This window comes from Sellimonas catena (assembly GCF_027924685.1).
GTDB classification, from domain to species: domain Bacteria; phylum Bacillota; class Clostridia; order Lachnospirales; family Lachnospiraceae; genus Sellimonas; species Sellimonas catena.
On the sequence record NZ_BSBO01000017.1, the window covers coordinates 1 to 57,671 of the forward strand.

51 protein-coding genes and 2 pseudogenes are annotated in these 57,671 nt (G+C 44.4%); 47 read left to right on the forward strand and 6 right to left on the reverse strand.

Going from position 1 to position 57,671, the window contains the following annotated elements:
* Nucleotides 1-176: 176 nt before the first annotated feature.
* On the forward strand, nt 177-1,199 hold the full coding sequence (gene galE, locus Selli1_RS09020) for a UDP-glucose 4-epimerase GalE (RefSeq protein WP_087166647.1): 1,023 nt from the start codon (nt 177-179) through the stop codon (nt 1,197-1,199).
* Nucleotides 1,200-1,230: 31 nt separating this feature from the next.
* Here the strand turns inward: galE and Selli1_RS09025 are convergent, their stop codons facing one another.
* The gene (locus Selli1_RS09025; RefSeq protein ID WP_087166648.1) at nt 1,231-2,163 is read right to left on the reverse strand and encodes an AraC family transcriptional regulator; all 933 of its coding nucleotides are present in this window, start codon (nt 2,161-2,163) and stop codon (nt 1,231-1,233) included.
* Between the two features lie 152 nt (nt 2,164-2,315).
* Between Selli1_RS09025 and Selli1_RS09030 the strand changes: the two genes are divergently transcribed.
* From Selli1_RS09030 to Selli1_RS09240, 43 genes and pseudogenes are all read left to right on the forward strand, one after another.
* Nucleotides 2,316-4,202, forward strand: coding sequence for a DUF5696 domain-containing protein (locus Selli1_RS09030; protein WP_087166649.1), 1,887 nt, complete (start codon nt 2,316-2,318; stop codon nt 4,200-4,202).
* A gap of 297 nt (nt 4,203-4,499) precedes the next feature.
* Nucleotides 4,500-5,789, forward strand: a complete 1,290-nt coding sequence (locus Selli1_RS09035) for a Gfo/Idh/MocA family protein (protein WP_330677539.1) — start codon at nt 4,500-4,502, stop codon at nt 5,787-5,789.
* A 79-nt stretch (nt 5,790-5,868) separates the two neighbouring features.
* Complete coding sequence (locus Selli1_RS09040; protein WP_087166650.1) at nt 5,869-7,134, forward strand: ABC transporter substrate-binding protein; 1,266 nt, start codon at nt 5,869-5,871, stop codon at nt 7,132-7,134.
* A gap of 17 nt (nt 7,135-7,151) precedes the next feature.
* The gene (locus tag Selli1_RS09045) at nt 7,152-8,075 is read left to right on the forward strand and encodes a carbohydrate ABC transporter permease (protein WP_281872800.1); all 924 of its coding nucleotides are present in this window, start codon (nt 7,152-7,154) and stop codon (nt 8,073-8,075) included.
* 14 nt (nt 8,076-8,089) lie between these two features.
* Entirely contained in the window at nt 8,090-8,917 is an 828-nt protein-coding gene (locus Selli1_RS09050) for a carbohydrate ABC transporter permease (protein ID WP_281872802.1), read from the forward strand.
* 141 nt (nt 8,918-9,058) lie between these two features.
* Entirely contained in the window at nt 9,059-9,955 is an 897-nt protein-coding gene (locus Selli1_RS09055; protein WP_281844164.1) for an Rpn family recombination-promoting nuclease/putative transposase, read from the forward strand.
* Between the two features lie 121 nt (nt 9,956-10,076).
* Entirely contained in the window at nt 10,077-10,694 is a 618-nt protein-coding gene (locus Selli1_RS09060; RefSeq protein WP_087166653.1) for a flavodoxin family protein, read from the forward strand.
* 69 nt (nt 10,695-10,763) lie between these two features.
* Complete coding sequence (locus tag Selli1_RS09065; RefSeq protein WP_138372632.1) at nt 10,764-11,213, forward strand: Rrf2 family transcriptional regulator; 450 nt, start codon at nt 10,764-10,766, stop codon at nt 11,211-11,213.
* Nucleotides 11,214-11,292: 79 nt separating this feature from the next.
* The gene (locus Selli1_RS09070; RefSeq protein WP_171027868.1) at nt 11,293-13,551 is read left to right on the forward strand and encodes a beta-L-arabinofuranosidase domain-containing protein; all 2,259 of its coding nucleotides are present in this window, start codon (nt 11,293-11,295) and stop codon (nt 13,549-13,551) included.
* Between the two features lie 183 nt (nt 13,552-13,734).
* On the forward strand, nt 13,735-16,878 hold the full coding sequence (locus Selli1_RS09075; protein ID WP_281872805.1) for an alpha-mannosidase: 3,144 nt from the start codon (nt 13,735-13,737) through the stop codon (nt 16,876-16,878).
* Between the two features lie 25 nt (nt 16,879-16,903).
* Nucleotides 16,904-17,920, forward strand: coding sequence for a M42 family metallopeptidase (locus tag Selli1_RS09080; RefSeq protein ID WP_281872807.1), 1,017 nt, complete (start codon nt 16,904-16,906; stop codon nt 17,918-17,920).
* Between the two features lie 16 nt (nt 17,921-17,936).
* Nucleotides 17,937-18,620 (forward strand): D-lyxose/D-mannose family sugar isomerase, encoded by a 684-nt coding sequence (locus Selli1_RS09085; RefSeq protein WP_087166657.1) that lies wholly within the window; start codon nt 17,937-17,939, stop codon nt 18,618-18,620.
* A gap of 9 nt (nt 18,621-18,629) precedes the next feature.
* Entirely contained in the window at nt 18,630-20,018 is a 1,389-nt protein-coding gene (gene pepV / locus Selli1_RS09090; RefSeq protein WP_242958823.1) for a dipeptidase PepV, read from the forward strand.
* Between the two features lie 294 nt (nt 20,019-20,312).
* Nucleotides 20,313-21,452, forward strand: coding sequence for an ABC transporter ATP-binding protein (locus Selli1_RS09095; protein WP_087166658.1), 1,140 nt, complete (start codon nt 20,313-20,315; stop codon nt 21,450-21,452).
* A complete protein-coding gene (locus Selli1_RS09100; protein ID WP_087251815.1) occupies nt 21,449-22,318 on the forward strand; it encodes a carbohydrate ABC transporter permease in 870 nt (289 codons plus the stop codon). The genes Selli1_RS09095 and Selli1_RS09100 overlap by 4 nt, the downstream gene beginning before the upstream one ends.
* 10 nt (nt 22,319-22,328) lie before the next feature.
* The gene (locus Selli1_RS09105) at nt 22,329-23,237 is read left to right on the forward strand and encodes a carbohydrate ABC transporter permease (RefSeq protein WP_087166920.1); all 909 of its coding nucleotides are present in this window, start codon (nt 22,329-22,331) and stop codon (nt 23,235-23,237) included.
* An 89-nt stretch (nt 23,238-23,326) separates the two neighbouring features.
* Nucleotides 23,327-24,733 (forward strand): ABC transporter substrate-binding protein, encoded by a 1,407-nt coding sequence (locus Selli1_RS09110; RefSeq protein ID WP_087166921.1) that lies wholly within the window; start codon nt 23,327-23,329, stop codon nt 24,731-24,733.
* 126 nt (nt 24,734-24,859) lie between these two features.
* A complete protein-coding gene (locus Selli1_RS09115) occupies nt 24,860-25,606 on the forward strand; it encodes a glycerophosphodiester phosphodiesterase (protein WP_281872818.1) in 747 nt (248 codons plus the stop codon).
* Nucleotides 25,593-26,393 carry an HAD-IIA family hydrolase gene (locus Selli1_RS09120; RefSeq protein WP_087166661.1) on the forward strand — a complete coding sequence of 267 codons (801 nt, stop codon included), beginning with the start codon at nt 25,593-25,595 and terminating at the stop codon, nt 26,391-26,393. Before Selli1_RS09115 ends, Selli1_RS09120 begins: the two co-directional genes overlap by 14 nt.
* A gap of 102 nt (nt 26,394-26,495) precedes the next feature.
* Nucleotides 26,496-27,188, forward strand: coding sequence for a FadR/GntR family transcriptional regulator (locus Selli1_RS09125; protein ID WP_281844169.1), 693 nt, complete (start codon nt 26,496-26,498; stop codon nt 27,186-27,188).
* Nucleotides 27,189-27,301: 113 nt separating this feature from the next.
* Nucleotides 27,302-28,471, forward strand: coding sequence for a trans-sulfuration enzyme family protein (locus Selli1_RS09130; protein WP_281872819.1), 1,170 nt, complete (start codon nt 27,302-27,304; stop codon nt 28,469-28,471).
* A 15-nt stretch (nt 28,472-28,486) separates the two neighbouring features.
* Nucleotides 28,487-30,709 (forward strand): alpha-galactosidase, encoded by a 2,223-nt coding sequence (locus Selli1_RS09135; RefSeq protein WP_281872821.1) that lies wholly within the window; start codon nt 28,487-28,489, stop codon nt 30,707-30,709.
* Between the two features lie 17 nt (nt 30,710-30,726).
* A pseudogene (locus Selli1_RS09140) lies at nt 30,727-31,764 on the forward strand (Gfo/Idh/MocA family protein); the annotation flags it as partial.
* Nucleotides 31,765-31,869: 105 nt separating this feature from the next.
* Nucleotides 31,870-32,262 (forward strand): annotated as a pseudogene (locus Selli1_RS18680) (oligopeptide/dipeptide ABC transporter ATP-binding protein); the annotation flags it as partial.
* A gap of 143 nt (nt 32,263-32,405) precedes the next feature.
* Nucleotides 32,406-32,534 carry a hypothetical protein gene (locus Selli1_RS18330; protein WP_330677541.1) on the forward strand — a complete coding sequence of 43 codons (129 nt, stop codon included), beginning with the start codon at nt 32,406-32,408 and terminating at the stop codon, nt 32,532-32,534.
* A complete protein-coding gene (locus tag Selli1_RS09150; RefSeq protein ID WP_330677542.1) occupies nt 32,531-33,043 on the forward strand; it encodes a hypothetical protein in 513 nt (170 codons plus the stop codon). The genes Selli1_RS18330 and Selli1_RS09150 overlap by 4 nt, the downstream gene beginning before the upstream one ends.
* Nucleotides 33,044-33,277: 234 nt before the next feature.
* Nucleotides 33,278-34,705: an NAD(P)/FAD-dependent oxidoreductase gene (locus Selli1_RS09155; protein WP_281872823.1), complete on the forward strand. Its 1,428-nt coding sequence runs from the start codon at nt 33,278-33,280 to the stop codon at nt 34,703-34,705.
* A gap of 4 nt (nt 34,706-34,709) precedes the next feature.
* Nucleotides 34,710-35,462: an arginase family protein gene (locus Selli1_RS09160; RefSeq protein ID WP_087166666.1), complete on the forward strand. Its 753-nt coding sequence runs from the start codon at nt 34,710-34,712 to the stop codon at nt 35,460-35,462.
* A 103-nt stretch (nt 35,463-35,565) separates the two neighbouring features.
* Nucleotides 35,566-36,069, forward strand: a complete 504-nt coding sequence (locus Selli1_RS09165) for a CarD family transcriptional regulator (RefSeq protein ID WP_281872825.1) — start codon at nt 35,566-35,568, stop codon at nt 36,067-36,069.
* 96 nt (nt 36,070-36,165) lie between these two features.
* The gene (locus Selli1_RS09170; protein WP_281872826.1) at nt 36,166-37,518 is read left to right on the forward strand and encodes a CehA/McbA family metallohydrolase domain-containing protein; all 1,353 of its coding nucleotides are present in this window, start codon (nt 36,166-36,168) and stop codon (nt 37,516-37,518) included.
* A gap of 399 nt (nt 37,519-37,917) precedes the next feature.
* Nucleotides 37,918-38,580, forward strand: a complete 663-nt coding sequence (locus Selli1_RS09175) for an amino acid ABC transporter permease (RefSeq protein ID WP_087166670.1) — start codon at nt 37,918-37,920, stop codon at nt 38,578-38,580.
* 79 nt (nt 38,581-38,659) lie between these two features.
* Nucleotides 38,660-39,496: a transporter substrate-binding domain-containing protein gene (locus Selli1_RS09180; RefSeq protein WP_087251808.1), complete on the forward strand. Its 837-nt coding sequence runs from the start codon at nt 38,660-38,662 to the stop codon at nt 39,494-39,496.
* 4 nt (nt 39,497-39,500) lie between these two features.
* Nucleotides 39,501-40,259, forward strand: a complete 759-nt coding sequence (locus Selli1_RS09185; RefSeq protein WP_191434937.1) for an amino acid ABC transporter ATP-binding protein — start codon at nt 39,501-39,503, stop codon at nt 40,257-40,259.
* Between the two features lie 60 nt (nt 40,260-40,319).
* Complete coding sequence (locus Selli1_RS09190) at nt 40,320-41,600, forward strand: M20 metallopeptidase family protein (RefSeq protein WP_118636360.1); 1,281 nt, start codon at nt 40,320-40,322, stop codon at nt 41,598-41,600.
* The gene (locus Selli1_RS09195) at nt 41,588-42,748 is read left to right on the forward strand and encodes a MalY/PatB family protein (RefSeq protein ID WP_087166673.1); all 1,161 of its coding nucleotides are present in this window, start codon (nt 41,588-41,590) and stop codon (nt 42,746-42,748) included. The genes Selli1_RS09190 and Selli1_RS09195 overlap by 13 nt, the downstream gene beginning before the upstream one ends.
* A gap of 120 nt (nt 42,749-42,868) precedes the next feature.
* Nucleotides 42,869-44,008: a helix-turn-helix domain-containing protein gene (locus tag Selli1_RS09200; RefSeq protein WP_087166674.1), complete on the forward strand. Its 1,140-nt coding sequence runs from the start codon at nt 42,869-42,871 to the stop codon at nt 44,006-44,008.
* Nucleotides 44,005-46,140: a double-cubane-cluster-containing anaerobic reductase gene (locus Selli1_RS18335; protein ID WP_330677545.1), complete on the forward strand. Its 2,136-nt coding sequence runs from the start codon at nt 44,005-44,007 to the stop codon at nt 46,138-46,140. Before Selli1_RS09200 ends, Selli1_RS18335 begins: the two co-directional genes overlap by 4 nt.
* A 193-nt stretch (nt 46,141-46,333) precedes the next feature.
* Nucleotides 46,334-46,483, forward strand: a complete 150-nt coding sequence (gene rpmG, locus Selli1_RS09215; RefSeq protein ID WP_087166676.1) for a 50S ribosomal protein L33 — start codon at nt 46,334-46,336, stop codon at nt 46,481-46,483.
* Nucleotides 46,484-46,506: 23 nt separating this feature from the next.
* Nucleotides 46,507-46,707, forward strand: coding sequence for a preprotein translocase subunit SecE (gene secE, locus Selli1_RS09220; protein WP_087166677.1), 201 nt, complete (start codon nt 46,507-46,509; stop codon nt 46,705-46,707).
* Between the two features lie 36 nt (nt 46,708-46,743).
* A complete protein-coding gene (nusG, locus tag Selli1_RS09225) occupies nt 46,744-47,259 on the forward strand; it encodes a transcription termination/antitermination protein NusG (RefSeq protein WP_087166678.1) in 516 nt (171 codons plus the stop codon).
* 54 nt (nt 47,260-47,313) lie between these two features.
* Nucleotides 47,314-47,739, forward strand: coding sequence for a 50S ribosomal protein L11 (rplK, locus tag Selli1_RS09230; protein ID WP_024731653.1), 426 nt, complete (start codon nt 47,314-47,316; stop codon nt 47,737-47,739).
* Nucleotides 47,740-47,799: 60 nt separating this feature from the next.
* Entirely contained in the window at nt 47,800-48,492 is a 693-nt protein-coding gene (gene rplA / locus Selli1_RS09235; protein WP_087166679.1) for a 50S ribosomal protein L1, read from the forward strand.
* A gap of 183 nt (nt 48,493-48,675) precedes the next feature.
* Nucleotides 48,676-49,806, forward strand: a complete 1,131-nt coding sequence (locus Selli1_RS09240; protein ID WP_281844173.1) for an aldo/keto reductase — start codon at nt 48,676-48,678, stop codon at nt 49,804-49,806.
* An 84-nt stretch (nt 49,807-49,890) separates the two neighbouring features.
* Here the strand turns inward: Selli1_RS09240 and Selli1_RS09245 are convergent, their stop codons facing one another.
* From Selli1_RS09245 to Selli1_RS09260, 4 genes are all read right to left on the reverse strand, one after another.
* Nucleotides 49,891-50,826, reverse strand: a complete 936-nt coding sequence (locus tag Selli1_RS09245; RefSeq protein WP_281872830.1) for an Rpn family recombination-promoting nuclease/putative transposase — start codon at nt 50,824-50,826, stop codon at nt 49,891-49,893.
* A 149-nt stretch (nt 50,827-50,975) separates the two neighbouring features.
* Nucleotides 50,976-51,899, reverse strand: coding sequence for an Rpn family recombination-promoting nuclease/putative transposase (locus Selli1_RS09250; RefSeq protein WP_281872831.1), 924 nt, complete (start codon nt 51,897-51,899; stop codon nt 50,976-50,978).
* A gap of 183 nt (nt 51,900-52,082) precedes the next feature.
* Entirely contained in the window at nt 52,083-52,568 is a 486-nt protein-coding gene (locus Selli1_RS09255) for a glycosyltransferase family 4 protein (protein ID WP_330677546.1), read from the reverse strand.
* Nucleotides 52,569-52,717: 149 nt separating this feature from the next.
* A complete protein-coding gene (locus tag Selli1_RS09260; RefSeq protein WP_191427758.1) occupies nt 52,718-53,614 on the reverse strand; it encodes an AraC family transcriptional regulator in 897 nt (298 codons plus the stop codon).
* A gap of 180 nt (nt 53,615-53,794) precedes the next feature.
* On the opposite strand from Selli1_RS09260, the gene Selli1_RS09265 reads away from it, so the two are divergent.
* Genes Selli1_RS09265 through Selli1_RS09275 form a run of 3 tightly spaced genes read left to right on the forward strand, consistent with a single transcriptional unit; the run spans nt 53,795 to nt 56,394 of the window.
* Nucleotides 53,795-54,586 (forward strand): ABC transporter permease, encoded by a 792-nt coding sequence (locus Selli1_RS09265; protein ID WP_281844176.1) that lies wholly within the window; start codon nt 53,795-53,797, stop codon nt 54,584-54,586.
* A gap of 4 nt (nt 54,587-54,590) precedes the next feature.
* Entirely contained in the window at nt 54,591-55,382 is a 792-nt protein-coding gene (locus Selli1_RS09270) for an ABC transporter permease (protein WP_281872832.1), read from the forward strand.
* 16 nt (nt 55,383-55,398) lie between these two features.
* Nucleotides 55,399-56,394 (forward strand): ABC transporter ATP-binding protein, encoded by a 996-nt coding sequence (locus Selli1_RS09275; RefSeq protein ID WP_281872834.1) that lies wholly within the window; start codon nt 55,399-55,401, stop codon nt 56,392-56,394.
* A 56-nt stretch (nt 56,395-56,450) separates the two neighbouring features.
* On the opposite strand, the gene Selli1_RS09280 is transcribed toward Selli1_RS09275, so the two are convergent.
* A complete protein-coding gene (locus tag Selli1_RS09280) occupies nt 56,451-57,656 on the reverse strand; it encodes an MFS transporter (protein ID WP_204863626.1) in 1,206 nt (401 codons plus the stop codon).
* Between the last annotated feature and the right edge of the window lie 15 nt (nt 57,657-57,671).

A 57,671-nucleotide genomic window follows, 5' to 3' on the forward strand; every position in this document is an offset into this window, starting at 1 on the left:
ACAGAGAAAACCACAATCTGGACAGATGCAGAACACAGTTTACACTGGTCAAGGATATGGAAGCAAAGTGGGATACAATGAACGAAATCGTGAAAAAGTATCAAAAATAGTGAAAAGTGTGATATAATCAACCTGATAATGTAAGAAATGAATCAATTTATCAAGGAGGAAAAGGCATGTCTATTTTAGTAACAGGAGGGGCGGGCTTTATTGGAAGCCATACCTGTGTGGAGCTCTTAAATGCAGGATATGAAGTAGTTGTTGTGGACAATTTATATAACTCTTCTAAAGAAGCTCTGAAAAGAGTGGAGGAGATCACAGGAAAAACTGTGAAATTCTATGAAGCAGACATCCGCGACAAAGAGGCAATGAATGAAATTTTCGATAAAGAAGCAGATATCGAATCTGTTATTCATTTTGCAGGACTCAAAGCAGTAGGAGAATCTGTTGTAAAACCGATCGAATACTATGATAATAATATTGCCGGTACACTTGTGCTGTGTGATGTTATGAGAAATCACGGCGTGAAGAATATTATTTTCAGCTCTTCTGCAACGGTTTACGGAGATCCGGCATTTATCCCGATCACAGAAGAATGCCCGAAAGGAACATGTACCAACCCATACGGCTGGACAAAATGGATGTTAGAGCAGATCCTGACGGATTTACATACAGCAGATCCGGAATGGAACGTGGTACTGCTCCGCTACTTCAATCCGATCGGTGCGCATAAGAGCGGAAAAATCGGCGAGGATCCGAAAGGAATCCCGAACAACCTGATCCCGTACATTACTCAGGTTGCCATCGGCAAATTAGAGAAACTCGGCGTATTCGGAAATGATTACGATACTCATGACGGCACAGGAGTGCGCGATTACATCCACGTTGTAGACCTTGCTATTGGACATGTACGCGCTGTAGAAAAGCTGAAAGAAAAAGCGGGCGTATCCGTATACAACCTGGGAACAGGAAATGGATATTCCGTACTTGACATGGTAAAAGCATTCAGCAAGGCATGCGGAAAAGAAATCCCTTACGAGATTAAACCGCGCCGTGCAGGAGACATTGCAACCTGTTACTGTGACGCTACAAAGGCGAAGAATGAACTGCACTGGGTAGCAGAACGCGGACTGGAAGAAATGTGCGAAGACTCCTGGAGATGGCAGAGCCAGAATCCGGATGGATATGGAGATAAATAATATAAAAATGGGAAAAACAGCAGGGAGAAACTTAAATGTTTCTCCCTGTATCTTCTCTTCGAAGTGACCGGCTGATGCCTTTGACGGAGGATGAATACTCCAACGGGGACATTCCGGTTGCTTTTTTAAATTGTTTGGAAAAATACTGCAGCGAGCTGTAGGAAAGAAAATATGCAATTTCTGTAAAATTCATCGTACCATCACGAATAATATCCTTGGCACGTTCGATTTTCATATTGTTAAAATATTCAATAACGCCGCAGCCCTTTTCTTTGTGGAACAGTGCCTGCAGGGCAGAACGGCTTAGAGAATGTGCCTCACATATATCTGTGATTGTAAGCTGTTCGCAGATATGGAATTCCATATATTCAATGATTTTCTCCATGCGTTCACTCTTATTCATTGCACGTTCCGGAGAAAACGTTGGTGCGGGACTCTGGGTGGATGTGTTCTGGGCACCGTGATTTCTCGCAACGGTGATCAGGAAAAGCTCCAGATAAAGAAGAATCAGCTGTTCAGAGCCGAACGGTGTATTGGGGCGCAGTTTAACCTGTTCGATGGATGGAAGGTTCATCGGAGTGGCAAGTGTTTCGCGTGCAATGCTGATCAATTTGGATATGAGGGTACGTTCTTCCATTGTCAAAGTACAACGCTTCTGCCTGAATATCTGCATAGCAGAAGAGTGGGTAACGAATGATACGGCAACAAGATTCGGAGATGTATTGCCGACAGATTCGATTGCATGAAATTCGTTTGGCTCGTGGAAGATGATATCACCCGCATGAAGAAGATACTGTTCCTCACCGGCCTGGATCCGGACACTTCCCTTGTCTACATAGGCAAATTCCCAGAAATCATGAGCTTCGCCATGAAAAATAAAATCCCGTATGTATTCAAAATAATGTATGGTAATAATGGAATTAATGACAATTTCTCTTTTTAAATGTGTTTTTACATAGGTCATGAAGCTGCCTCCTTTTCGTTATTGTAGCAGAATATGGATAATAAGACAAGAAAATCAGATAATAAGGCAAGCGGGTTTATGCAAAACCATGTATAATTGGAAATACAATAGGGTGAAACTGAACAAAATGGACAAAAAGGAAGGAAATTGGTATGATTGAGATCACTAAAGCAGGTACAACTCTTATATTCGATGAGAATAAGCTGACCTTTGAGATGCGAAGAGATCAGGAAGCATGGAGATGGGCCGGTAATTATGTACCGAAGATGATTTGTGAAGAAGGAGAATTTCTGTTTCAGGATGCCAGCAGAATTTCACATGAAAAAGCCGAGAATGGAACGGGAAGCGGAATCCTCAGTGTTTATGAGGGATTTTGTGTAAACGGTACAGAAACTCCTTACACCTTTGAAACATTTGTGTGGATTGAAGAGGCAACAGGGGATGTGTTTTTTGAGTGGATTCCTGTAAAAGAAGAGGGGCTTCAGGTGCAGAAAGTGCTCTGGCCGGGTGAAATGGAATTTGAAGAAGCGAAAGAAGACTGGTATACACTTCTGAATCAGGAACAGGGCATGTTGATCCCGAATACATGGCCGCAGGAGTTAAAACCGGTGATTTTTGACGGATTTTTCGGAACTGCAGGAGGATATATGCCGTGGTTTGGCCAGGTACGAGGATGTGCAGGATATATTGCGATCTGTGTAACGCCGTGGAATGCAGGATATCAGGCAGAGCATCCGGCAAACGGACCATATTCTCATGTCAGCGTGAGATTTGAGCCAAGTCTTGGAAAAATGGATTACAGAAGAATTATGAAATATACTCTGTTATCTGACTGCGATTATAATGATCTTTGTAAAGTATACAGAAATTATGTCAATGAACAGGGAAGACTCAGAACACTGGAAGAAAAAGCAGCAAGAAATCCTTCTGTAAATGACCTGATCGGATGTGCATTTGTACATAAGGGAATCAAGACAGAAGTGCAGCCGAATTCTGATTTCTTTGACCCGGAAAATCCGGAGAAAAACAACCATCTGACTACATTTGAAACAAGAGAAAAAGAAATCCGTCATCTTCATGATCTCGGCGTAGAAAAGCTGTATCTGCATCTGGACGGATGGGCACAGCCGGGATACGATAATCAGCATCCGGATTACCTTCCGGCATGTAAAGAGGCCGGCGGATGGGAAGGCATGAAATCTCTGGCAGATACCATGCATGAATGCGGATATATGTTTGGAATCCATGATCAGTACAGAGATTACTATCTGGCAGCTCCAAGCTTTGATGAAAATTATGCTTGCCGTCTCACAGATGGAAGCATTCCAAAACATCAGAGATGGGCGGGCGGACCACAGTCCTATCTGTGCGCGACACAGGCTCCTTACTATGTAAAGAGAAACTTCCAGGAAATTGAGAAAAACGGAATCCGTCTGGATGGTGCTTATCTGGACGTATTTACATGTAATGAGGGAGACGAGTGCGATAATCCTATGCACAGAATGACAAGAAGAGACTGTTATGAATTCCGTGCAAAATGCTTTGAATACCTTCTTTCAAAAGGAATTCTTCCAAGTTCTGAAGAGGTAAGCGACTGGGCAGTACCAAGTCTGGTATTCTGCCATTACGCGCCGTATGATTTCATGCTGCGCCAGCCGGGAGAACCAAAGCAGGGAATTCCGGTACCGCTTTATAACCTTGTTTATCATGACTGCGTGATCGAACCGTGGATGATGGATAAAGTAAGTGAGGAAGAAGACTACATGCTGTATGCGCTTCTGAACGGCGGAGCACCTTACCTGATCCGTGACGCCGCTTATCCGAATTTTGACGGTGCATTTGAAGCAGGTGTGGAATTAAAGCTGGAAGAAGATATCAAACGCTGCAAAGTGGTTTCGGACCTTCATGAAAAAGTTGCAAAATGCGAGATGGTACGTCATGAGATGGTAGACAGCAATCCGATGATTCAGCGGACTACGTTCTCAGACGGAACGCAGGTAACGGTTGACTTTGAAAAACAGACATATGAGATTGCTTAAAAAGTAAATATAAATGAAAATGGCGGAATTTATGTGACAGCATTGAAATCATATAGATTCCGCCGTGTTTTTAAAGCGGCACTTTATTGTGCTAATATACAAAAATCAAACTGAAAAAATAGGACAAGGTGTACAGACAAAACAAATGATAAGAATGTGTATTATGCAATTAGACTAAAAGCAGGATGATTTGACAATATAACAGGACGATAGGAAAAGCATTTATGCATAAAAAACTATATAATTAAGTCAATCGATAGTTGAAAATTACAATATAAAGGAAGAAAGTGAGGGGTAATGTTGGGCGGTAAGATTACAATTGCTTTGGCAGGTCTGGGAAGCCGTGGGAAAGATACTTACGCACAGGCGGTAAAAAAGTTTCCGGAGAAAATGGAAATTGTAGCAATCGCAGACATTGATCCTGATAAGGTAAAGGAAGTGGCGGAAGAGTTCCATATTCCTCAGGAAAGATGCTTCGTAAGTGCGGAAGATCTGATTGCACAGGACAAGCTTGCTGATGTGATGTTCATCACAACGCAGGATCAGCAGCATGTAAGGCAGGCTATACCGGCGTTGAGAAAAGGATATCATCTGCTTCTTGAAAAGCCGATATCACCGGATCTGGATGAGTGCAGAGAATTGGTTAAAGTCGCGAAAGAATGCGACAGACAGGTTATTGTATGTCATGTGCTCCGATATACACCTATCTACTCTAAAGTAAAGGAAGTTATTGATTCGGGAGTAGCGGGTGATATTGTTTCAGTTATGTCTATTGAAAATGTTGGATACTGGCATCAGGCACATAGTTTTGTCAGAGGAAACTGGAGAAATTCCAATACGACCAGCCCTATGATTTTGCAGAAGTGCTGTCACGATATGGATTTACTGCTGTGGCTGACAGGAAAGACATGCGAGTCGGTATCTTCTTTTGGGGATACATACTTATTCAAAGAAGATTGCGCTCCGGAAGGTGCTGCTCACCGCTGTATGGATGGATGTAAAGTAAAGGACAGTTGTCCGTATGATGCAGAGAAGATTTATCTGAAACATCCGGAAATTGGCGTTGAAAATGGTCATACAGAGTGGCCGGTGAATGTACTGACGCTGCATCCTACAGTAGAGAGTGTAACAGAGGCGATCAAGACGGGACCTTATGGTCGGTGCGTGTATTACTGTGACAATAATGTGGTTGACCATCAGGTCGTGAACTTAAAGATGACAGATGGTTCAACGATCAGCCATACGATGTGCGGCTTTACAGGAACTGGAAGCCGTTATGCAAAGTTTATGGGAACAAAAGGCGAGATTATCGCCGATATGACAGCTAATACAATTCAGATTACACCGTTTGGTCAAGAAACGCAGACAATCGATGTAAACAAAATTGCTACGGATTTCTCCGGACACGGCGGCGGAGATGTCAGAATGGTAGAAGAGTTTATTGATATGCTGCTCGAAGGGAAGGGCCCTTCCGGAAGAACTACAACTGTAGAGCAGTCTGTAGAAAGTCACTACTGTGCGCTTGCTGCAGAACAATCCAGATTACACGGTGGTGCTGTAGTGGATCTGGATACATTAAGAAATTAATGTTTGATATGTAAATGGGACACCATTTCATATATGCGAGAAACTGGCGAAAGCTAAAAAAGAAAAGGAGAGTGTTATTATGAAAAAGAACCTCAAAAAAATTACGGCTGTTGGTTTGACAGCTATTCTCGGCGCCGGCCTCCTTGCTGGTTGCGGCGGTGATGGTAAAAGTGCTGACGGAAAAACAGAAATCGTATTTGGTATCTGGGATGAGAATCAGAGACCGGCGATGGAGCAGATGGCTGAAGCTTATGAAAAAGAGCATGACGATGTAACTATTGAAATTCAGTTGACACCATACAAAGATTACTTCACAAAGCTGGAAACATCTGCAACAGGTGGAAAAGCTCCAGACGTATTCTGGGTAAACGTACTTCACCTTGACTCTTATGTAGAAGGTGGTATCCTTGCAGATCTGACAGATGCAATTGCTGATTCTGATATCAATGACAGCTATTCTGAGACTCTGGTTAACAACTATGTGCGTGATGGTAAAAATTATGGTGTACCGAAGGACTTCGATACAAACGCATTATGGTACAACAAAGAAATGTTTGATCAGGCAGGTGTTGCATACCCGACAGACGATATGACATATGAAGATCTTGTAGCTCTGGCAACAGAACTGAAAGACAAACTTCCGGATGGTGTATATCCGTTTGCCTGCCCGGTAGACTTCCAGACATGGTACTATCAGACAGTATTTGCTAACGATGGATGGATCTTAAATGATGACGCTACAGAGACAGGATACACAGACGAGAAGACAATGGCTGGTATCCAGTGCTGGATTGATATGATCAATGCCGGATTATCTCCGAGTTCTTCCGCACTTTCTGAAACAGGATCAGATGCAATGTTTGAAGGTGAACAGATTGCCATGACATTTGCAGGTTCTTACATGGTTCCGGAATATGCTGCAAACGAAACAATTAAAGACAAAATTGATTGTGTAGAAATTCCTACATTCAACGGAAAAGAAGACAATGTTATTAATGGTCTTGCTTACTGCGTATACGAAGGATCCAAGAACAAAGATGCTGCTACAGAATTTGCAATCTGGCTTGGAAGTGCAGAAGCACAGCAGATCCAGGGCGAAACAGGTGTAGTTATCTCCGCGAGAACAGATGCTCAGCACTGCTTCGGAGAAGCAAATGACAAATATAACCTTGCAGCTTATACAAACCATGCAGACGAAGCATATCCACTTCCGGTTTGCAACAAAGCAGCTGAGCTGTACGATCTGGAAGCACAGTACCTCAAACAGGCTTATGACGGAACTATGACTCTGGAAGAAGCTTGTACACAGTTAAAAGAAGAGGCGGATGCATTACTCGCAGAATAAGTGTAGGTGATAAGTAAATGCCTGAAAATAAAGCAGTAGCGAAAGGCTCTAAAAAGGGCCTTTCCTGGAAGAAAAAGGACTGGATTGCGGGCTATATTTTTATCGCACCGGTTACACTCGGTCTTCTTGTATTTTATATCTGGCCCTTTATTCAGAATGTATGGTTCAGTTTTAACGATGTAAACAAGTTTAATATGACGACTTTCTGTGGCCTTGAAAACTATAAACAGTTGATCGGGGACAAAGAAGTGTGGGCAGCACTTGGAACAACGTTGAAATACGTAGTGTTTACAGTGCCGATTGGGCTGTTCCTTTCTATTCTGGTTGCAGCACTTTTGAACTCTAAGATTAAAGGAAAATCCATCTATCGTACATTGTACTTCCTTCCGTCTGTAACAATGGCAGCAGCTGTTGCTATGGTATGGAAATGGATCTACAATGAGCAGATGGGTGTTCTGAACAGTGCGATCCGTGCGCTTGGCGGAGAGGGACATGGATGGTTGACAGATCCAAGTACAGCACTATTCTGCATTATGCTGGTTGGACTTTGGATGAAAGTTGGATACGATATGATTATCCTTCTGGCCGGTATGCAGGGAATCTCCAACAGCTACTATGAAGCGGCAGCGCTTGACGGGGCCGGACCGATTCAGCAGTTCTTTAAGATTACGATTCCGATGCTGACACCAACGATTTTCTTTACCATGATTACAGGAATTATCAGTGGATTCCAGGTATTCGACGTTATCTTCATGATGATCGGTAAGACGAATCCGGCATACGAAAGTACGAAGACAGTTGTTATGTTATTCTACCGTACCGCATTTGACTATGGATATAAGGGATATGCGGCGGCAATCTCCATTTTGATTTTCGTAATTATTATGTTAGTTACGGTTGTTCAGATGTGGGGACAGAAGAAATGGGTTAATTACGATTAAGGAGGAAAAGATCAATGAGAGGAAAAGCAAAAATAAATCATCTGATTGTCCATCTGATCCTTCTGGCCGGAACAATAATTGTTGTATTCCCGTTTCTCTGGATGATTTTGACATCCTTCAAAACAAATGGCGAAGCGATGCAGATTCCGCCAACAATTTTACCGACAGAATGGGTAACAGATTCTTATCAGGAAATATTGACAGCTATTCCGTTTGCTACGGTATATATGAACACCATTATTTCGGCTGTAGTTACAACAGCAGTTCAGGTTGCATTTTGTGCGATGGCAGCATATGCTTTTGCAAGAATTGAATTCCCGTTCAAGAACATTATTTTCGTTCTTCTTCTTTCAGTACTTATGGTTCCGGGACAGATCTTCCTGATTCCTCAGTATTTGATTGTGCAGAAATTGGGATTGCTTGATACATTGCCGGCATTGATGCTTCCTAACCTGTTCAGTGCATTTGGTACATTCCTTCTGAGACAGTTCTTCATGTCTCTTCCGAAAGAACTTGAAGAAGCTGCAGTTCTGGATGGATGCAGCCGTTATCAGATTTTTGGAAAAATCATGCTTCCGCTTGTAAAACCAGGCATTGTAGCGCTGGTAATCTTTACAGTAAAGTTTGCATGGAATGACTTTATGTGGCCAATGATCGTTAATACTTCTACAGATAAAATGATTCTTGGACCGGCTCTTGCAACTCTGCAGGGTCAGTACACCACCCAATATCCAATGCAGATGGCCGGAGCAGTATTAGCTGTAGTTCCACTTGTCATTCTGTTCTTCATCTTCCAGAAGCAGTTCATTGAAGGTGTTGCACAGTCTGGTATTAAAGGCTAAAAATTACATAAGTATTTTTGGGGCGCAGAAAAATCTGCGCCCTTGCTTTTTACCGCGGATTCTGCTATGCTGAGAGAGTAATCTAATCACAAATCTATGTTCAAATCTGATTTATTTTCAATTCAAAGGAGGCTTCTGCCTATGCGTAAAAAGCAAAGAAAAACCATATCTAAAACTCACAGAAAAACCATATCTCAAAACAGCAGTGTTAATCGAAAGTACAAAGACACACTTTTCCGAATGATCTTCCGGGACAGGAAAAATCTTTTATCTCTCTACAATGCATTGAACAACTCTTCTTACACAAACCCCGATGAAATGGAAATTACAACACTGGAAGATGTTATTTATGTAGGAATGAAAAACGACGTATCTTTTCTTTTTTCCAGCATTATGAATCTGTACGAACACCAAAGCACAGTGAATCCGAATATGCCCGTACGTGGACTTTTCTATCTGGCGAGAATTTATCAAAACTATATAAAGAAAATGGACCTTAATATTTACAGCTCCGGGCAGATTCCTTTACCGGTTCCGGTATATGTGGTATTCTATAATGGAGGAAAGGCGGAAGACGAATACCAGGAATTGAAGCTTTCGGATGCGTTCATGAAATCGGAATTCACAGGGCAGGTAGCTTTGGAGTGCAATGTAATGGTGATTAATATTAACCTGGGACATAACGAAGAATTGTTGGAAAACTGCAAAATTTTGTGGGAGTACGCATACTTTGTAAACGAGGTCCGGGAGAACCAGAAGCATGGATTTTCCATAGAAGAAGCGGTTCGGAAAGCTCAGAAGAACTGTATTGAACAGGATATACTGAAAGAATTCCTGAAGAAAAACAGTGCGGAGGTGAAGGACGTGATTCTGGAAGAGTTCAATCAGGAGCAGTATGAGGAAGGACTCCGAAAAGAAGGACAGATGGAGGGCAGAAAAGAAACATTGATTAATCTTTACCGGAAACATCTTCTGACGCTGGAGCAGGCGGCAGAGGAATATGGAACGACAGTGGAAGAGTTTCAGAAACTCCTGTGATTGCTCCGGCGGGCAGCCGGATATCCTTTCCGGCCGTTATAAAGAAGATTTGAAAACCGGCCTTCTGGTGTTATAATAGTATTGTTGGGAAACATCAATTTTGAGTCAGGAGGTACATATCATGAAAGTATTGATGATCAATGGAAGTCCGAAGAAAAACGGGAATACATCGATTGCCTTGCAGGAAATGGAAAAAATTTTTGCAGAAGAGGGAATTGAGACAGAAATTCTGCATGTCGGAAACAAGCCGGTCAGAGGCTGCATAGCCTGCGGGCAGTGTTTCGAGAAAGGCAGATGTGTCTTTGATGATATTGTAAATCAGGCGGCAGAGAAGTTTGAGGAATGTGACGGACTTGTTGTAGGATCACCGGTCTATTATGCGTCAGCAAATGCAACACTGGTAGCATTTCTGACAAGACTTTTCTACAGTACACATTTTGATAAAACAATGAAAGTCGGTGCTGCGGTGGCAGTAGCCAGAAGAGGTGGACTTTCCTCTACTTTTGATGAGTTGAATAAATTTTTTACTATTTCAGGCATGCCGGTAGCATCCGGACAGTACTGGAACAGCATTCACGGAAGAGAGCCGGGAGAGGCCGCAGAGGATGCGGAAGGATTGCAGAGTATGCGCACACTTGCCAGAAATATGGCATTTCTGATGAAGAGTATTAAGCTCGGAAAAGAAACATATGGACTGCCGGAAAAGGAAGATCCGATCAGAACAAATTTTGTCCGTTAGACCATATTGTAATCGTTGACATTACATCGAAATGCGGATAAAATAGTATGCATGAAGGAGGAATTTACGATGCAGATTTCAAGTAGATTTACTCTGGCAGTACACATTTTTGCCTGTATCGATGTGTTTGGAAAAGATCATAAGGTCACAAGCAGTTTAATTGCGGAGAGTACCAATGTAAATCCGGTGATTATCCGGAAGATTCTTCTGCAGCTGAAGGCGGCGGGGCTTGTAAATGTGGCACGGGGTTCAGGAGGAACAACGGTTGCCAAACCATTAAGTGAAATCACATTTCTCGATATTTACCGTGCAGTGGAGTGTATTGAAAATGGAGAACTGTTCCACTTTCATGAGAATCCAAATGCCGACTGTCCTGTCGGGAGAAATATTCACAGAATACTGGATGATAAGCTGGAACGTGTGCAAACCGCAATGGAAAGAGAACTTGCATCCATCACTTTGGAGGATGTCAGACGGGATACGGAGAACTATATCTCCACAGGAGCCGTTGCAGACTAGATGAAAGAACATCTATGGAGCAATGGCTCCATTTTTACACCAATCTGTTTTTAAAGAGCAAATGAAAAGGAGAAAGAACGTGGAAGCGAAAGAAATCATCAAAAAAGACATGGAAGCCCTGTACCTTGGTAATCTGAATACAGTAGAGTTTAATCTGAATCTTCCCAAAAAGGGAAAGTATGGGTCAGAAATTATCTGGAAATCAGGACACGAGCGCTTCCTGGATTCTGAAGGAAATGTAAAAAGACCTCCGTACGGGACGGGAGACCGGACGATCTCACTATGGGCAACATTTTGTGCCGGCGGTGTTACAGAGGAGAAAGAGTATAAAGTCTGTATCCTGGAAGAGAAGCCTCAAATAGTGGTTGAAAGTGTAGAAGAACCGGAGCTGGAGGCACAGGCGGGGGTACAGGTTTATCTTCCGTATGTGGCTGTGATTCATACCAGAGACGGGAAGACACTGGTACACCGGATAAACTGGAAAGAGGGTGCGCAAAGAGTATATGAACGGGTCGGAAACTTTCGGGAGGAAGGCATGCTGGACGGCCTGGACTTTCCGGTTTTCTGCAAAGTGACAGTCAAAAAAGAGATTCAGAAAGTGGAAAAGAACACAGAACCGCTGATTGGCTATTTTGACCATGGAGAAGCAGTCCTGGAGGAGGGAAGCAGATTTTATACAGCACAGGAGGAGATGCAGGAATTTCTGCTTCAGATGGATGATGACAGAATGCTTTATAATTTCAGGGAGGCCAGCGGGCTGGATGTGAAAGGAGCAGAGCCGATGACCGGATGGGACGCGCCGGAATGTCATCTCAAAGGGCATACAAGCGGTCATTATCTGTCAGCGCTTGCGCTTTGCTATAAGGCAGGCGGAAACAAAACGATTAAAGAAAAAGCATGTTATATGATTGAGGAACTTGGCAAATGTCAGGATGCTTTTGAAAAAATACCGGGAATCCGGAAAGGATTTTTAAGCGGGTACCCGGAAGATCAGTTTGATAAGCTGGAGGAATACACCCCGTATCCTGAGATATGGGCTCCTTATTATACACTTCACAAGATTTTTGCAGGTCTTCTGGACTGTTATGAGTTTGTCGGAATTGACCAGGCACTTGAAATTGCCGTAAAACTTGGTGAGTGGGTATATCGCCGTCTTTCGGGGCTTCCGAGGGAAAAGCGGATGAAGATGTGGGGAATGTACATTGCGGGTGAATATGGTGGAATGAATGACGTCATGGCCAGACTGTACCGGATTACCGGAAAGAAAGAATTCCTGGAGACCGCCGGATATTTTGATAACGAAAAGCTGTTTCTGCCAATGGAAAAAGGGATTGATGCGCTGGAAAACCTGCATGCGAATCAGCATATTCCTCAGGTGATAGGGGCAATGGAAATATTCCGTGCCTCCGGAGAAAAGCGGTATTATGACATTGCTTCCTATTTCTGGAAAGCGGTAACAGAGTCGCACTTATATACGATCGGAGGAACCGGAGAAAATGAGATGTTTCACGGTCCGGGGTGCATCGGGAATCTCCTGACAAAGCATACAGCGGAAAGCTGTGCATCCTATAATATGCTGAAGCTCACAAAAGAGCTGTACCGGTATGAGAATAAAAAGGAAATGATGGATTATTATGAGAGGACAATGACCAATCATATTCTTGGAGGCAGAGAACATGGTGCAACGGGAGAAACGGTATACTTTATGCCGCTGGCTCCGGGATTCCATAAAGAATTTGAGCATGAGAATTCCTGCTGCCATGGAACGGGAATGGAGAGTCATTTCAAATATGCCGATATGATTTACGCATATCAGGGAGAGAAACTGTTTGTCAATCTGTTTGTAAAATCCAGGCTGGAATGGAAAGAGGCCGGAATCACCATCCGTCAGAAAACAGAGATGGAAGCTCCGGAATCGGTTATTCTGGAAGTGGAAAGCAAGAGAGAATTCCCGATGTATATCCGGATTCCAAAATGGAGCCGGGAAGGAAGAAAAATCTGGATGGATAGTGTGGAACAGAATGGATGGACCGAAGCGGATGGATATATCCAGATGGATGTGCCGGAAGGCAGGCATGAAATCCGCTGCCTGTTCCCGTGCGGATTTTATCTGGAAAAGACCCCGGACCGTCCGGAACTTCATACCCTGCTGTACGGACCATATGTCCTGGCGGCCTTGAGCGGTGACAAGAATTTTCTGGAACTGGATCTTGACGGTCAAAAGGCAGCTGATGAAGTACGCAAAACAGGGCTGGAATTTCAGTATCGGGATCTGACCTGGAAACCGCTGTTTGATATTGAGGAAGAAGCATTTCAGGTGTACTGGAAGAAGAAGTAACAAGGCAGCAATGTATGCAGTGAAAATTCCGGAGATGAACTTCGGGATTTTCCTGTTTATAGAAGAAATTGTTCAAAGAATTTACAACTATTGGGGAAAACACCCGTCAGGAATTGACATATTGCACAAAAAATGATACGCTATATCCAACCTATAATATAGCTTATGGCACCGGGAGGTAATATGAATCTGATTTTTGAACTGGGGCGGGCGCAAAGGCTGAGAGAAGATATCGAAAAGATGATTATTGTAGAAAAAAGAGAAATTACAGCCTATAAAAGCCTGGAAGGAAGGAAAAAGGGCGGGCATGTATGTGCAATTGATGGACAATGGAAAGACTATGTAATGGGAACGGCGTGGAATCAGGTGGATGCCCACCGGTGGTTCCGTACAACAATTACGATCCCGGAATCTATGGACGGGAAGCATGTGGAGTTCCTGATTACAACAGGACGGGAAGGTGAATGGGATGCAACGAATCCGCAGATGATTTTCTATCTGGACGGACAGTTGATTCAGGGGATTGATGTGAATCATCGGGAAGTGACAATCTCAGGAAAGGCCAAGGCCGGTGACTCTTATGAAATTGCGGTTCTTGCCTATAGCGGGATGGTAGAAGGGGATCTTGTGATTCATACATACCTTATTGCAGTAGATGACCGGGTACAGAAACTGTATTATGATTTGCTGATTCCTCTTCAGAGTGCCTATGTATTGAAAAAGGCGGACGAAGAAAACTACAGAAGAGTACTTCAAAGTATGGCACCGGCGCTGGATGCACTTGATTTGCGGGATGCATACTCGGAGAAATTTTACAGTTCGATTGAAAAGGCTGAACAGATTTTAAAAGAAGCTTTCTATAGTGAAGAACGGGAGTGTCCGACAGTCAGCGCCATCGGGCATACACATATTGATATTGCATGGCTCTGGACGGTGGAGCAGACAAGGGAGAAAGTACTTCGCAGCTTTTCTACTGTACTTCGTCTCATGGAGCAGTATCCGGACTATAAATTCATGTCCAGTCAGCCGATTCTCTATCAGTTTGTAAAAGAGCAGGAGCCGGAAATGTATGAGAAAATCAAAGAACGGATCCGGGAAGGCAGATGGGAAGTAGACGGAGCCATGTGGCTGGAAGCAGACTGCAACCTGACGGGAGGAGAATCACTTGTCAGACAGATCATCAAGGGTCATCGTTTCTTTCTGGAGGAGTTTGGAAAAGAAAGTAAATCTTTGTGGCTCCCTGATGTTTTCGGTTATTCTGCCGCACTGCCGCAGATTCTGAAAAAATCCGGAATTCCATATTTCATGACAACGAAAATCGCATGGAATCAGTACGACCAGCTTCCGAATGATACATTCATATGGAAGGGAATCGATGGATCGGAAGTCTTTGCATTTATGCCGACAACAACGGATTATGATAAGGATCAGGGACTGAATATTTCTTTCTCTGATACAAGAAATACAACGACCTATACAGGAATCGTAAACCCAAATATGGCGCTCGGAACATTTAAACGGTTCCAGAACCGTGATCTGACAGAAGATACTTTGATGCTCTTTGGATTCGGCGATGGAGGCGGCGGTCCGACCAAAGAAATGCTGGAGAGTGCCGAAAGGCTGAAATACGGAATACCGGGAATTCCGAAAATCCGTCAGGAATTTGAACAGGATTATTTTGACCGGACATATGAAAAGATACACGATCTTCCGGACATGCCGACCTGGGATGGAGAACTGTATTTCGAATACCACAGGGGAACTCTGACTTCCATGGCAAGAAACAAGCGGAGTAACAGAAAGAACGAGATTCTGTACACGCAGATGGAGACGGCCTCCTGTATGGCCGGTATAGAAAAAGATGAACAGCTTCAAAATGTGCTGGACAAGGGCTGGGATATTCTTCTCATCAACCAGTTCCATGATATTGTACCGGGTTCCAGTATCAAACCGGTGTACGAACAGACAGATAAAGAGTATCATGAAATTGAAGAGGCGGGAAAAGAGGAATTGAATCGGGTTGTATCCGCGGCTGTCGGCAGGCTTTCAATGGAAAAAGAAGGCGTCGTAGTGATGAATACCCAGGGATATGAGAGAGATGATCTCGTAGTGCTGGATGATGGAACAGAAATCCCGAGACTTGTAGATGAAGACGGAAGAAATGTGCCTGCGCAAAAAACGGCAGATGGCAGATATCTGCTCTATGTAAGCCATATTCCGCCGCTTGGATATAAAAAATTATATGAAACAGAGGAATTACTCGAAGAAAGTACCGGAAAAGAATGGGATTACACATTTGAGAATCCATTTATCAAGGTCTGTTTTAATGAGAAGATGGAAATTACGTCGCTCTATGAAAAAGAAGCAGAAAAAGAGCTGATTCAGGAAGGCAGGTGCGGTAACGTTCTACGGACATATGAAGACCGTCCGATGCAGTGGGATAACTGGGACATTGACGTGTTTTATCAGAGAAAACCTTATGAGGCAGACTGGTATTCTCCGGCAAGAGTTATTGAAAATGGAGAAGTCCGCATGGTAGTGGAATTTGAATGTGGATTCCTTGATTCGACAGTGACGCAGCAGGTATGTCTGTATCACCAGATCCCGAGGATTGACTTCCGGACGAAAGCAGACTGGAAAACGCATCATGTGATTTTGAAAACACATTTTCCGGTAGATGTCAATACGACAAGAGCGTCATATGAAATCCAGTTTGGAAATGTGGAACGTGAGACGACAAACAACTACAGCTGGGATACGGCGAAATTTGAAGCGTGTGGACACAAGTGGGCGGATCTTTCAGAAAACAGTTCCGGAATCAGTCTGCTCAATGACTGTAAGTATGGATATGGAATCAAAAAAGGTGATATGAGTCTGACTCTGATCAAATCCGGAACCTATCCGAACGAAGATGCTGATATCGGAGAGCATGAATTTACCTATTCCATCTATCCGCATGCGGGAAGATGGCAGGAAGCGAAAACCGTAGAGATGGCATACAACCTGAATGTGCCGATGCTGGCAAAGAGAACCGGAAGGCAGGAGGGCTGCGGCGGAGAATACGAAAGCTTCCTGAAATGCAGTCAGGAGAGCTGTTTTGTGGAAGTCATCAAAAAAGCAGAAGATGGAAACGGCGTGATTGTCAGAATGTACGAGAATAAAAATAATCGCGTCAGAGCACAGATTCAGACAGCATATCCGATTGCACATGTATATGAATGTAATCTTCTGGAAGAAAATGAAGAAGAACTTACGGCCGGCAAAAACTGTTTTGAGACCGTATTTAAACCATATGAGATTAAGACATTCCGGCTGATCTTTGAATAAATGGAACCGGGGAAAAGGAGAAAAAATGATCAAGGATTATACACAGACGTGGGGAGTAAGCGGACTGGAAAAAAATGTGTCCGACCTGATTATCAGGGAAGTCATGGATTATGCGGACGAAATTACAAGAGACGCAATGGGGAATCTGATTGTTTTAAAGCGGGGAAGCGGAGCTGACAAGAAAAAAATCATGTGTGCGGCACATATGGATGAGATCGGCCTCTGTGTAGTGAAGATTCTAGACAACGGACTTCTGAAAGTGAAGCAGATCGGAGGGGTGTCCGCACTGTGCTCCTTCATGAACAGAGTACGTTTTGAAAACGGAACTGTTGGAACAGTCGGAGTAACGGATCCGATAGATACCGTTAAGCCTAAAGAGATTGACAAACTTTATATTGATATCGGAGCGATGTCAAAGGAAGAGGCCGGAAAGTATGTCAAACCGGGCGACTGCGCGGTATTCTGCGGAGATTATGCAGAACTTGCGGGACGCAATGTGATGTCCAAAGCCTTTGATGACCGGATTGCATGCTATATTCAGACTGAAGCGTTGAAGAGAATCAAAAACTGTTATCATGATCTCTATTTTGTATATACTGTACAGGAGGAGGTCGGACTGTTCGGTTCTACAACTTCGGCAGAAACAGTAAAACCGGATCTTGGAATCGCTGTTGATATTACCGGATCTTTTGATGTCCCGGGTGATGAAAATGGGAATCCGGTACTCGGAAAAGGGGCAGCGATCAAAATCAATGACAGCAGTGTCATCTGCGACTGTGAGATGACCAAAGGGCTGATCGACTGCGCCGAAAGAAACCGGATTCCGTATCAGCGGGATGCGCTTGTGGCAGGAGGAACTGACGCGGGGGCGATCAATAAATCCGGAGGCGGCGTGAAAGTACTTGGTATTTCGATCCCGACCAGATACGGTCATACGCCGAACAGTATTGTCAATCTGGATGATGTGGAAGCATGTATCCGGCTGATGGAATGTTATCTGCAGGAGGAGATTCCGATTGTAACACAGGAAAGAATCAAGTAAGGAGGATACCGGGAGGATGAAACGATCAAAAATCAATCAGTGTATTAAAGACATGGAAGCATTGATCAAAGAGCATGGATTTGAGCTTCCGCCATTTTGCCACTGGACACCGGAAGACTGGCGGGAAAAAGGACATGAGTATGATGAGATCCGTGACAACATGCTTGGATGGGATATTACGGACTACGGGCTGGGAGATTTTGACAAGGTCGGATTTTCTTTGATTACAATCCGGAACGGAAACCAGAATAATCCGAAATATAAAAAAGTCTATGCGGAAAAACTGCTGATGCTGAAAGAAGGACAGCATTCCCCGATGCATTTCCACTGGAAAAAATCGGAGGACATCATTAACCGGGGCGGCGGAACTCTGATCATCCACCTGTATAATGATGATGGAGAAGGAGGGCTTGCGGATACTGATGTGACAGTAAATTCGGACGGAAGGTCATATCAGGTAAAAGCCGGAACGGGAGTCAGGCTGCAGCCGGGAGAGAGTATTACACTCTGGCCGCATCAGTATCACGATTTTGATGTAGAACCGGGAACCGGTGATGTGCTGATCGGGGAAGTTTCCATGTGCAACGATGACAATGTAGATAACCGTTTCTATGAAGAGGTCGGAAGATTTCCGGAAATTGAAGAGGATGAAGCACCATACCGTCTGCTCTGCAATGAATATCCGGAAGCAGAGGAGTAAGGCAGAATCATGGAGCAGAAAAGAGGAGATGAAATCATGGATTATACAAGATTAAGGGAAAAAATCCGGGAAATGCAGGATGAGATTATCGGAGGAATTCAGGACTGTATCCGGATTGACAGCGTAGGCGGTGAGCCGGAAGAAGGTGCACCATATGGAAAAGGCCCGAAAGAAGCGCTGGATTTTGCGCTGCAGCTGGGGAAAAAATTAGGATTTCGTACGGGCAATGTGGATAACAAGGCCGGTTACGTAGAGATGGGAGAAGGGGATGAGATGATTGCGGTTCTCGGACATCTGGACGTAGTACCGGTGGGTGATGACTGGAAATACCCTCCATTTGGAGCTGAGATCCATGATGGAATCCTTTACGGAAGAGGTGTGGCTGATGATAAAGGGCCGACGATCGGCGCTATCTATGCAATGAAAGCCATTCAGGATCTGAACCTTCCGCTGGACCGCAGAGTACGTGTGATCTTCGGAACGAATGAAGAGCGTGGATGTGACTGCATCAAACATTATGTTGAAGCCGGGGAAGAACATCCGGTGCTGGGAATCACTCCGGATGCGGAATATCCGCTTATCTTTTTTGAAAAGGGAATGACAACCGTGATCGGAGGGAAAAAACACCCGGAACAGGGAGAAATCCGTGTCCTTGAGTTCCGGGGCGGAACTGCCGGAAATATTGTGCCGCTTCATTGCAGACTTGTTCTGGAAGGAGAGCATGAGCTTGCAGATGACAGTGTTACAGTAAGCATCCGGGATGGAAATACGGTAATTGAGGCAGAAGGAGTCAGCGCGCATGGCAGCAGACCGGAACTCGGAGAAAACGCGGTTGTGAAGCTTCTTCTTGCAGTCCGGGGAATGGGAATCGGTGGAGACTTCCAGAAAATGGCTGATTTTGTATGCCAGAAAATCGGAAAGGAAACAAATGGGGAAACACTGGGAATCTGTTTCCGGGATGAGGAAACCGGTGAGACAACTGTCAATCTCGGTGTAATCGAATATACAGAGGAGGAAATGAATCTGAATCTGGATATCCGTTATCCGAAAAACGGTGATGCGGATGTGGTATATCATCAGCTGCATACGGCGCTTTCCTCCTATGGAATGGAGATTCTTGTACACAGAACAACTGATATGCTCTATGTTCCGAAAGATTCTGAACTTGTCCGGAAACTGATGGAAGTATACCGGGAGGGAACCGGCGAAGATCCTGAACCAAAGGCAATCGGAGGAGGAACGTATGCCAAAATGTTTAAAAACATGGTGGCATTCGGACCGATGTTTCCGGGAGAACCGGATGTAGCCCACCAGCCAAATGAGCAGATGCCGGTTGAAAATCTTATGAAATCTATTGAGCTGACAGCGGCAGCCATGGCGGAACTTGCAAAAAAATAATACGAAATAATCCGGACGGGAATGTGCTTCCCGTCCTTTTTTTATGAAAAAGTATACGTAAATTTTACATTGAATAACAGGAATTTTACGAAAATAAGAAAGAAAAACAGTCCGGTTTGCGCTGAAAAACCGCGGAAATAAAGGGAAAAGAAAAGGAAACAAGAGGGAAAAAATTTTTAACGACCATTTAACAAAAATTCCATCAAACATTAATGATGAATCAATATAATCTCTTGTGTTGTGAAAGAAATAAGGGAAAAAGAGAATAAAACTTCAGAAAGGGAGGAAAAAGCCGTGTCAGAAATTACATTGAGAAATGTATGCAAATCCTATGACAAAGAGCATTACGCGGTAAAGGATTTTAATCTGGAAATCCATGATAACGAATTTGTCATCTTTGTCGGACCGTCCGGCTGCGGGAAATCGACTACACTTCGTATGATTGCGGGACTGGAGGAAATTACGAGCGGAGAACTTTGGATTGACAAGCAGCTCTGTAATTATGTGGAACCGAAGGACAGAGACCTGTCCATGGTTTTCCAGAACTATGCGTTATATCCACAGATGACAGTCTATGATAATATGGCCTTTGCGCTGCAGATCCGGAAGGTTCCGAAAAATGAAATTGATCAGAAAGTGCATGAGGCTGCGGCCATTCTTGGCATTGAATCTCTTTTAAAAAGAAGACCGGGACAGCTTTCGGGAGGACAGAAACAGCGGGTTGCCATTGGAAGCGCGATTATGAGAAAACCAAAGGCATTTCTGATGGATGAACCATTGTCCAACCTGGATGCAAAGCTGAGAGCCCAGATGAGAGTAGAGCTTGCGGATTTACATAAACGGCTTGGGACAACGATCATTTATGTTACGCATGACCAGACCGAGGCCATGACACTTGGAACAAGAATTGTTGTCATGAAAGACGGATTTATTCGTCAGGCGGATGCGCCGAGAACAATTTATGAAGATCCGGCGGATCTGTTTGTTGCCGGATTTATCGGATCCCCGTCCATGAACTTCATGGAGGGTACAATCCGGAAAAACGGAAGCGGTGTAGATTTTGTGCTGGCATCCGGACAGAAACTGGAGGTTCCGCAGACGAAGGCGGCTCTGCTGGCAGGACAGTATGCAGACAAGAAGGTAATTCTTGGAATCCGTCCGGAGCATTTTTCAGAAGAAGTCAAGAAGGAACACGCAAACCTGAATCCTTCCAGATGCAGGCTGACCGGAAAAGTCGTAGTAAAAGAAATGCTCGGATCAGAGTCCATCTTCTACCTGAAAGAACAAAGGGCGGGCGAATATGCGGCACGGCTTACGGTAGATACAAAGGGAGCTCCGGGAGATGAAATGACCTTATATGTGGACATGAACCGGGTGCATTTCTTTGATGCAGATACAGAGAAAAATATTTTTTATCATGGAGGTCAGCAATGAAACAGTTGATGGAGAAAACGAAGGGCAGAAATGCTTATTTCTATTTGATTCCCTGCTTTCTGGTGTTTGCGGTTTTCCTGTTTTATCCTTTTGTGAAAACGATCTACCTGAGTCTGTTTTTGACAGACAAGCTGGGACAGGCAAAGGTGTTTGTGGGACTGGACAATTACGTGGATCTGCTCACGTCAGAATCATTTTATAACAGTCTTTTAGTAACCGTGATTTTTGTTGTAATCGTTGTAATCGGCAGCATGCTGATCGGTCTGATCGGGGCGGTGCTCTGCAGCAAGGCCTTTCCGGGAATCAGGGTGTTCAGCACATCCTATGCACTCCCGATGGCGATTGCGTCCAGTGGAGCCGCAATGATTTTCAAGATTATTCTGAACCCGACAATCGGTATTCTGAACAAACTGACCGGACTGGGTATCAACTGGATCGCAGATCCGAAATATGCGCTGATCTGTGTGGCGGTTCTTACAGCATGGCTGAACAGCGGGATCAATTTCCTGTATTTTTCGGCAGGACTTGGAAACATTGACGAGTCCATTTATGAGCGTGCTTCTGTAGACGGGGCGAACGGAATTCAAAAATTCTTCCGTCTGACGCTTCCGGGATTAAGCCCGATTATGTTCTATACACTTGTAGTCAATATCATCCAGGCATTCCAGTCCTTCGGACAGATCAAGATCCTGACGGCCGGAGGACCGGGAGAGTCCACGAATGTAATTGTATATTCAATTTACAGGGACGCGTTTTTTAACTACAAATTTGGAAGTGCGGCGGCACAGTCCGTTGTACTGTTCCTGATCATCATGGTACTGACACTTGTGATGTTCAAGATTGAAAAGAAAGGAGTCAAATATTAAGATGGCTGGAATGAATAGTACGATTTCAATAGAGCTTGATTCTTATAATGCAGAGGAAGTGGAGAAACTTCACAGACTGATGAACGCCCGCGCCTTGAGGAAAAAGAGAATCCGTAAAACGGTGCTGGTTGCTGTAAATATCATTTTTGCCCTGTTTATGCTGTTCCCGCTTTTATACTCTGTCAGCGTATCTATTATGCCGGGAGATGAGCTTTTTACGATGGATCTGAACATTATTCCATCACATCCGACATTTGAAAATTATATCAGGGCATTCACACAGGTGCCGCTTGTACGGTTTATCCTGAATTCTTTCCTTGTAGCAGGATGCATTACAATCGGACAGATTATTACCTGTTCTCTTGCGGCGTTTGCGTTCTCCTTTTTGGAGTTCAAAGGGAAAAACTTTCTGTTCATGCTTGTCATGGCTACCATGATGGTTCCGGGAGAGGCGGTTATCATCTCCAACTATCTGACGGTCAGCAGCATGGGAATTCTGGATACTTATCTGGTTCTGATTCTTCCATCGCTGACATCCGCAATGGGAATCTTCCTCTTCCGCCAGTTCTATATGACATTCCCGATCTCTCTTTATGAGTCGGCGAAACTGGACGGATGCGGAAACCTGAGATTTATTGTAAAGATCCTGATTCCGCTTACAAAATCCGCAATCGGGGCAATGGCAGTGTATACATTCATCAATGCATGGAATATGTATATGTGGCCGCTTCTTGTAACGGGATCTGAAGAAATGCGGACCGTACAGATCGGTATCAGTATGCTGAACAGTGTAGATGCCCAGTCTATTACGCTGATGATGGCGGGCGTTGTGGCAATTATCATTCCGTCCATGGTGATTTTCATCGTAGGACAGAAACAGCTGATCAGCGGAATGTTTTCAGGTGCAGTCAAAGGTTAGACTGGTCTGTTTACATATATCAACATGAAGGCAGACGCCGGATGAACCCGGAAAGGGCGCCGGCGGAAAAAGAAAAGGAGAAAATATCTATGAAAAAACGAGTAATCGCAGCGATGCTCGCTGCTCTGATGGTTGTTTCTACCCTTGCTGGCTGTGGAAACGGGAAAAGCGCTTCCGAGATGAACGGGCAGACTTCAGAAGGGGAAGAAAGCACCGGGTCCGGAGTGATCACTGACAATTTTAAAAATGTTGACACAAATGGAACAACGATTACATTCTGGCATTCCATGGGCGGTGTTAACGGAGAAGCCATGGATTACCTGGTAAACAAATTTAATGAAGAAAATGAAGATGGTATCACGGTAGAAGCTGTATACCAGGGCGAATATGATGATACGATCAACAAGCTGAAAAGTGCTCAGATCGGAAACATGGGAGCGGATCTTGTACAGATCTACGATCTGGGAACCCGTTTCATGATCGATTCAGGATGGATCATTCCGATGCAGGAAATGATCGATGCGGACGGATATGATATGTCGGAGCTCGAACCGAATGTAGCCGCATATTATACAACAGAGGACGGAACGATGTACTCCATGCCGTTCAATTCTTCCACACCGCTTCTGTACTACAACAAAGATATGTTTGATGCTGCGGGTATCACAGATATTCCGACCAGCCTTCCGGAGATCGCAGAAGTAGGTGACGCATTGAAAGAGAAGGGTGGAGCTCAGGAAGTATTTGCAATCAGCATTTACGGCTGGTATTTCGAACAGTTCCTCTGCAAACAGGCTCTGAATATGGTAAATAACGGAAACGGACGTGAAAAAGCAGCTACCAAAGTGGAGTTTGATGAAAACGGCGGCGGTCTGAACATCTTAAATGCATGGTATGATCTTTTTGAAAAAGGTTATGCTCCGAACGTCGGACGTTCCGGAAGTGATACTGCGACAACAGACTTTACATCCGGAAAAGCAGCTATGATGGTTGGATCAAGTGCTTCCCTGAAACAGGTTCTGGAAGACAGCGGCGGAAAATTTGAAGTAGGAACCGCATACTATCCGGCAGTCAGCTCAGATGACAAAGGCGGAGTTTCTATCGGAGGCGCATCTCTGTGGGCACTGAACAATGAAGACGAGACAAAGGCGGCAGCAACATGGAAATTTGTTAAATTCCTGATTTCTCCGGAATCCCAGGCATACTGGAACGCACAGACAGGATACTTCCCGATTGTTACAGGAGCACAGGAAGAGCAGACGTTCAAGGATAACATTGCCAAATATCCGCAGTTCCAGACAGCTCTCGATCAGCTGCATGATTCCACACCGGAATCCGCAGGAGCACTCCTCAGTGTATTCCCGGAATCCCGCCAGATTGTTGAGACTCAGATCGAAAATATGCTGAACGGAGATGTAACGCCGGAAGAGGCAGTGGATAACATGGCAAAGGAGATCAATGATACGATTGAAGAATACAATCTTGTCAACGGCTAAAAAGTAAAAACGGATCAATTCTGTCCACAGTAATTGGAAAAGCGTGTCTGAAAGAGAATGAAATGATTTCCGGCACGCTTTTCTTTATCGCGAAAAATGTTATGATGATACAGGAGGTATAAGATCATGAAAGAAGTAAAGATTTTTGCGCACAGAGGGGCAAGCGGATATGCACCGGAAAATACACTTGCAGCATTTCGGCTCGCAGAGGAACAGGGTTCCGATGGGGTAGAACTGGATGTACAGCTTACAAAAGACGGGGAAGTGGTTGTCATCCACGATGAGAAAATTGACCGGACCAGCACCGGAACCGGATTTGTCAGAGACTATACATTGGAAGAGCTGAAAAAGTTCTCTTTCCACAATCATATGGAAGCGTATGAAGGAGAAACGATACCGACACTGGAGGAAGTGCTGAATCTCCTGAAACCTGGAAAAATGGAAGTGAATATTGAACTGAAAACCGGAATTTTCTGGTATCCGGAAATCGAAGAGAAGACAATGGAAATTGTAAAAAAGACGGGGATGGAGGACCGTGTCATCTATTCATCTTTCAACCACTACAGTATTCAGGAAGTTCGCCGGCTGAATCCGGAGGCTGAGACCGCGTATCTGTACGGGGACGTCATACTGGATGTGGAGAAATATGCAGAGGGAACAGGTGTACAGGGACTGCATCCTGCATTGTACCATCTGTATATGTCTGATTTCCTGAAACGCTGGAAGGAGAGCGGTATGAAAGTACGTGTCTGGACTGTAAACAGGGAAGAGGATATGAAGCATTTTATCGAGGCAGGGCTGGAAGCCGTGATTACCAACTATCCGGATACAGCAATTGCGGTACGCAGGCAGGTGGAACATGCTGAAAAATAAGAAACTCTTTCTTCTCGATATTGACGGTACGGTCTGTATCGGACAGAGACTGATCAGCGGGACAAAAGAGTTTCTCGAGGATGTCAGGGACAATGGAGGCCAGTTTGTGTTCATCACAAACAATTCTACCAGAAGCATTGAAGATTATATCCATTCTTTTCAGAAGATGGGAATCATGACCGATTATTCCAACTTTATTACTGCGTCTTTTGCCACTGTGCAGTATCTGAAAAAGAATTATGAAGGAAAGCTGATCTATGTGATGGGAACAAAATCCCTGCTCAGAGAACTGAAACGTAACGGGATCAGGGTGACGGTAGACTGTCTGGATCCTGAGATTGCCTGTGTTCTGGTGTCTTATGATAATCAGCTGACTTACGAAAAGATTCAGGACACCTGCCAGATCCTGAGCACACGGCCGGAAGTGGGCTATATAGCCACAAATCTGGATTATGTCTGCCCGATCGAATTCGGCTATGTACCGGACTGCGGCGCCATCTGTCAGATGATAGAGCATGCGGTGAAAAGGCAGCCGGAATATATGGGGAAACCCGGGACGGCTATGGTCGAGTACTCTCTGAAACTGAATCATTTCTCAAAAGAACAGGCTTTGATTGTGGGCGACAGGCTTTATACGGACATTCTCTGCGGACACAAAACCGGAGTGGAGACTGCTCTCGTACTGACCGGAGAGACCACGCGTCAGGAAGCAGAAGCATGCGGATATGGGCCGGACTACATTTTTTCCTCAATCGACGAACTGGCAGAGGCATGGCGGGAATCATGACCTCTGCCCTTTTGTACAATTTTAATAAAAAAAAGAAATCAGTTGACGTGGAATTGGAAGAAGTATATAATGATCCCAAGGAACATGACAGGGAGAACAGTGATGGCAAAACCGATCAAAAGAGTTTCTTTACAATCAGAAATTATTAAGTACATTCAAAGCTACATAGAGGAACATGATCTGAAAGAAGGTGACAGACTTCCTTCTCAGGGACAGTTCATTGAAATGATGCAGGTCAGCAGGACAGCGCTTAGAGAGGCAGTGAAGACTCTGGAGGCGGAAGGCATTGTGGAAGTGAAGAACGGCAAAGGCATATTTGTAGGATGCCGCGGAAGGAAAGCAACGGCACTGGAGTCTTTGATCGGTTTTACAATGGAGAGAGAGTCTCTGATCGAAGCACTGGAGGCCAGAAGAGCGATGGAGACAGAACTGATGGCCATGGTAGTGCGGAATGCCACTGATCAGGAGATGGACGAACTGGGGGAGCTCACGGAGGTCCTTATGAAGAAGGTACGGGCGGATGAGCGGGATACCGAAGAGGACAAGGCATTTCATGAGAAGATCTACCTGATGTGCCACAACAAAGTGTTTTATGCAGTACTGAAAGTACTGGATGAATATACGGATAGGCTCTGGCAGTTTCCGCTGGATATTGAAGACCCGTTCAAGGCAAGCATGCCGTATCATGAAATGCTCTATCAGGCGTTGAGAGAGCGTGATATCAAGAAGGCACAGAAGATTAACAACAAGCTTTTGGACTGCGTATATGATGATATTGCAATAGCACATCAGTGAATCCGCAGAACTGATGTGCATTTATTTTAAACAATCAAGCTATATTATAGCATATAGATGATATCTGACAGAATATAGTCTACAAATAACAAAAGGAAAGAGGAAGGAAAGCGATGAAAGAGAAAACAGGTATGATACTCGCACATGCCGGGGAGGAATACGATCAGTATTTTAATGCGATCGTTCCGCCGGTTTTTATGAATTCATTAAATATTTTTCCCACAGTGGACGAGTACTATGACTCGGATAAGCGGGATAAACACACGTACTGTTATGGACGTGTCCAGAACCCGACTGTAAGAATTCTCGAAGAAAAGATTACCGAACTTGAAAAAGGAGTAGAAAGCTACGTGTTTTCATCCGGAATGGCGGCAGCGACAGCGGCGGTTCTTACTGCATGTTCCTGCGGCGGACATGTAGTCTGCATCCGCACTGCCTATGGCCCGCTGAAAGATTTTCTTCAGAATTACTGCAGAGAGCATATGAATGTCCGGACGACTTTTATTGACGGGGATGATCCGAAAGAGATTGAAGAGGTTCTGGAGGATGATACGCAGCTGCTGGTGCTGGAGAGTCCCTCCTCTGTTGTATTTCGCGTTCAGGATATAAAAAAGGCGGCTGAAGCGGCACATGCAAAAGGAGCCCTTGTATATATCGATAATACATTCTGCACACCGATTTACCAGAATCCGCTGGAACTGGGAGCTGACTTTGTAATGCATACCGCATCCAAGTATCTGGGAGGACACAGTGATATTATCGGAGGATCCCTGACGGTAAAAGATCCGGAACTGGGAAAACGGGTAAGGACAATCCGGGAACAGATCGGAAGTATTATAGGACCGATGGAAGGCTGGCTGATGATGAGGGGGCTGCGTACTCTGGAAGTGAGGGTAAAGGAACACGGAAAGACAGCACTTGCTGTGGCGCAGTATCTGGAACAGCATCCAAAAGTAAAGAAAGTATACTACACGGGGCTTGCCTCACACCCGCAGCATGAGTTGATTGAAAAACAACAGTCAGGACATACCGGACTATTGAGTTTTGAACTGGACAGTACGACGCAGGAGGCAAAAGAATTCTGCCAGGCGCTTCGGATCTTTAAAATCGGAGTATCCTGGGGAGGATTCGAAAGTCTGGTGATGATGCCTTACGCGAGGGAAGATGAAGAAACCTGTAAGAAGATGGGAGCCGGACAAAACGTAATCCGTATCCACTGCGGATTGGAAGGGACAGAAAATCTGATTGAAGATCTGGAACAGGCTTTCCAGCAGGTTTTCTGATAGAGAGGAGAAGACATGCCGATCATATTTCATAAAAACACAAAAGAGTTTCATCTTTATAATGATGAGATCAGTTATATTTTCTGCATCTTAAGAAACGGACAGCCGGGACAGATTTATTATGGCAGAAAAATCAAAGACCGGGAGAGTTTTCAGCATCTGATCGAATATTCCATGCGGGATATGGCGCCTTGTACTTATGAGGGTGACCGGACATTCTCCATGGAATATCTGAAACAGGAATATCCTTCCTACGGCCACGGGGATATGAGAGAACCTGCCTATGAGATTCTGCAGGAAGACGGAAGCCGTATTACAGAATTTACGTTTGAAGACTATGTGATTCTGAAAGGGAAGAGGAAACTCGAAGGGCTGCCGGCTGTTTATACAGAATCCGATGAGGAGGCAGAAACACTGGAGATCTACCTGAGAGACCGGGTGATGAATACAAAGATAATTCTCTCCTACACGATTTTTGAGAATCTGCCGGTAATTATCAGAAATACAAGATTTGTCCATGAGGGAGAGAGCAGCATTGTTCTGGAGCGAGCCATGAGCCTGAATCTGGACTTGCCGGACGACAGATATGAGATGGTCGAGCTGACCGGGGCATGGGCAAGAGAACGTTATGTGAAAACAGCACCTCTCCACGAGGGAATTCAGGCTATTTATAGTATGCGCGGGCACAGCAGCCACCAGTTCAATCCATTTTTTGCACTGAAGCGGCCGGAGACGACAGAGGATGCCGGAGAAGCAATCGGGATCAGCCTGGTTTACAGCGGAAATTTCCTGGGACAGACAGCAGTGGATACATTTGGAGTGGCAAGAGCCATGATCGGGATTCATCCGGAAGGCTTTTCATGGACACTGAAAAAGGGAGAAACTTTCCAGACTCCGGAGGCGGTACTCGTTTATTCCGGAGAGGGACTCGGAAAGATGAGCAGGACATTTCACCGGCTTTATCGCAAACGTCTTGCAAGAGGATACTGGAGAGATCGTGTCCGACCGGTGGTAATCAATAACTGGGAAGCCACCTTTATGAACTTTACAGAAGAGAAAATCCTGAAATTCGCGGAAACAGCCCGTCAACTCGGGGTCGAGATGATGGTGCTCGATGACGGCTGGTTCGGACACAGAGATGATGATACTTCGTCTCTCGGGGACTGGTACCCTGATCTAAAGAAACTGCCGCAGGGAATCCGCGGACTGGCGGAGAAGATCGAAAACATGGGAATGAAATTCGGGCTTTGGATTGAGCCTGAAATGGTAAATAAAGACAGCAGACTCTATGAGGAACATCCGGACTGGGTGATCAGGGTGCCGTACCGGGAAGCCTGCCACGGAAGGAACCAGTTTGTGCTGGACTTCTCAAAAGAGGAAGTGGTGGATTATATCGGCGACCGGATTTCCCGGATTTTACAGGACGCCCCTGTATCGTATATCAAATGGGACATGAACCGAAGTATCTCGGAGGCATTCTCGCAGGGAAGAAAAGCAGAGGAGCAGGGAAAACTGTTCCACCGGCATATTCTCGGCGTCTACCGCCTGTATGAACGTCTTACATCTGAATTCCCGGAGGTGTTGTTTGAATCCTGCGCGAGCGGCGGGGCCAGATTTGATCCTGGAATGCTTTACTATGCACCGCAGTGCTGGACGTCGGATAATACGGATGCGGTAGAACGGCTTCGGATTCAGTACGGAACTTCTTTTGTATACCCGCTGAGTTCCATGGGATGCCATGTATCGGAGGCCCCGAATCAGCAGACATTTCGAAACACGCCGCTTTCCACAAGAGCGGAGACGGCATACTTTGGATGTTTCGGTTATGAAATGGATCTGGATACTCTGACAGAAGAAGAAAAAGAAGAAGTCAAAGAGCAGATTCAATATTATAAACGAATCCGGAAACTGGTTATGGATGGAACCTTTTACCGGTTAATCAGCCCGTTTGAAGGAGACGAGGCGGCGTGGATGGTCGTTTCAGAAGATAAAAGGCATGCACTGGCAGGATATTACCGGATGAGGCAGCCGGCCAACGCACCGCTGAAACGGCTGACACTAAAAGGGCTGGATCCGGATGTCAGATATCAAATCCGGGAAACCGGACTGGAAGCATACGGAGACGAACTGATGAGAGCCGGAATGGCGATTTCGGATTACGCGAGCGGTATCCGTGAAAAAAAGGAAAGACAAGGTGATTATCAATCGAGACTTTTTGAACTGACAGCACAGTCATAGAGAAGGAGCGCTGGACGATGAAAAAACTTATTACGTGTGCAATTGCAGGGCTTGGAAACAGAGGAAACGATATCTACGGGAATTACCAGTTTGTAAGTCCCGAAGAAATGAAAGTTACGGCGATTGCTGAACCACAGGAAGAAAAACGCGAAGCAGCCAGAATACGATACGGTCTGCCGGAGAACAGATGCTTTTCGTCCGCGGAGGAAATGCTGGAAGAGCCAAAGCTGGCGGACGTCATGGTTATTGCAACCCAGGACAGACAGCATGTAGAGCAGGCGGTAAATGCAATTCAAAAGGGATATCACGTACTTTGCGAGAAGCCAATCTCACGGGATCCGGGGGAATGCAGACGTCTTCAGAAGGCGGCCCATGAATACAAAAGAATTGTGGCAGTCGGACATGTGCTCCGCTATACACCGTTTTACTCTAAGATCAAGGAACTGATTGCCAGCGGCGCTGTTGGCGAGGTGGTTTCCATTCAGGCGATGGAGCAGGTGACATACTGGCATCAGGCTCACAGCTATGTGAGAGGGAACTGGAGAAGAACAGACGAGACCAGCCCGATGATTCTCGCAAAGAGCTGCCATGATCTGGATATTTTTGTCTGGCTCCTTGGGAAACAGTGCAAAAAGGTTTCTTCATATGGAGGACTTTATCTGTTCCGCCCGGAAAAGGCACCGGAAGGGGCTGCAAAACGCTGTCTGGACGGATGCCCGGCGAAAGCTGACTGCCCGTATGATGCAGAGAAGATTTATATTACAAATGAACGCACAGGAATCCGGACTGTAGTCCGGGAAGGAAAGACCGGAGATGCAGCCTGGCCGTGTTGTGTGCTGACACCGAATGACCTTTCAGAGGCGGCAGTACGGAAGGCGCTTAAAACCGGACCTTACGGCAGATGCGTTTATGCATGCGATAACGATGTAGTCGATCATCAGGTCGTCAACATGGAATTTGAAGATGGAATTACGGTAGATTTCCAGATGACAGCCTTTACAGGAGAGGGTGGACGAACCATCCATATCTGTGGAACAAAAGGAGACATTAAGGGAAATCTTAGTAAGAATAAAGTAATACTGACACAATTTGGAAGGACACCGGTAAGCTTTGAGGTCGCAGAAGGCGACATGAGCGGACATGCCGGAGGTGATAATCGTCTCAACCTTCTTGTCAAGCTTCAGAGAGAACTTGGCCTGACTTACCTGTTTATTGCACACGATCTGTCTATGGTGAAACATATTTCCGACCGTGTCGGCGTTATGTATATGGGACATATCGTTGAACTTGCGTCAAGTAAAGAGTTGTACGCAAACCCGCAGCACCCATACACAAAAGCACTTCTGAGCGCGATTCCGATCCCGAATCCGGAGAAGGAGAAAAACAAGGTTGTGCTCCCGCTCGAAGGAGAAGTGGGAAGCCCGATCAACTGCGGTCCGGGATGCCGATTCGCAAGCAGATGCAAATATGCTACAGAAAGGTGCAAAAACAAAACACCGGTATTAAAAGAGATCGAAAAAGAACACTTCGCAGCATGCCATCTGTTCGACTAAGGACGGACAGATGGGGCTGCAAAACCCCGACGGGAGCAGTGAAAACTGCTCCTTTTTCTATGATAAAAAGACAAGGGATAGATTTTTTCCCGCTGCGGGCTTATAATAAAGGCATAGAATTCCTCTGTATATGGAGGAAGAATATGGCGAAAAAGAAAACATTACAGGAATTGACAATCAAGGACAATTTTCTTTTCGGAGCAGTCATGGTGAATGAAGAGAACTGCAAAGAATTTCTGGAGAATATGCAGAGATTCCTAATACTTATGTGATCTTTGTATGCGATTTTGACCCATTTGGAGAGGCAAAATATCGATACAGTTTCCAGAATATATGTAAAGAAGTGACAGACATCCAGTTACCGGAGGGCAGACAAATCATCTATTTGAGCACCTGCGGAAAGAATCCGGCGGAAGTTCCGGAAAAGCTGGTGAAATTTCTTGCGTTTGTAAAAGCAGATTTAAAAGAAAGCCAGAATAACTTTGCGGATCCATATGTACAGAAGCTACAGGAATTTATCGTGGATGTGAAGAAAAGCCGGGAAATGGAGGCGAGGTTTATGATTCTGGAAGAGATGCTGAGAGACGAAAGGAACGCCGGAAAAACAGAAGGAGTAAAGTACACTTTACTGGAAACTATAAATGCCTATGGAGAAATTCCTTCCGAACTTCAGGAAAAAATTGAAAAAGAAACAGATCTGGAGGTTTTGAAAAGCTGGTTTCAGACAGCGCTTCGAGCGGGATCTGTTGAGGCATTTGAAGAGGCAATTCAGAGCAGATAATCAGCGGCCATTCTGAGCCGCAAAAGAGATTCATTTTTGACTGTCGGTATCACAGTGAATTCATAGCTGCATATCGACAGTCTCAGATCTATGTTACATATCAAAACTGTCGATTCGGCAGAGATTCAATTAATGATACAGAGGAATTCTATTTCAATTTAAAAGCGAATTGAGTTTTCCGAAAAAGGGTATTATGATAAAAGAGGAGGAAAACTGCAAAAGAATCGGAGGTACTTGAATATGGCGAAGACAAGAAATATGTATGACGTGATTATTATCGGGGCAGGACCGTCAGGTATTTTCTGCGCGTACGAGCTGATGCAGAAAAGGCCGGATCTGAAGGTTCTGATGCTGGAAAAAGGACGTTCGATTGAAAAACGGACATGCCCAAAGAGAAAGACGAAAGTCTGCATGGGGTGTAAGCCTTGTTCCATCACGACAGGATTTGCAGGAGCAGGAGCATTTTCCGACGGGAAACTTTCTCTCTCTCCGGAAGTCGGAGGGACTCTTCCGGACATTTTAGGTTATGAAAAAGCGGAAGAGCTGATCCGGGAGGCGGACAGCATTTATCTGAAATTCGGAGCAGATGAAAAGGTTTACGGTCTGGATGATATGCAGGCGATCGAGGACATCCGTGCAAAATCCATCCGTGCAAATCTGAAATTGATTGAGTGCCCGATCCGGCATCTTGGTACAGAAGAAGGATACAAGATTTATACAAGACTTCAGAAGCATCTGGAGGAAACTAATGTAAAAATCCGGTTTATGACGATGGTTCAGGATATTCTTATAGAGGATGGAAAAGCAGTCGGAGTGGTCACAGAGAAAGGAGAAACCTTCTATGCGCCGGAGATCGTTGCAGGCGTCGGCAGGGAAGGCTCTGAATGGTTTTCGCATATCTGTCAGGAACATGGGATTGAAACGCAGAATGGAACGGTTGATGTGGGAGTCCGTGTAGAGGTCCGGGATGAGATTATGAAAGAGCTAAATGAAAAGCTCTATGAAGCGAAGCTTGTCTACTATACACCGACATTTGACGATAAAGTGCGTGTATTCTGTACAAATCCATCCGGAGAAGTAGCGACAGAATACTATGAAGGCGGACTTGCGGTTGTGAACGGGCACGCCTATAAATCAAAAGATATGAAGACAAAGAATACCAATTTCGCTCTTCTGGTGTCAAAGAACTTTACCGAACCGTTTAAAACTCCGATTGAGTACGGAAAACACATTGCGCAGCTTGGGAATATGCTCTGTGATGGAAAAATTCTCGTTCAGAGATACGGGGATTTCCGGCGCGGCAGAAGAACAACATCAGAGCGTCTCGTAAGAAACAACCTGATTCCGACTTTGAAAGATGCAGTGCCGGGAGACCTTTCATTGGTATTCCCGCACAGAATCATGGTTGATATTGATGAAATGATCAAAGCCCTTGATAAGGTGACTCCGGGAATTGCAAGTGATGAGACACTGCTCTATGGAGTGGAAGTCAAATTTTACTCCAATAAGGTTGTAACGGACAAAGAATTTGAGACAAATATAAAAGGCCTCCGTGCAATGGGAGACGGAGCAGCCATTACAAGAGGCCTTCAGCAGGCATCGGCTAACGGCCTTTATACAGCAAGGTGTATTCTGAACAAGATGGAACAGGCGGAGGAGTGATCGCATGAGGCAGGACGGCAGGCCGGTGGTGATGAATTTTACTGGCATTTATGAGAAAGAGACATTTTACCGGAGCGAAAAAATCTGCTGGATCGACTGCAGAGATATCCACGGGACAAACTGCTACTGTGATGAACAGGCGGAGCAGATTCTGGAAGAGCGGATAAGGAAACTTCCGCCGGAAGGGATTCACTTTATTGACTCCGGAAATTATCACTATATGACAAAACTTTGGACCGATAAGATCAGGGAGCCGTTTGTCCTTATTTTAATCGATCATCATCCGGATGCCCAGCCATCTCTGTTTGAAAATCTGCTTTCCTGCGGATGCTGGGCTGCGCGGGTGCTGGACGAAAATCCGCATGTAAGAAAGATCGTTTTGCTTGGAGCGGAAGAGGAACTTGTAAAAAGTCTTCCGGAAAAATACAAAGACAGAATTGCCGCCTACAATGAAGAGGCTGTGGTGCATGACCGCATCTGGGAGGAATTCCGGAAGAAACATATTGAAGTGCCGGTGTATCTTACGATCGACAAGGATATTCTGGATCCTTCGCAGGTGAAGACAAACTGGAATCAGGGGAAAATGAAACTTGCGGATTTGAAAAAGGTAATTTATCAGATTCTGCTTCATGAGCAGGTGATAGGTGTAGATATCTGTGGAGAATGTACCGGTTCTATTCTGGAAGAAGCAGGCAGGAAGGAAATGGAACAGGACGACCGGATTAATGGTAGTTTACTTCACCTGCTGGAATGCTGAGAGAAATTTGCAATTCATGCCTTATTTATAATGGAAAAAAATGTTATACTATATATAAATAGGTAACGAAAGGGATTGATTGAGCAAAGAAAGGCGTGAGCGCATGTTTAAAGTTGGAGAGTATGTTGTATATGGTCATAATGGCGTCTGTCGGATCACAAAGATCGGGCCGCTGGAGACAGTGGCAAAAGATAAGGACAGGCTGTATTATACCCTGATTCCCTTTGGGGAGACGGGAAGTACAGTATTTGCTCCCGTAGACAGCCAGAAGATACCGATGAGAAAGATTATCAGTAAAGAGGAGGCTCTGTTGCTGATTGAGGAAATGAAGGAAATTGCGGTACTTGGGATTGCGGAAGAGCGGAAGCGTGAAGAGACTTATAAAAACGCACTTAAGACATGCGACTGCAAAAAGCTGGTCAGTCTGATTAAGACCATCTATCGCAGAAAGCAGGAACGGGAAGCACAGGGGAAACATCTGACAGCGGCGGACAGCCGGTATTTCCGGACAGCGGAACATGTGCTTTATGATGAGCTGGCTGCGGCTCTGGAGATCGAGAGCGGTAAGGTGAAAGATTTTATTTCGGAAAAATTAGGTGAAGAATAGTCCCGCGTTTTACACGCATTTAACGAAACAGGCGGGGTGAATTTAACCGTGTTCTCTTATACTGATAAGAAATTGTATGAAAAGAGAGCACGAATCATGGAAAAAACAATTACATTTTTTGTAAACCGGTCAACACCGGCAAAACTGGAAGAAACGATCACAATATCCAAGGCAATGAAACGAATGACAATCACTTCAAAAACAGACTGGGCCGGATATATTGTGATCAGAGATGAAAAGAACAGGATCCGGCTTTTACGTATGTGCGGATACGGAGAGGAAGACTTTACGATTGCACGACATGCTTCCCACACGTCTCCGGGCGGCGTCCCGGGACCTGTTGGAGCAGGCAGATGGAAAATCTGCCTGTATCTTTTTCCGGAATTTTTCGAGACGATTCCCGAAGGTGAGACGATACCGCTGCGGATCTGCATCAGCGGAGAAAAGCGAAAATTGCAGGAAACAATGGGATCAAAAGTCTGGGTTGACCGGCATTATCGCGAGCAGTTATGGCTTGGATATTTTAACAGCAAGGAGTTTTACAGCAACAGGACAGGGTGGTATCTCGGAGCTCTTCATACACGTACCCGGATGTCCGGCGGGGAAAATACGATCCGGGAGGCTGTAAAGAGAGCGAAAGCAGATGGCGTCGATGTCTATGTCACGACAGAGAGAAATGTGGTGGCGACAGGTTGGAAGGACAGCTCCGTCATGACAGTTCCGGGTGTGGAACTTACATCCTGTTTCGGAGACATAGGATTGATCGGAATTGATAAGATGCCGGAACGTCTGGAAGAACTGATAGAGAGCAGAGGGACAAAAGAGAGCGGACAGTATCTTTATGAGACAGTTCGGGAAGCGGTAAAGAGAGGATGGATTCTGAATCTGGAACATCCGTTTCAGAAAGGAAGCGAATGGAAAGAGGATGCCATTCCGGTTTCGTCACTGACCTGTATGGAAATCGGAAAAAGTATGGAAGAATTCGCGAAAACATCGGTACTTCTGGACAGGTTATGGGGAGAAGGATACCGGATCTGGGCGACAAAAGAAAAAGAAACTCTGATACATTGCGAGGCACTTACACCGGAAATCTTTCTGGAAAATATTAAAAAAGGTCATATGGTTCTGGCGGAAAACAGGAATTCAGAACTGAACATACGGTCAGAAGGAGAAGAGTATCTTCCGGGAGATGAACTTCCGGAACAGAACAGGAAGATTGATATTCGCATTTACATTGAATCAGCCAGGAAGCCGGAAGTTTATATCATACATAACGGAGAGAGAATCCGTATGGATGTGATACAGACAGAGAGCGGGTGGAAAGCAGAAGAGAAAATCCGGTTCCGCAAAGGAGAGTGGAACTGGGCGAGAGTTGAGGCATTCCATCCGGAGAAAGGCCTGCTGTTTTACAGTAATCCGGTATGGCAGGGAGAAAAAGAAACTTTGTGATTAACATTCATAGATAAAAACAGTAAAAATAAAAGAACAGTTTGTTCTCAGGCACTGGGAGCAGGCTGTTTTTTTGTTTGACAGGAAACTTTGTTCCCTGTTAAATAAAAACGCTTCGCGGGATGTGCACTCGCGCAAAGCAGAAGCTTGCCGCTAAAGCGACCACGCTCGGCGCAAGAGTTCCACAAGCGCAACTCTTTGTTATGGAAACAGGCAATATTTCTAATTGGATCATAATTATAGAAAAAACAAATAAGAAAAAAGGAAGTTATAGAAAATGTGCGAAACATACAAAAATAAAAATTGAGTTTGTAGAATAATCATGATGAAAATTTTGCGATAAAAGTTAAAATGAAGAGGTATGTAAAATATTAATTATGAAAGAGTGGAGTAAGTGCGATGTTCAAAGTAAGTTATTTTATGGAAGTGCTTCCTGTTATAGCGAGCAAGGTAAACGTTACTTTTGAGCTTACGATTGCGGCAACGATTTTTGCACTTCTGGTAGGTGTGGTGATTGCGGTCATAGGCTATTATAAAGTACCTGTTTTAAGCCAGCTTACCAGAGTGTATGTTTCGGTTATGAGAGGAACACCGGTTGTGGCACAGCTGTATTTTTTCTATTATGGAATTGCGCTGTACAGCAACTTTGTAAAAAATATGACACCTTTGGTGGCGGTAGCGGTAGTTATGAGTTTGAATATGGGGGCTTTTATGTCAGAAAGCATCCGTGGTGCACTTCTTTCTGTAGATGAAGGACAAAAAGAAGCTGCATATTCTCTGGGAATGACCAATCTTCAGCTGGTGGTCCGTATTATTATTCCACAGGCTGTGCGGATTGCGCTGCCTCCGCTTTTTAACGATGTCATCAATCTTATTAAAATGACATCACTGGCATTTATGATCGGCGTGCCGGATATTATGGGAGCCGCCAAGATTGAAGGAGCCAAAACATTCCGTTATTTTGAAATTTATGCGGCGGTTATGCTGATTTACTGGATTATTGTTTTTATACTTGGAATTGTTCACAAGTTCCTGGAGAAAAAATGCGCAAGTATGTATTAATATTCAGCTGTTTTATGGGATCTTAAACGGAGTGCCGTTGAGATAAACATGATACTTAGAAAGAAGAGGAGTAATGATTATGAAAAAACGTGTATTAGCAGCAATAATGGCAGCGATGATGGTGGTTCTTACGGCAGGCGGCTGTGGGGACGGATCGGGTTCTGATTCAGATTCCAATAAATCCTCTGATCAGAAAACGAATGATAAAAAAACAGTAACTGTTGTAACGGCCGGAACTGGAGAACCGTATTCCCTTTTGGCAGATGATGGATCATGGACAGGGATTGATTCCGATATGTGGGCCGAAATTGAGGAACGGACAGGGTGGAATGTAGAAGTAAAACAGGCTGCATTCGACGCAATGTGGGGAGAACTGGATACAGAACGTGCAGACGTTGTTGCAAACTGTACAGCTGTGACAGACGAAAGAATGGAGAAATATAATGCGACAATCCCATATTATGGTGATGCACAGTGTATTATCGTAAATAATGAGAACGAAGATCTTCAGACAGTTGAGGACTTGAAAGGTCTGACTGTAGGATGTACTAATGGACAGGCGGCACAGAACATTATCCAGGGCCTCGCAGAGCAGTATGGATTTACAGTCACTCTTTATGAAGACAGCGCAGTAGGAATGAACGATCTGATGCTTGACAGAATCGATGCTTATGCGAATACGACTACAAACGTAAACCAGTTTATGCATAATAACGAAGAGGCTGATTTCCGTTTCTTTGATGAAAAGCTTCTGGCGAATAATGTTGCCTATTTCCTTCCGAAAACAGATGAAGGAAAGGAACTCTGTGATGAATTAAACGGTCTGATTCAGGAAATGCTGGATGACGGAACCATTGCGGAGATCACAGAAAAATGGATGTATGCAGACATGACACAGTTGATTCAGGAAGAGTAATATGATGGAGAAAGAAAAACAACTTGTAAAAATTGAACACCTTTATAAAGAATTTGACAGTGATACAAAAGTACTGAAGGATATCAACCTGACAATCAATAAAAATGAAGTGATTGCAATCCTTGGACCGTCCGGAACCGGAAAATCCACACTGCTTCGGTGCCTGAATTATTTGACTGAACCGACATCAGGAGTCATTTCCATCAGTGATGTTACAGTAGATGCCGCGCATCACACGAAGAAGGAGATTTTGGAACTTCGCAAACATTCTTCTATGGTATTTCAGAGCTACAATCTTTTCAAAAATAAGACAGCTCTGGAAAATGTAATGGAAGCATTGACACAGGTTCAGAAGAAACCAAAGGCCGAAGCGGAAAAAATTGCCCTGGAATTATTAGGAAAAGTAGGAATGCTGGAAAGGAAGGATTTCTATCCTTCAAAACTCTCCGGCGGTCAGCAGCAGAGGGTAGGAATTGCAAGAGCACTGGCGGTTAATCCGAATGTTCTTCTGTTTGATGAGCCGACTTCTGCACTGGATCCCGAACTGGTAGGTGAGGTACTAAATACGATTAAAAAACTTGCGGAAGAAGGCACGACTATGATTCTGGTGACACATGAGGTAGGGTTTGCCAGAGAGGTAGCTACCCGCGTCCTCTTTATGGATGGAGGGCAGATTGCTGCGGATGGAACACCGGAGAAAATTATTGATCACCCGGAAAATCCGAGGATTCGGCAGTTCCTGAATTTTGTAAATCGAAAGTAGATAGAGAGATGACCTGCACGGATCTGGTGCAGGTCTTTTTCTAAAAGAGGAGGACGGACAGTGGAAGAAAAATTATTTGAAAAAAGTCCTGACATGGAAGAAAGGATCAAATATCTGGCGGAGAAGGAGGAACAGACACTCATACGGATCCGGAGAGAGCTGCATAAGGTGCCGGAAACAGGAGTGTATCTTCCGAAGACGTATGAAATTATCCGAAGAGAACTTCAGAAGATTCCAGGGGTGGAAGTAATCGAACATGCGGCGGAAGGATACGGACTGATTGGAATTATGCGTGGTAAACTTTCCGATGGGAAAACCGTACTTTTGAGAGCTGATATCGATGCACTGCCGGTAGAGGAGCCGGAAGGACTTCCATATCGTTCAGAACATCCGGGATGTATGCACGCATGCGGTCATGACGGCCATGCGGCCTGGCTCATTGGAGCTGCCAGAATTCTCTCAGACATCCGGGACAACTGGGGCGGATGTGTTAAGTTTGTGTTTCAGCCCGGGGAAGAGGTCGGAAAGGGAGCAACAGCATTGATTGAAAAAGATCAGGTGCTGGAAAACCCAAAAGTAGACATGGCATTTGCGGCGCATGGATGGCCGTCTGTGGAAAGCGGGAAAATAGGAATCGCGAGAAGATACGCATTCGGATGTGTGGGAGGATTTTCTATAAAAATCATGGGGAAAAAGGGGCATGCTTCCTGGCCGGAAGAGACAGTAGATCCGATTGCCGCTGCCATTGAGATTTACCAGCATATGCCGTCTGTTCTGACAAAAAAAATATCCGGAACAGAAGCAAAAGTCTTTTCTGTAACCTATATGCAGGCTGGAGATGTGAAAATCCACAATGTGATTCCGGAGACATGTGAATTTGGTGGCACAATGCGTGCGGCGAATATGGATGTATTAAAGAGAATGGGGAAAGAACTGGAAAAAGAAGTCAGGGCAGTCTGCCATGTGGCAGGTGCAGAATATAAGGCGGATATCCGGATACATGGAGGAGCTGTGCACAATGCGGTAGATCTGTTGGAAGGAACTGAGAAAACAGCAAAAGGAATTCTTGGAGAAGATAAAGTGTATTTTATTGAGCATGACCATCTGGGAGGAGAAAATTTTTCTGAATTCAGCAGCCGCGTTCCGGCTGTCTACCTTTTTATCGGAATTCGGCCCAAAGAAAAAGAACAGATTCCGGGACTTCACAGCGCGGAGTATCGGTTTGATGATCACGTTTTAAAAGGAGCAGCGGGAGTATTTGCGGCACTTGGCTACTATGGGTGCATGGGCATTCTACAAAAACAAGAGAAGGGCACAGGTACAGAAGAGTGGAAGAAATAAAATATGTAGACAGAAGAAATACGAATTGTAATAAATGGGATGGACAAAGCAATATGTTCGGAGAGGAAGGACTTCACGCCATGTGGGTGGCGGATATGGATTTTCAGGTCCCTCAGTGTGTGATAAATGCGCTGCGGAAGTATGTAGATCAGGGGGTATACGGATACTATAAAATTCCGGATTCCTATTATCAGGCTTTCATAGACTGGGAAGAAAAACGGCACCATTTCAGAGTAGACAAAGAATGGATCAGGTTTTCTCCGGGTGTGGTTGCCGGTTTCCATTGGCTTGTCCAGATACTAACTCAGCCGGGGGAAGCCGTGATTGTTCATACGCCGGTATATTACCCGTTTTTAAATGCAGTGAAAAATAACAACAGGACACTGATCTGCTCGGATCTGATCACTAATCAAGGGAAATACACGATTAATTACGAGGATTTTGAGAATAAAATTGTAGATAACAAGGTAAAGCTATTTATCCTTTGTTCGCCGCACAATCCTGCCGGGCGTGTGTGGAAGAAAGAAGAACTGGCAAGGATGTTTAAGATATGCAAAAAGTACGGGGTCTATATTATCTCGGATGAAATTCATCAGGACTTGATTTTTGATGGCAGCAGACATATTCCGTCTCTGTCTGTTGAAGGGTATCAGGATCATATGATTATGCTGGCTGCCCCATCAAAAACATTCAATCTGGCAGCCGGACAGAATTCGCTTGTAATTATTCCGGATGAAAAGCTTCGAAATCTGTGGGATCAGTACACGACGGCAAACCGTGTCATTTCCGGGAATGCCTTCGGCTATATTGCGGCACAGGCAGCGTATGAAGGCGGGGAAACATGGCTCGAAGATGTTCTCAAAAAAATATGGGATAACTATCAGTATGTAAAAAATGAGCTTGCCCGGAAACTTCCGGATGCGGTTGTGACACCGCTGGAAGGGACCTATTTGTGCTGGATTGATCTTGGGGCTTATGTCAGCAGAGAGAATATGAAAGAGCTGATTCAAGGGAAATGTCGCATAGCTGTAGATTATGGAGACTGGTTTGGCGGAGAACGGTTCGGAACATATATCCGGATGAATCTTGCGACTTCCATGGAAAATGTAGAAAAAGGTGTGGATGCACTGGTTTTAAATCTTATCTGATGCATGAAAAATACATGGATTTAAAGGCTGATAGAAGCGCTCTATGGATTTCGTGGAAAAATTCAATTTGACATTCCGGGGCAGTACATTACATAATATTCCGCAAATGGAGTGAGAAACATGTATGACATTAATGACTGTTATAAGATTATTTTTGAAGCAATGGCTGAAAATCTGTCCCTGAATAATATAGCAGAACGGATTTACAGATATACGAAACAAGGAGTCGTATTTATTTCAGGGAGCGGACGGTTGATGGCAAGTGCCGGATTTGGAGGGGATAAGAACTCATTTTCCTTTTTTCGGAAAGAACATTTGTCATGGAACGGATACGAACTGTTTTTTGTAAAAAAGAAGGTCGGAAAAAGCACTCTTTATACAGAACCGATTTATGATAAAAAGAAAGTATCAGGATATGTGCTGCTCATATGCGAGGATATGAAAGACGGAGAGTTTTTTGAGAAACTGGGGCGGTTTTTAGCAAAAATCGTAGAACGTTTTTTTGCGCAGGAACAGAAAAGGTATCTGTATAATCAGTCTCTTCGAAGACATATTATTGCATGGGCAATGATGGAAGACGATATCGATACCGGGCAGGTAAAAGAATTGCAAGGAGGAAAGTATATGGCGGTCCTGTTTTTAAAAAGCGGGAATACTGCTGCCGGTCTTTCCGGATTTTTAAGAGACAATGGAAGTTCCGCATATGTATATGAGAATGAATGGGAAGTCCGGGTATTGTTCTGTAAACTGACGGACAGGAGTGCAGGGAGAATCCGGAAAAGAATGGATGAATGTCAGCTTACCGGCTGTGTGAGCGAGCTTTTTTCGGACTGGCATCTCTGCAGAGCAAAACAGCATCTTCTGGCACGTATCATACGGTCCGGCAAGTCTGTACCGGGAGAACAGGGAATCAGACAGGAAAAGGAATGGTTTATTCCGGGAATATACAGTTATGCGACTCCTTTAATTGAGGAGGCCGGACTGATGGACTACTCCATTCAGCGGCTGCTGGAAGAAGATGAAGAAAAACATACGGGACTTTATCATACGCTAAAAGTATATCTGATATGTGAAAATAATATTACACTGGCAGCCAAAAAACTTCATATTCACAGAAACACACTTGTATACAGATTGAAACAGATTGAAAAATGTCTGGAAGTGGATTTGAATGACACCGAAAATTCATGGGATTTATTAGCGTTCATCATGATGCATGATATGGTAAGGCGTAAAACAGGAGAAAGAAAAGAACGATGAAAGTAATTCAGAATTTACCGGAAATATTTGAAGAATTTGGAGAACAGAGACGAAAGGCGTTTCTGGAAATCAAAGAATATAAAGATAAAAATATCCCAGTAGTAGGAATGTATTGCGCATATTTTCCGACAGAACTTGCGATGGCAGTAGGAGCGATTCCGGTAGGACTGTGCTCCTATGCTAACGAGACAGTAGCGGCAGCAGAGAGAGATCTGCCTAAAAGTATCTGTCCTCTCGTCAAATCCAGTTATGGATTTGCGGTGGAAGATAAATGTCCCTTTTTTCATTTCGCGGATCTTGTAATCGGCGAGACAACGTGTGATGGAAAGAAAAAAATGTTTGAAATGATGTCTGAATTCAAACCTGTCTATGTAATGGAGCTGCCAAACAGCCAGTCTGAGCGGGGAGTGAAATTCTGGAGAGAAGAGGTCGTCCGGACAAAAGAGTATTTTGAAGAGTTCTTTCATGTCGTGATAACGGAGCAAATGCTCAGGGATGCTGTTCATCTGAATAATCGCATCCGTACTGCTCTCAAAAATCTTTGTGATGTGATGAAACTGGATCCTGCTCCGGTTACAGGAGAGGATATTCAGAAAATGGTACAGGGCAGTAAATACCGATTTGATTTTTCTTCTACTCCCGAGGTGGTAAATGGAGTGCACGATAAGATTTTGGAGGAATATAAACAGGGTAAGCATCTGGAAAAACGACCGAGGATTCTTGTGACCGGCTGTCCGATCGGGGGAGACAGTATGAAAGTTATCCGCGAAATAGAGGAAAATGGCGGTGTAGTAGTTGCGATAGAAAACTGCAGCGGAGTCAGGACACTGGGGACCATGGTCGATGAGAATGCGGAGGATATTTATGAAGCAATTGCCCGGAAATATCTTTCCACCGGGTGCTCCATCATGACACCAAATGATCATCGTATCGATTTGATTGGAAAAATTATTGATGAGTATCATGTAGACGGAGTAGTTGAAATGATTCTGACCGGATGCCATTCGACAGGAGTAGAATCATTTTATATTCGAAAATTTGTAAACGAGGAGAAACATCTACCGTATCTGGCTGTGGAGACCGATTACTCTCAGGCGGATACAGCGCAGATCTCTACCAGAATGGCGGCTTTCCTTGAAATGATTCAGCCGGAGCGCAGAGTGACCACCGAAATGAAAGCAAATTTTGATATTAATTACTGCTATAAAATCATACTGGAAGGAATTGTAAAAAGAAAGTCTCGCAGGGAAATTCTGGAAGAAATATGGAGATATACCGGGGTTGCGCTATGTGTGTCGGATCCTGGTAATCAGGAAGTATTTTGTATAGGTGAAAAACCGGCAGATTTGAAAAGCTGCATAAGAGAGCTGCCGGAAGGAGGAAAAATAACAGGATATCTGACTTTGGAAACGGATAAAGAAAAAGTAGAAGAACTGCTGGATGTTATCATACAAAGCTATCGTGTGGACTGTGAAAGAGACAGAAACGAAGAAGAACGCCCTGACTTTATCTGGATTCTCACGGATATGGAGGAAAATGCGGATCAGATTTTCAGGATGCTGAATGAAGAACAGGACCTTTTTTTGAAAGTGCAGAGGGAAGGCAAAAAGGAACTGTTTATTTCCGGAACTGACGGAAAAGAAGATAGGGACAGGATGACTGCGAAAGTAAAAGAACTGATGAAAGAAAGGGATGGTAAAATCCTAATAGGAAACGGATTTCAGACCTTTGAGAGCAAAGAAAAGAACAGGGAACTACAAAGGTATGTATTTTCTATTATAAAAAGTAAAAAAGAACGCAGGAAAGTCTGTCTCGTGGAGGACTATTATCACGATCTGGCAGTTACTTACATTGGAAAAAGAATCGAAAAAGAAAATCTGTACGTAGATGAGCTGGAGTGTGTGGAAAAGGAGGACAAAGAAAAAGGGAAAGATCTGTATGAAACACTGTACTGGTATCTGAAGATGAAAAGAAATGCCGCCCAGACGGCAGCAAAACTCAGAATTCATCGAAATACGCTGATGCCGAGAATTGTCCAGCTGAATGATATGATTGGAATTGACGATAAAGACGGTGCAGAATGCGAGAGACTTCTGATGGTTATGGAAATGAAAAAAGTAAAAAACATGTAAGTTAGGAAAACAGACAGAAATTGTGAGGAAACTGTAAATAAATAAGGAAAAGACTTGACTTCACACTTGGCCATGTGATATTCTGATATGGCGAATGGAAGTATAGGTCTTTTTTTTATGCCTAAAATCAGGCAGCTTCGCAAACTGCCGCGTAACCAGTAAAAAAGAAGTAAAAAAAAGCGAGGTGGAAGTTGTGCGTACAAGAATTACATTAGAATGTACAGAATGTAAGCAGCGTAATTACAACATGACAAAGGATAAGAAAACTCATCCGGAGCGCATGGAAACAAAGAAATACTGCAGATTCTGCAGAACTCACACAGTACACAAAGAAACGAAATAGTCGTTTGAGAAGGAGCGGATGTTATGGGCGATTCTAAAACGAAAGCAAAGAAGCCTTCCAAAATCAAAGGCTTGAAAGCAGAGTTTAAGAAAATTATCTGGCCAGACAAGAAGACTCTTGCAAAACAAACGGTGGCAGTTGTCTCTGTTACTGTAATCTTGGGAGCGATTATCTCGGTAGTCGATGCGCTTCTAACATTCGGAATCGATTTCTTGGTTCGCTAAGAAACTGATGACCTGACAGTAAGAAAGGTGATTAATATGTCAACGGCAAAATGGTATGTAGTTCATACTTATTCAGGGTATGAAAATAAGGTAAAAGCCAACATTGATAAGACAATCGAAAACAGACACCTGGAAGACCAGATTCTGGAAGTCAGGGTTCCGATGCAGGACGTAGTGGAGCTCAAAAACGGAGTTCAGAAAGCTGCCCAGAGAAAGCTGTTTCCGGGCTATGTACTGATTCATATGATTATGAATGACGACACCTGGTATGTTGTACGTAATACACGGGGCGTAACCGGGTTCGTAGGACCGGGATCCAAGCCGGTACCGCTCACAGATGAGGAAATGGCGCCGCTTGGAATCAAGAAAGAAGATATTGTTGTGGACTTTGAGGTAGGCGATACAGTCAGCGTCGTATCAGGCGCATGGGCTGACACTGTTGGAGTCATTCAGGCGATCAATACGCCAAAGCAGAGTGTTACAATCAATGTTGAGTTATTTGGCCGTGAAACACCGGTTGAGATCGGTTTTTCAGATGTCAAGAAAATGTAACGTAAATGAAGTGGGAGGGAAATCCCCGCAAATACCACAAGGAGGTACAATATAATGGCTAAAAAAGTAGAAGGTTATATCAAATTACAGATTCCTGCTGGAAAGGCAACACCGGCTCCTCCGGTTGGTCCTGCTCTTGGTCAGCACGGAGTTAACATCGTAGAATTTACAAAGCAGTTCAACGCAAGAACAGCTGATCAGGGAGATCTGATCATCCCTGTAGTTATCACAGTTTACAATGACAGAAGCTTCAGCTTCATCACAAAGACACCGCCGGCAGCAGTTCTGATCAAAAAAGCCTGCAACATCAAATCCGGATCTGGTGTTCCGAACAAAACAAAAGTAGCTACGATCACAAAAGCTCAGGTTCAGGAAATCGCTGAACTCAAAATGCCAGACTTAAACGCTGCAAGCGTAGAAGCTGCTATGAGCATGATCGCTGGTACATGCAGAAGCATGGGTGTTACAGTAGTTGACTAATTGTAAACGTTAGAAATGTGGGAGGGCTCGCTCCCGATATTACCACTAGGAGGTTATAAGATGAAAAGAGGAAAGAAATATATCGAAGCTTCTAAACTGATTGAAAGAGGAAATCTTTACGACAGAGATGAAGCAATCGCATTAGTTAAAAAAGCTGCAACAGCTAAATTTGACGAGACAATCGAAGTTCATATCAGAACAGGCTGTGACGGACGTCACGCAGATCAGCAGATCCGTGGTGCGGTAGTACTTCCGCACGGAACAGGTAAAAAGGTTCGTATCCTTGTATTTGCAAAAGACGCTAAAGCTGAAGAAGCAAAAGCTGCCGGAGCAGATTACGTTGGAGCAGAAGATCTGATCCCGAGAATCCAGAACGAAAACTGGTTTGACTACGACGTAGTTGTAGCTACACCGGATATGATGGGTGTAGTCGGACGTCTGGGACGTGTACTCGGACCAAAAGGATTAATGCCGAACCCGAAGGCTGGTACAGTAACAATGGACGTTACAAAAGCCATCCAGGACATTAAAGCTGGTAAGATTGAATACAGATTGGACAAGACAAACATTATCCATGTACCGGTTGGAAAAGCTTCCTTCACAGAAGAACAGTTAGCGGACAACTTCCAGACGCTTATTGATGCAATCAACAAAGCAAGACCGGCAGCTGTAAAAGGTCAGTACCTGAAGAGTGTAACAATCACATCTACAATGGGACCTGGCGTAAAAGTAAATCCGGCTAAATTAGCTTAATCAGATTTGCGTAGATAAAGGGGAATCCTGCAAAAGCAGGATTCCTTTTTGTTATACAATTCTATAACTGAAATCAATTTGCGGTTTTATTTTAAAGATTTTATAATAGAATTATAGAGTCCACCTAACCACGGACCTGGCAGCTGATGGATTGTTTATAGTAGGAAGAAAGAAGGTAACAAAATGATTTACAAAGATTTTCAAGATTTGAAACTGTCTGCCCTTGGACTTGGTACAATGCGTCTTCCAGTGATTGATGGAGACGATGCCAGAATCGATGAGAAGGCAACAGAGGAAATGGTGGCTTATGCGATGGAGCATGGTGTCAACTACTATGATACTGCATGGGGATATCATAATGGAAACTCCGAACTGGTTACAGGAAAGATGTTAAGCAAATATCCAAGGGACAGTTTTTATCTCGCTACAAAGTTCCCGGGTTACGATCTCTCCAATATGGATAAGGTAGAAGAGATTTTTGAGAAACAGCTGGAAAAATGTCAGGTAGAGTACTTTGATTTTTATTTATTCCACAATGTGTGCGAGATGAATATCGATGCCTATCTGGATCGTTCTCATGGAATCTACGAATATCTGATGAAACAGAAAGAAAACGGACGGATCCGTCATTTGGGATTCTCTGCACATGGAAGCTATGATGTCATGAAGAGATTTCTGGAAGCATATGGAGAGGGAATGGAGTTCTGCCAGATCCAGCTCAACTATCTGGACTGGTCTTTCCAGGACGCCAAGGCGAAAGTAGAACTGCTGAAAGAATACAAGCTTCCGGTCTGGGTTATGGAGCCGCTCAGAGGAGGAAAACTTGCCAAACTGAAAGACAGTGAAGAAGAAATATTAAAATCCATGCGGCCGGATGAAGGAATCCCGGCATGGGCTTTCCGTTTCCTTCAGTCTATTCCGGAAGTGACGATGACCCTGTCCGGTATGTCCAACATGGAACAGCTTCAGGATAATATCCGTACCTTTGAGACGGAAAAACCGCTTTCCAACGAAGAGATGGATAAGCTATTGTCTGTGGCAAACAGAATGCTGGACGGTACACTTCCTTGTACCGCATGCCATTATTGTGTCAGCCACTGTCCACAAGGTCTTGATATCCCGAACCTGTTAAGCCTGTACAATGAACACAGCTTTACAGGAGGCGGCTTCATTGCGCCGATGGCACTGAGTGCCGTTCCGGAAGACAAACAGCCGGGCGCCTGCATCGGATGCAGAAGCTGCGAAGCAGTCTGCCCGCAGCAGATCAAAATTTCCGAGGCAATGGCAGACTTTTCGGCAAGACTGAAAGCATAAAGAAGAGAATGAAAAACCGGGAGAAATGCACGCTCATCTTGTGAGTTTCTTCCGGTTTTTGAAATATGCCAAATCGTCTCTACATTACAATAAAAATTTTCGGAACTCCTCTGCTGTTGTCCCATACTCCTCTGCGGCCTGTTCCAAAGTCAGCAAATGTTTACGGTACAGATTGACCAGCAGTTCTTTCTTTCCCAAGGCTTTACCCTCTTCCATGCCGGCGATTTTGCCATCCTCCCAGCTTTCCCGCCGAAGATCTTCCTCATATTTTTCCTGATCAAATTCTTCCAGGATCACATCGCTCACCTCCGCACTGTTTTGCTCCAGGAATTCCTTCAGGATATCCTTTTCAATACAGCTTTTCTGCGCTTCCCGGACTGCTGTTTCTATGGCAAGCCCCTGTTTCTGGTTCTCTCTTACTTCATTTATAAAGTAGGAGTATTCCCATAGAACTTTACAGCTTTCGAGAAGTTCCTGATTATGCCCAAGATTGATGTTGAGCATCAGTGCCCGGCATTCCAGTGCCGCCTGTTCCGTAAACGCAGATTTCATAAAGGAATCTGAAAGGTTTAATTCCCGGTATTCCGATTCTTCGCTTTGTCCATTATAGAATACCACATATACCGGTACGGGTAAAGGAATCCGTCGGGTGCTGTAAAGATTCAGCCCGTGTTTCTTGATATAGTTCTGGTAAATGCGTGCCATATAAAACAGGCCGCGGATCGGCATATTTGGATTCAGGGTGCTTTGATGTTCGTACAGATTGAGGGTACTGGAAAAGAGAAAAGATACATCATTTTTCATTCCTACATAGATGACGTCTTCCAGAGTGGTGATTTCAAGATCTTCTTCGTTCGTATAGGAAGAGTGGTTTAATGCGTTATAGAGGGATAAAAGATTGTGTCTGTCCCGGAAAATCATACGGAAAAGAGTGTCTTTGTACTTTCGGTTGACAGGTTTTCCCAGGGACCGGTTCCGTTTTTTTGTTTTAGATGTGATTTTTCTTTGTTTTTTCTTCATAGGCAGAAGCCTCCTTTGATTTGAAAATAGAATGGAATCAATAGATAATGAGAAATGGCTCCCGCCTTGTAGGAAAAGGCGGGAAAGAACATGTTCACAGTATAGTAATAGAAGTGATATAAATCAACATATGCCAAATTGTTTCGGCATCACAATAAAAATTTTTGGAACTCTTCTGCTGTTGTACCATACTCCTCTGCGGCCTGTTCCAAAGTCAGCAAATGTTTACGGTACAAATTGACCAGCAGTTCTTTCTTTTCAAATGCCATACCGGCGATTTTGCCATCCTCCCAGCTTTCCCGCCGAAGATCTTCCTCATATTTTTCCTGATCAAATTCTTCCAGGATCACATCGCTCACCTCCGCACTGTTTTGCTCCAGGAATTCCTTCAGGATATCCTTTTCAATACAGCTTTTCTGCGCTTCCCGGACTGCTGTTTCTATGGCAAGCCCCTGTTTCTGGTTCTCTCTTACTTCATTTATAAAGTAGGAGTATTCCCATAGAACTTTACAGCTTTCCAGAAGTTCCTGATTGTGCCCAAGATTGATGTTGAGCATCAGTGCCCGGCATTCCAGTGCGGCCTGTCCCGCAAATGCAGATTTCATAAAGGAATCTGAAAGGTTTAATTCCCGGTATTCCGATTCTTCGCTTTGTCCATTATAGAATACCACATATACCGGTACGGGTAAAGGAATCCGTCGGGTGCTGTAAAGATTCAGCCCGTGTTTCTTGATATAGTTCTGGTAAATGCGTGCTATATAAAACAGGCCGCGGATCGGCATATTGGGATTTAAGGTGCTTTGATGTTCGTACAGATTGAGGGTACTGGAAAAGAGAAAAGATACGTCATTTTTCATTCCTACATAGATGACGTCTTCCAGAGTGGTGATTTCAAGATCTTCTTCGTTGGTATAGGAAGAGTGGTTTAATGCGTTATAGAGGGATAAAAGATTGTGTCTGTCCCGGAAAATCATACGGAAAAGAGTGTCTTTGTACTTTCGGTTGACAGGTTTTCCCAGGGACCGGTTCCGTTTTTTTGTTTTAGATGTGATTTTTCTTTGTTTTTTCTTCATAGGCAGAAGCCTCCTTTGATTTGAAAATAGAATGGAATCAATAGATAATGAGAAATGGCTCCCGCCTTGTAGGAAAAGGCGGGAAAGAATATGCCCCTAGTATAGCAATAGAGGAGATAGAAATCAACAGTCATACTATTAAAACTGTCTTATTTATAGAGAGGACTGCCTGGAAACGAGCACTTATTTATTAAGTACACATTGATATAGCTCGATGAACCTGTCGCCCATTTGTTTTGTACTATAATATTGTCTGGCCCGGTTATAAGCGTTTTCTGCTACAGCGTTTCGTTCCGGAGTATGACTGAACCAGTAGCGGACAGACTGAGCCAGTTGAGCTGAATCATCACAGTGAAAGAGGGCTCCGGTGATTTGATCGACAATCATTTCCCGGTTGCCGGGACAGTCAGAGGCGATAAGGAACACATGGTTTGCCATCCCTTCAAGTAATGTGTAGGAGCAGCTTTCTGTTTTAAAAGGCAGGATAAGGATCTGATATTGATTCAGAATCTGGCTGATATTTGAGCAGAATCCGTGTACAATACAGGTTTCCTGTAAATCATTCTGCGCAATTACCTTTTTAATTTCCGATTCCATTGGACCATTTCCATATAAATGTAAATGGATCGGTTCCTGCTTCAGCTGTTTCATGGCATCCAGAAGTATCATGATATTCTTTTCTTCTGAGAATCTTCCGGTAAAAACAAGATCTTTGGCATTGGGATTGACATGTGTGTTGTGACGCCGGAATAGTGATCCAGACTGTCAATCAATAAAATTTTCATAATCTTTTTCTCCTGATATATAGAATTACTAAATTAAGAAAACCAGTTTGGAAACCGTTTCTTATATTCAGACGGCGAATATCCCGTTACCGACTTGAAAAGTCGGGAGAAGGAAAATGGATTTTCTAGTCCTACCGCATTTGCAATGACCTGCAGGGAATAATCTGTATCTACAAGATAGATTTTTGCTTTCTCAATCCGCAGTTCTGTCAGATATTGTTTCGGTGTTTTGAAGTATTTCTGCTTAAAGACCGCGGTTACATAATGAGGATTCAGATGCAAATAGTCAGCAATGTCCTGAATTTGCATATGTTCATTATAATGCCGGTCAATATAGGCTTTGATCTGCTTCGGATACGGAGCTGAGGAAATGTCCTCCTGATCTTTGTGATGTTCCGCAACAAGGCTCGAAAACATTTCCTTCAGTAGACCATTCAGTTTGAGATGTCCGGATGCGTTTTTTGCTTCCGAAAAAAAGGTGAGAGGAAAGTCTTCGGGTGTAAATCTGGCTCCATCAGGAATACGCCGGTCGGTGAAAGCGAGGAACTTCATGATCATTTTTTCGTAAAGAGTGACATCCTGTATGTCGGTAACGAATCCATCTCCAAAAAGAAGGCTCGTATAATAGCCGGCCTGAGTTCCCTGATAACCGATCCAGCAGTATTTCCATGGGTGGCGGAAATCTGCCTGGTAGGCGGCATTTACGCCTGCGGGAATCAGAAATGCCTGCCCTGGCTTGACCGGATATTTTTTTTCTTCGATCTGCAGAACACCGAAACCGTCTAAAACAAAATGGATCAGATAATAACGCCGGATGCGCGGACCGAAAATATTTCCGCAGACACACTGATCGATGCCGCTGGATTGAAAAGCAAGATCCAGAGAATCTTTTTCTACAGCATTTAAAAATAAATCCGAATTCTGTAACATGATATCCCCCTTTTCTATATAGTGACTTGATTATACAATTTCGCAATGCTAAAAGAAAGAAAAATTGCAAAAAAGAAGAAAAATCTGAGAAATGGCAATGTTTATAGACAAAACAGCTATGGATGCAAAAAGGCATTAATGATAGAATCATACCAATGGAAATGGAGTGAGAAAAAAGTTATGAAAAAGTTATATTATCTAATCAGAATGACATTTCAAACAAAATTTGCATATATCAAAGCCTTCTGGTTCAATATTTTCGGAACGGCGGTCTCGATTCTGATTTACTATTTTCTCTGGAAATATGTATTTCAGTCCAGGGATGAGCTGAATGGATTTACGGCGGTGGAGATCACGACTTACGTGATTATTTCCAGACTTCTGTCCTCGCAGTTTTCCGGCGGAATCAACCGGGAGTTTTCCGAGTGGGTCCAGAAAGGCAATATTGTGGTTGAGCTTCTGAGACCGGTACCGCTTGTATTTACGCTCTTTGGAAAAAGAGTGGGAGAATTCCTTTTCTTTATCCTTTTCAAAGGAATTCCAGTCAGTATACTCGCAACCTTTATTTTAGGCGGAACCGGTCCGGATGGCGCAGCAAACTTTGCATTGTTTCTTATCAGTGTCTTTATTTCCATCGGTCTGATGTTCTGGATTGAAGTGATGGTGGGGCTGATTTCGTTCTTTACACTGAATTCATACGGGATTGGTTATACGAAGACGGCGCTGATGTCGATTCTTTCCGGCGGGATTGTACCGCTCTTTCTTTTCCCGGAAGGTGTGGCAAAGGTGTTGGACTATATGCCTTTTGCCGGGATGGTCTCGGTGCCGGTTCACATTTATCTTGGAAAATACACAGCCGCAGAGGCCTTTTCCTTTATCGGTCTTCAGATTATCTGGGTGGCACTGCTTGGAATCGGAGTGATGGCGTTTTACCGGTTCGCAATCAAAAAAGTTGTGGTACAGGGAGGTTGATGGTATGAGATGGAAATACTATGCAAAGCTCTGGCTTTGCTATATGAGAATCGGGCTTCTCTGCATGACCCAGTACCCGGCGGACACATTGATCTGGCTGATTTCCATGATTGTCCGGGAGGCCTGCGGGTTCATCGGAATTCTGGCAGTAGCCAGTGTGACGGGAGGCCTTGGCACATGGGGATTTTACGAGATCTGCCTGTTGTTCTCCATGTGTGCGGTAATTGAAGCAATCGGACAGGCATTTTTTGACAATGTCTGGTCTATCGATAAGATGATACGAAGAGGTGAGATGGATGTATTCCTGATCCGTCCGGCGTCACCGTTTGTGCAGATGCTTGGACAAGTCATGCATTTTCAGGCAGTGTTAAGTATGGTAGTCTATGTAGGAATTCTGGCGTGGTCTATTCATGGAATCGGCCTTTCTATGGGAGTCCGGGAGATTGTGCTGCTTGTCGAATATGTGATTTTCGGGACGGTCATCAACTCCGGAATTTACACGATTTTTAACTGTCTGAATTTCTGGATTGTTCAGGGCGATGACATTGCGGTTCTCGTGCAGACCTGCCGGGAATTTGTCAAATATCCGCTTCAGGTATTCCCTGCGGCGATACAGGGATTTTTCACCTACATTCTGCCGCTTGGATTTGTGGCTTACTATCCGGTTCTTGGTCTTCTTGGAAGAACCGATATGCCGGTTATGATTCTTCTGCCGTGTGTGGCGGCACTGGTAGCCGGAATTGCGTCCGTGATCTGGCGGCTGGGCCTGAAGGGATATAACAGTACAGGAACGTAAGGGGGAAGAGGTTTCTATGCAGATCGAAGTGAATCATTTAGTAAAAGAATATAAAAGGAAAAAAGATCCGGGCTCCGTGGGGAAGGCTCTGGCATCCATGTTTCATCCGCAGTACGATGTGTTCCGGGCGGTAGATGATATCAATTTTCAGATCCGGAAAGGTGAGGCAGTGGGTTATGTCGGACCAAACGGGAGCGGGAAGTCTACAACGATTAAAATGCTTTCCGGAGTGCTGACGCCGACAGCCGGAAAGGTGCTTGTCAATGGACTGGAGCCGTCAAAAAATCGGATGAAGGTTAATAAACATGTCGGCGTTGTATTTGGAAACCGTTCCGTGCTCTGGTGGGACGTGCCGGTCATCGAATCTTACCGAGTGTTGCAGCAGCTCTATGAGATTCCGGAAAACCGATTTCGTCAGAATCTGGAGGAGTTCACGGAACTGATGGAAATGGAAGAACTTCTTGGTACACCGGAGCGGCAGCTGTCCCTTGGCCAGAAGATGAAATGTAATATTGCGGCGGCATTTCTTCACGATCCGGAGATCGTTTATCTGGATGAGCCGACCATCGGACTTGACAGTGAGTCCAAATATAAAATCCGGAAATTTATCCGGCGGATGAATGAGGAGCGGAAGACGACTTTTATCGTGACATCTCATGATTTTCAGGACATTGAGTCGCTGTGCCGCAGAATTATCCTCATCAACCATGGGAAACTGGTTGTAGATGATAAAATTGAAAATGTCCGGAAAAATTTTGACCGGAGAAAACAGGTCCGTCTGGAACTGGAAAACAATCCATGGAATCAGAAAACCGTATTCGAGATTCCGGGAGTGGAAATTCTGCACTCACAGGAATCCGAACTTGTGCTGGAATTTGACAGTGAAGAAAATGACAGCATCCGTATTATCAACCTGATAGCGGAGAAAACAAGAATCCTTGATGTGTCCATCAACGGACAGGATATCGAATCCATCATCCGGGATATCGTAAAACAGGATAACAGAAAATAAGAAAAGGGCGTATTGTACGAAGCTTATGCTTTCGCACACGGTACGCCCTTTGACAGTTATTGTTCTGCAGCACAGGACATCTGTTTTTGGGAACCTGCCATTTTCAGCAGGCAGGTAGAAAGAATCAGGACCACCGGGAATATACAGGCGGCCAAAAGGCCTGCTTTCAGGCTGTCGCCGGAACTTTCCGTTACGAATCCGACGATGCCGGGGCCGATAGATCCTCCAAGATCACCAGCCATTGCAAGCAGTGCGAACATTGCTGTTCCGCCAAGAGGAATACGGGAGGACGATATACTGATTGTACCCGGCCACATGATTCCGACAGAGAAGCCGCACAGAATGCAGCCGGCAAGCCCCAAAGCGGGATGCTGCCCCAGTGCCGACATCAGATAGCAGACAAGACAAAGTGCGCCGGAACCGATCATGAATTTGAGCAGATCTATTTTTTCGCCGTATTTTCCGTAGAGGAGACGGCTGAGTCCCATAGTAACGGCAAACAGAGAAGGGCCGGCAATGTCTCCGATGCTTTTGGAAATTCCAAGAGCTGATTCCACATAGGCGGATGCCCACTGAGCCATGGAGATTTCACTTGCTCCAGCACAAACCATCAGGACAATGGAAACCCAGAAGACCGGAATCCTGAAAAGCTTCCGGATTCCTCTGGCTTCCCCTTCTTCTGCAGGATGCCGGATTGGACAAGTAGAAAAGTTGTACACATTGTATAATGGGATCAGAGCCCAGATACATGCAAGAATCCGCCAGTTTTCTATGCCAAAAATGGCAAAAAATGCGGTTGAGAACAGAATAACGCCGACTGCTCCCCAGCAGTAAAAGGAATGAAGCAGGCTCATCACGCTGTCTTTCCTGTCGAAAGGACAGGCTTCCACAATCGGACTGACAAGTACTTCGATCAATCCACTTCCGATTGCATAGATGATGGCACTGAGAAGAATTCCGATGTACGGATCACCAAGAAGCTCCGGCAGAACAGTCAGCCCGATAAGGCCGGAAGCCGAAAGAATCTCAGAAGCCACCACGCTCTTCCGGTAACCGATGCCGTCTACGAATCTGGCGCAGAACAGATCCACAAGCAGCTGTGTAAAGAAAAATGCTGTGGAAATGAATGCAATCTTTCCAAGAGGTATGTTGTAGGTGTTGTGGAAAGTCAGAAACAGCAGAGGAGCAAAGTTTGCACAGATTGCCTGTGTTACAAATCCAAGGTAACACGCGGTGAGAGTTTTTTTATATGGATTTTTCATGATTTCTTCCCCCTG

Bases quoted from the DNA above. Each gene is read 5' to 3' on its own strand.
- rplA (WP_087166679.1), top strand. From the start codon at position 47,800: ATGAAAAGAGGAAAGAAATATATCGAAGCTTCTAAACTGATTGAAAGA.
- Selli1_RS09115 (WP_281872818.1), top strand. From the start codon at position 24,860: ATGAAAGAAGTAAAGATTTTTGCGCACAGAGGGGCAAGCGGATATGCA.
- Selli1_RS09120 (WP_087166661.1), top strand. From the start codon at position 25,593: ATGCTGAAAAATAAGAAACTCTTTCTTCTCGATATTGACGGTACGGTC.
- Selli1_RS09275 (WP_281872834.1), top strand. From the start codon at position 55,399: ATGCAGATCGAAGTGAATCATTTAGTAAAAGAATATAAAAGGAAAAAA.
- Selli1_RS09160 (WP_087166666.1), top strand. From the start codon at position 34,710: ATGAGGCAGGACGGCAGGCCGGTGGTGATGAATTTTACTGGCATTTAT.
- Selli1_RS09125 (WP_281844169.1), top strand. From the start codon at position 26,496: ATGGCAAAACCGATCAAAAGAGTTTCTTTACAATCAGAAATTATTAAG.
- Selli1_RS18335 (WP_330677545.1), top strand. From the start codon at position 44,005: ATGAAAGTAATTCAGAATTTACCGGAAATATTTGAAGAATTTGGAGAA.
- Selli1_RS09065 (WP_138372632.1), top strand. From the start codon at position 10,764: ATGCAGATTTCAAGTAGATTTACTCTGGCAGTACACATTTTTGCCTGT.
- Selli1_RS09060 (WP_087166653.1), top strand. From the start codon at position 10,077: ATGAAAGTATTGATGATCAATGGAAGTCCGAAGAAAAACGGGAATACA.
- Selli1_RS09240 (WP_281844173.1), top strand. From the start codon at position 48,676: ATGATTTACAAAGATTTTCAAGATTTGAAACTGTCTGCCCTTGGACTT.
- Selli1_RS09130 (WP_281872819.1), top strand. From the start codon at position 27,302: ATGAAAGAGAAAACAGGTATGATACTCGCACATGCCGGGGAGGAATAC.
- Selli1_RS18330 (WP_330677541.1), top strand. From the start codon at position 32,406: ATGGCGAAAAAGAAAACATTACAGGAATTGACAATCAAGGACAATTTT.
- secE (WP_087166677.1), top strand. From the start codon at position 46,507: ATGGGCGATTCTAAAACGAAAGCAAAGAAGCCTTCCAAAATCAAAGGC.
- Selli1_RS09025 (WP_087166648.1), bottom strand. From the start codon at position 2,163: ATGACCTATGTAAAAACACATTTAAAAAGAGAAATTGTCATTAATTCC.
- Selli1_RS09170 (WP_281872826.1), top strand. From the start codon at position 36,166: ATGGAAAAAACAATTACATTTTTTGTAAACCGGTCAACACCGGCAAAA.
- Selli1_RS09040 (WP_087166650.1), top strand. From the start codon at position 5,869: ATGAAAAAGAACCTCAAAAAAATTACGGCTGTTGGTTTGACAGCTATT.
- Selli1_RS09050 (WP_281872802.1), top strand. From the start codon at position 8,090: ATGAGAGGAAAAGCAAAAATAAATCATCTGATTGTCCATCTGATCCTT.
- Selli1_RS09265 (WP_281844176.1), top strand. From the start codon at position 53,795: ATGAAAAAGTTATATTATCTAATCAGAATGACATTTCAAACAAAATTT.
- Selli1_RS09180 (WP_087251808.1), top strand. From the start codon at position 38,660: ATGAAAAAACGTGTATTAGCAGCAATAATGGCAGCGATGATGGTGGTT.
- Selli1_RS09075 (WP_281872805.1), top strand. From the start codon at position 13,735: ATGAATCTGATTTTTGAACTGGGGCGGGCGCAAAGGCTGAGAGAAGAT.
- Selli1_RS09080 (WP_281872807.1), top strand. From the start codon at position 16,904: ATGATCAAGGATTATACACAGACGTGGGGAGTAAGCGGACTGGAAAAA.
- Selli1_RS09085 (WP_087166657.1), top strand. From the start codon at position 17,937: ATGAAACGATCAAAAATCAATCAGTGTATTAAAGACATGGAAGCATTG.
- Selli1_RS09270 (WP_281872832.1), top strand. From the start codon at position 54,591: ATGAGATGGAAATACTATGCAAAGCTCTGGCTTTGCTATATGAGAATC.
- Selli1_RS09245 (WP_281872830.1), bottom strand. From the start codon at position 50,826: ATGAAGAAAAAACAAAGAAAAATCACATCTAAAACAAAAAAACGGAAC.
- Selli1_RS09055 (WP_281844164.1), top strand. From the start codon at position 9,059: ATGCGTAAAAAGCAAAGAAAAACCATATCTAAAACTCACAGAAAAACC.
- Selli1_RS09110 (WP_087166921.1), top strand. From the start codon at position 23,327: ATGAAAAAACGAGTAATCGCAGCGATGCTCGCTGCTCTGATGGTTGTT.
- Selli1_RS09165 (WP_281872825.1), top strand. From the start codon at position 35,566: ATGTTTAAAGTTGGAGAGTATGTTGTATATGGTCATAATGGCGTCTGT.
- Selli1_RS09250 (WP_281872831.1), bottom strand. From the start codon at position 51,899: ATGAAGAAAAAACAAAGAAAAATCACATCTAAAACAAAAAAACGGAAC.
- Selli1_RS09260 (WP_191427758.1), bottom strand. From the start codon at position 53,614: ATGTTACAGAATTCGGATTTATTTTTAAATGCTGTAGAAAAAGATTCT.
- rplK (WP_024731653.1), top strand. From the start codon at position 47,314: ATGGCTAAAAAAGTAGAAGGTTATATCAAATTACAGATTCCTGCTGGA.
- Selli1_RS09255 (WP_330677546.1), bottom strand. From the start codon at position 52,568: ATGATACTTCTGGATGCCATGAAACAGCTGAAGCAGGAACCGATCCAT.
- Selli1_RS09135 (WP_281872821.1), top strand. From the start codon at position 28,487: ATGCCGATCATATTTCATAAAAACACAAAAGAGTTTCATCTTTATAAT.
- Selli1_RS09185 (WP_191434937.1), top strand. From the start codon at position 39,501: ATGGAGAAAGAAAAACAACTTGTAAAAATTGAACACCTTTATAAAGAA.
- galE (WP_087166647.1), top strand. From the start codon at position 177: ATGTCTATTTTAGTAACAGGAGGGGCGGGCTTTATTGGAAGCCATACC.
- Selli1_RS09200 (WP_087166674.1), top strand. From the start codon at position 42,869: ATGTATGACATTAATGACTGTTATAAGATTATTTTTGAAGCAATGGCT.
- pepV (WP_242958823.1), top strand. From the start codon at position 18,630: ATGGAGCAGAAAAGAGGAGATGAAATCATGGATTATACAAGATTAAGG.
- Selli1_RS09030 (WP_087166649.1), top strand. From the start codon at position 2,316: ATGATTGAGATCACTAAAGCAGGTACAACTCTTATATTCGATGAGAAT.
- Selli1_RS09175 (WP_087166670.1), top strand. From the start codon at position 37,918: ATGTTCAAAGTAAGTTATTTTATGGAAGTGCTTCCTGTTATAGCGAGC.
- Selli1_RS09035 (WP_330677539.1), top strand. From the start codon at position 4,500: ATGTTGGGCGGTAAGATTACAATTGCTTTGGCAGGTCTGGGAAGCCGT.
- Selli1_RS09100 (WP_087251815.1), top strand. From the start codon at position 21,449: ATGAAACAGTTGATGGAGAAAACGAAGGGCAGAAATGCTTATTTCTAT.
- Selli1_RS09280 (WP_204863626.1), bottom strand. From the start codon at position 57,656: ATGAAAAATCCATATAAAAAAACTCTCACCGCGTGTTACCTTGGATTT.
- Selli1_RS09105 (WP_087166920.1), top strand. From the start codon at position 22,329: ATGAATAGTACGATTTCAATAGAGCTTGATTCTTATAATGCAGAGGAA.
- Selli1_RS09045 (WP_281872800.1), top strand. From the start codon at position 7,152: ATGCCTGAAAATAAAGCAGTAGCGAAAGGCTCTAAAAAGGGCCTTTCC.
- nusG (WP_087166678.1), top strand. From the start codon at position 46,744: ATGTCAACGGCAAAATGGTATGTAGTTCATACTTATTCAGGGTATGAA.